This is a genomic window from Oerskovia turbata, from assembly GCF_000718325.1.
Classification (GTDB): domain Bacteria; phylum Actinomycetota; class Actinomycetes; order Actinomycetales; family Cellulomonadaceae; genus Oerskovia; species Oerskovia turbata.
Genome location: NZ_JOFV01000007.1, coordinates 56,680 through 113,542, shown reverse-complemented (window position 1 = coordinate 113,542; position 56,863 = coordinate 56,680). Strand labels below are relative to the sequence as shown.

Here is a 56,863-nt window from a genome sequence, read left to right as displayed (position 1 = left end):
CCACGACCAGCGGCTCCCCGCAGGGCACCCCGGCGACCCCGGCGCGCGTCCGGGTCGAGGGCACCCAGCCCTACGACGTCCTCATCGGGCGCCACCTGCTCGGCGAGCTGCCCTCGATGCTGGGTCCCGACGTCCGCCGCGTCCTCGTGATCCACCCGTCCGCGCTCGCGACGTCCGCGGACACCGTGCGCGAGGACCTGCTCGCGGTCGGCTACGAGGCGTACATCGCCGAGGTGCCGGACGCCGAGGAGGCCAAGACCGCGCAGGTCGCGGCATTCCTGTGGCAGGTGCTCGGGCAGGCCGACTTCACGCGCAGCGACGCGATCGTCTCGGTCGGTGGCGGCGCCACGACCGACCTCGCGGGCTTCGTCGCCGCGACCTGGCTGCGCGGCATCAAGGTCGTGCACGTCCCGACGACGCTGCTCGCCATGGTCGACGCGGCCGTGGGCGGCAAGACGGGCATCAACACGGCCGAGGGCAAGAACCTCGTGGGCGCGTTCCACCCGCCCGCCGGGGTGCTGTGCGACGTCGCAGCCCTGGAGTCGCTGCCCAGGTTCGACTTCGTCGCCGGGCTCGCGGAGATCGTCAAGACCGGCTTCATCGCCGACCCGCGCATCCTCGAGCTCGTCGAGGAGAACGTCGACGAGCTCAAGGCCTGGGGCGGCGCCGAGGTGCCGGCCTCGACGTGGGCCGTGGTCGTCGAGCTCATCGAGCGTTCGGTCGCGGTCAAGGCGCGCGTCGTGGGCGAGGACCTCAAGGAGGCCGGGCTGCGCGAGATCCTCAACTACGGGCACACCCTGGGGCACGCGGTCGAGCTCACCGAACGCTACGCGTGGCGCCACGGCGCGGCCGTGTCGGTCGGGATGGTCTTCGCGGCCGAGCTCGCGCGACTCGCGGGCCGCCTCGACGACGAGACCGTGGACCGCCACCGCGCGATCCTCGGCAGCCTCGGCCTGCCGCTGACCTACCGCGGCGACCGGTGGGAGCAGCTCCTGTCCGCGATGCGGCGCGACAAGAAGTCGCGCGGCGACATGCTGCGCTTCGTCGTGCTCGACGGCCTGGCCAAGCCGGGGCGCCTCGAGGGCCCGGACCCGGCGCTCCTCGCAGCCGCGTACGCAGAGATCTCGATCGACGCCCCCCGGGGTGGCCCGATCGCCCTGTGACGCGGCGCCGTCAGCCCCAGCGGCCTCGCGCGGCCAGCACGTCGCGCAGCAGGTCCGCCCGGTCGGTCACGATGCCGTCCACGCCCAGGTCCAGGAGCCGCACCATCTCGACCGGGTCGTTGACCGTCCACACGTGCACCTGACGACCTGCGGCGTGCGCGGCGGCCACGGTCCGTGCGTCCACGACCCGCACGCGCCCCTGCGCGACGGGCACCTGCAGGCAGTCCGCGCCCCGCAGCGCCCACGAGGCCACGGCGCCGAACGGGCCCCGGGGAGCCCCCGCCCGGGCGGTGAGCAGGAACGTCGCGACCTCGCTCGTCCCGGTCGAGGTCGCCACGGGCCGCGACAGGAGAGCGACCGTCCGGCGCCGCCGTGCCCGGGAGAAGGACGTCACGCACACGCGTTCGTGCGCACGCGTGCGCTCGATCGCCGCCGCGACGGGCCCGACCGCGGAGTCGGCCTTGACGTCGACGTTCACGCGCAGGTCCGGCCAGGCCCCCAGGACGTCCTCGAGGAGCGGCACGGGCTCGACCCCGCCGATCCGCGCCCGCCGCACGGTCTCCCAGGGCAGGTTCGCGACCAGGCCCGTGCCGTCGGTCGTGCGGTCCAGGCTCGCGTCGTGCAGCGCGACCGCGACGCCGTCGGACGTCGCGTGCGCGTCGGTCTCGACGTACCGGAATCCCAGGTCGCGGGCCGCGGCGAACGCCGCGAGGGAGTTCTCGAGCCCGTCCCGGGAGAAGCCGCGGTGCGCGAGCGCGACGAACCCGGTGGGGGCGTCGAGGTAGGGGTGGTGCCAGGTGCCCGGGCGTCCGCCACGGGCCTCGGGACGGCTCACCGGGCGGCGCCCGCAGCGTGCCCGTCGCTCTGGCCGTCGCCCTGCCCGACCCGGTCGCCCAACCAGCCCAGCACCGCGTCCAGGTAGGCACGCCGCGGGCCGTCCGCCGACAGCGTGAGGTCGTGCACCCCGCCCTGGATCGCCCGGACGCGCACGTCGGCACCGATGCGCGGCGCGAGCCGCTCGATCTGGGCGACGTCCAGGACCGTGTCCTGCGCGTCGAGCAGCGGGTTGTCCAGGTCGTCGGGCCCCGAGGCCGCCGAGCGTGCGACCAGCACCGGGCACGCGACGTCGAGCCCACGGGCGAGGCGCGCCTGCCCCTGCCGCACCGCACGCAACCACCCCGCGCGCACCGGCAGACCCTCGGGACGCTTGAGCGTCGGGTCGAACTCCCACCGGCCCCCGTTCGCGGCCAGCAGGTGCGCCGCGTACGCCGACGGCGCAGCGCTCAGCACCGCGTGCGGAGACCACGGCCCGACGGCGTCGAGCACCCGGGTGGCGATCGTCCGGTTCAGCCAGCTCGAGTTGAGGTCGAGGAACGGCGAGTCCAGCACCAGCGCCTCGACCAGCCGCCGGCGGCGGTGGGCGTGCGCCCACAACGACGCCACGAGGCCGCTCGTCGAGTGCGCGTGCACCACCACCGGCAGACCTGGGTGCAGCCCCCGGACGGCAGCGACCGCCACCGACAGGTCCGTCGCGGGCTCCCGCAGGTCCTCCACGAAGTGCGGCACCTGCCCCGGGCGCCACGACCGACCCGCCGCGCGCAGGTCCACCGCGAAGAACACGTAGCCCGCATCCTCGACCGCCCGCGCCAGGTGCTCCTGGAAGAAGTAGTCGTTGTACCCGTGCACGTGCAGGAAGACCCCGCGCAGGACGCCGTCCTCGACGGCCACCGCGCCTGAGGCGGCGCCTGTGCCCGTGCCCGGCGTCCGCCGCACGAGCGTCGCGACGGGCGCCGGCACGAGCTCAGGGGCCGTCGCGACCCCGGGGTCCGCGTCACGGTCCGTGACGGCGCTCGCGGCCCGTCGGGGCAGGGGAGGGACGAGCGAGAGAAGGCCGTTCCGTCCAGCGGGCGGGGGTCCGCCGGTGGGCAGGGTCGCGGCCTCGAACCCGGCGAGCAGCCGGTCGGGCTCCCAGGGCAGCACCGTGCCGGTCATGCCTGCCGTACCTGTCATGACCGGCTCCACCATCCTCAGACCTCCGTGCTCGACCCTGCCACCCCCGCGGGTACCACCGCGAGGTCCTTGCCGCCGTCCACACCGTCCCCGGCGGGGAAGCGCACGAAGAGCATGAGCACGAGGCCCACGAGGATCACGGCGACGATCCCCAGGATGCCCCAGTACTGCTGACCGGACACGGCGACCATCGTCGCGAAGGCCATGGGGGCCAGGAAGCTCGCCGCGCGCCCCGTGGTCGCGTACAGGCCGAACGCCTCGGCCTCGCGGCCCTCGTCGCTGATCCGTCCGAGGAGCCCGCGGCTCGCGGACTGCGCCGGCCCCACGAACGCGCACAGCAGCAGGCCCCACAGCCAGAAGACGCTCGCGCCGCCGTCGTGCAGGACGAAGACCGCGGTGCCGGAGATCACGAGGCCCATGAGCGAGCCGAGGATCACCCGGCGCGGGCCGATCCGGTCGTCGAGCCACCCGGCCGCGATCGTGGACAGGCCCGCGACGACGTTCGCCGCGATCGCGAACACGATGACCTCGCTCGCGCTGAAGCCGAACGTGCCCGACGCGATCACGGCACCGAACGTGAAGACGCCCGCCAGGCCGTCGCGGTAGACGGCGCTCGCGACGAGGTATCCGAGGGTCGAGCGGCGCGTGCGCCACAGGTGGACGAGGTCTCGGCCGAGCTTGCGGTACGCGCCCACGACACCGATCGGGGCCGCACCTCCGCGGCGCGGCGACTCGGGGACCGCGAGGAGCACGGGGATCGCGAACACCGCGAACCACACGGCGGACAGCAGGACGCTGACGCGGATGTCCATGCCGTCGGCGCCCGTGATCCCGAACCAGCCGACCTCGGGGTTGATGAAGCCGACGAACAGCACGAGCAGCAGCACGATCCCGCCGACGTACCCGGCGCCCCACCCGATGCCGCTGATGCGCCCGATCGTGCGCGGCGTGGAGATGTCGAGCAGCAGCGCGTTGTACGCGACCGAGGCCAGCTCGAAGAAGACGTTGCCCGCCGAGAGCAGCACGACGCCCAGGATCACGGCGTCGGACAGGGACCCGGGGGTCGGCTGCACGAAGAACATCGCGACCATCGCCGCGACCGTCGCCGCGGTGTTGACCCCGAGCCAGACCTTGCGCCGGCCCGAGGCGTCCGCGAGCGCCCCGAGCGCGGGCGCGAGCAGGGCGATGAGGGCTCCGGCGATGGTGAGCCCCCAGCCGAGCCACGCGGTGTGGTCCGCCATGACGGCCTGGGGGTCGGCCGCGCCCGCCTCGACGAACGCGTCGCTCGTGATCCAGCGCGTGAAGACGAAGGTCGTGACGACGGCGTTGAACGCGGCCGACCCCCAGTCCCACAGGGACCAGGCGAGGACTTGGCGCCGTCCGACGGCTGGCGGTGTCGTGGGGGACCCGCCGCGCGTGTCGGGGGCGCTGGGGGCGTCGCCGTCGGATGTGGCGGGAGTCACGTTCGTGTGATCTGGCACGCGCGCATCGTAGACCGTGCGGCGGGCGCGACGGTGAACGCTCAGGGGACGGGGCCTGCTGTACGGTCGGGGCACCTTGCCCGGCCGCGCTGCGGCGGCCGGTGCCCCGTGCAGAAAGGGTGGCGTTCGTGGGAGATCGAGCGGAGGGCGACGGCCCCGGCGGACGTGCCCTGGCCATGCCGACGCCCGAGGACCCGGGCCGAGCCCCAGTCTGGGAGAACTACGTCGTCGCGCAGGTGGCGCAGGCGTCGCTCGGGCTGGTTCCTCGCAACGCGGTCGCACTGGGCGTCCGGGTCGACGGGTACGACCTCACGCTCCTCGGCGTGCTCAAGCGACGGACCGTGAAGGCTCAGGAAGATCTCGAGGAGATCGTCGACGAGCTCGAGATGCTGCTCGGCCCCCGTCCCCGGGTCGAGCTGTCCGTGGAGGTGCTGGCTCGGCGCGAGATCTGGCGCCATCGCGACGTTCGCTGGACGTTCCTGGCCCGTTCGTGAGCCGGCCGGGCATGGACGGTCACGGCCACGGCCGCGCCCTCCCCGCTAGGCTCTGCCGCATGACTCGTGTCCTGATCCTCAACGGTCCCAACCTCGGTCGCCTGGGCGTCCGTGAGCCCGACGTCTACGGCGCGGCGTCGTACGCCGACCTGGTCGCGGCGGGGGAGCGGTGGGGGGTGGAGAACGGCCTCGAGGTGCAGGTGCGTCAGACGGACGACGAGTCGGAGCTGGTGGGGTGGTTGCACGGCGCGGTCGACGACGGTGCGCACGTGGTGCTCAACCCGGCGGCGTTCACGCACTATTCGTACGCGCTGCGCGACGCGGCGGCGCAGGTGACCAAGGCGGGTCTGCTGCTGGTCGAGGTGCACCTGAGCAACCCGGCTGCGCGCGAGGAGTTCCGCCACAACTCGGTCATCGGTGGGGTCGCGACGGGGACGGTGGCCGGGTTCGGGTTCGACTCGTACCGCCTGGCGGTGCTCGCGATCGCGTCGAGGCTCGCGCCCTAGACATCCGCTCATCAAGTCTCCAGCCTTGATTCCTGCCTATCAACGCTGGAGACTTGATCAAGGAGTGTCAAGGGTCTACCGTGGAGGGATGTTCGTCCTGACCGTGGACCAGAGGGCCAGCACCCGCCGAGGGGACCTCGTGCCGGAGCTCCTGGCGGCCCTCGCGCCCTTCGAGGCGCGCGACGGGGTTGTCATCGGCTTCGACCGCACCGTCGGCGACGAGGTCCAGGCCGTGCTCGACGACGCCGCGCTCGTCGTGGAGATCGTCCTCGCCCTGGGCAGGTGGGGAGGATGGAGCACGGGCCTCGGCCTCGGCGACGTGCTGCCCGGCCCGGACGGGCGACTGCCCGCGGCCTCGCGCGAGGCGTCCGGGTCGGCGTTCGTGCACGCCCGGGCCGCGGTCGAGCGGGCCAAGACCCGCGGCGCCCCCGTCCCGCTCGCGGTCGAGGGGTCGGACCCGGCAGCGGCGGGAGAGGTCGAGGCCCTCCTGCGGCTCCTGCTCGCCGTGGGCTCCCGCCGCACCCCGGCGGGGTGGGAGGTCGTGGACGCGCTGGCGCGCGTGGGTGGCACCCAGAAGGATGTGGCCCGAGACCTCGGGGTCAGCGAGCAGGCCGTGAGCCAGCGGCTGCGCGCGAGCCTGTGGTCCGAGGAAGCGGCCGTCCGGCCGGTCGTGACGAGGCTCCTCCAGGAGGCAGACGCATGAGCTTCACCACAGGGTTGGCCGTCGCAGGGGTCGTGCTGGCGACGCTCGTGCTGAGCGTGCTGGGCGGCATGCTCGTGACGCCGTGGGTCCTGCGCGCCGCTGCCCGCCGGTCCGAGGCGGAGGGGGAGGTGCCGCTTGTCCGCGACCCCGGGCCCGTCCCCCCGCCTCCCGGCCGCGTCGTCCCGGCCGCGGGCCCAGGCGCGGGCGCGGCGACGAGCGCTCCCGTGCCACCGCCACCTCCGGCAGGGCCGCCCGTCCCGGCCCCTGTGCCTGCCGCGCCCGACCCGGCGACCGGTGCGACGCCGTCGGACCCTGGCGGGCCCGTGGGCGCCGAAGCCGTCCAGACGCTGCGGGGCGGGACCTGGATCGGGATCCTCGAACGCCTCGCGATCACGGGCTGCCTGCTCGCCGGGTACCCGGCCGGGATCGCTGTCGTCGTCGCCATCAAGGGCCTCGGACGCTACCCCGAGCTGCGCGAGCACCCGGTCGGCGCCGAGCGCTTCCTGATCGGCACGTTCGCCTCGACGATCTGGGCCGCGGCGGCCGGACTGCTGGGCGCAGCGATCCTGGGACTCCTCCGGTAGACTGGACCGGGCCTTTCGCGGCCCCTGAGAACTCGCAGCACCGACGTGCGTCCAGCGAAGCCCCGGGGAGCCCGCCAGGGAAGGCCCGCTACCGCCAGGGCGCGCACCCGAACGTGTGCGCATCAGTGGCTCGCACGCGGATCACGCGGCGAGGCACCCCGACGGCAGCACCATGACAACGCGACAGGAAGACCGAACGTGGCGACGACCAACGACATCAAGAACGGCACCGTGCTCAAGCTCGACGGCCAGCTGTGGACCATCATCGAGTTCCAGCACGTCAAGCCCGGCAAGGGTGGCGCCTTCGTTCGCACCAAGATGAAGAACGTCCTGTCCGGCAAGACCGTCGACAAGACCTTCAACGCCGGCCTCAAGATCGAGACCGCGAACGTCGACAAGCGTGACATGCAGTACCTGTACAAGGACGGCGACGACTTCGTCTTCATGGACACCTCGACGTACGACCAGATCACCGTCCCGGCCGCGACCGTGGGCGACGCCGCCGACTACATGCTCGAGAGCCAGAGCGCGCTCGTCGCGACCAACGAGGGTGTCCCCCTCTACATCGAGCTGCCCCCGTCGGTCGTCCTCGAGATCACTTACACCGAGCCGGGCCTGCAGGGCGACCGCTCGACCGGTGGCACCAAGCCCGCGACCCTCGAGACCGGCGCCCAGATCCAGGTCCCGCTCTTCCTCGAGCAGGGCACCAAGGTCAAGGTCGACACCCGCGACGGCTCCTACCTGGGGCGCGTGAACGACTGACGTGGGTGCACGAACCAAGGCACGCAAGCGCGCCCTCGACGTCCTCTTCGAGGCCGAGCAGCGCCAGCTGGACCCGCAGACCCTCCTCGCCGACCGGGTCGTCGACTCGGGCACCCAGACGCCCCTGCCGCAGTACAGCGTGGACCTCGTCGAGGGCGTCCTGACGCACCGCGAGCGGATCGACGAGCTGCTCGAGACCTACTCGCACGGGTGGACGCTCGACCGCATGCCCGCGGTCGACCGTGCGCTCCTGCGCATCGGCAGCTGGGAGATCCTCTACAACGACGACGTCCCCGACGCCGTCGCGATCGACGAGGCCGTCGACCTGGCCCGCGAGCTGTCGACGGACGACTCGCCGAGCTTCGTCAACGGTCTGCTGGCCCGCATCGAGGAGATGAAGCCGACGATCCTGGCCTGAGCGCCGTCGTCGTGACGCGTGCCGTCGTGCGCCGGTCCCGCCCTCGTGGCGGGGCCGGCGTCCGCGTCTGCGCGGACTGTGACCAACGACGCCCGCCCAGCCTGTGAGAAGCCCCCGGGCCAGGTCCGGGCGAGGGGTAGGGTGAAGGCGTCAGATTTCCTTTAAGGCCCGTCCAGTGAGGCGGGGAAGGAGGTCACCAGAATGAGTTCTGGGCCTGCTGTGCCATCTTCTGAACCGACCGTCACCCCCGAGGACCCCTCGGACGGCGTGACCACCGTTCTCGGCGACGCCGAGATCGCGCGGGCACTGACCCGCATCGCCCACGAGGTCGTCGAGCGCAACAAGGGCGCGCACGACGTGGTCCTCCTGGGCATCCCGACGCGTGGCGTCCCCCTGGCCGAGCGGCTCGCCGAACGCCTCGCGACGATCGAGCCCGGCCTGGTGCCCGCGGACGTCGTCGGCGAGCTCGACGTCACGATGTACCGCGACGACCTCCACCGGCACCCCGTGCGGACCATCGGTGCCACGCGCCTGCCTGCCTCCGGGATCGACGGCAAGGTCGTCGTCCTCGTCGACGACGTGCTGTTCTCAGGTCGCACCATCCGGGCCGCGCTCGACGCGATCAGCGACATCGGCCGCCCCCGCGCGGTCCAGCTCGCTGCGCTGGTCGACCGCGGCCACCGCGAGCTGCCGATCCGCCCGGACTACGTGGGCAAGAACCTGCCCACGTCGCTGTCCGAGCGCGTGAGCGTGCGCCTCGTCGAGACCGACGGCACGCCCGGCGACACGACCGGGGAGCCCGTCACCGACGCCGTCGTCATCAGCCAGCGGCCCACCTCCACCTCCAGCGAGGGCACCCGATGAAGCACCTGCTGTCCACCGCGGACCTCGCGCGCGCAGACGCCATCCGCATCCTCGACACGGCAGCCCAGATGGCGGCCACGCAGTCGCGGGAGATCAAGAAGCTCCCGACGCTGCGCGGTCGCACGGTCGTCAACCTGTTCTTCGAGGACTCGACACGCACCCGCATCTCGTTCGAGACCGCGGCCAAGCGCCTGTCGGCCGACGTCATCAACTTCTCGGCCAAGGGCTCGAGCGTCTCCAAGGGCGAGTCCCTCAAGGACACCGCTCTCACGCTCCAGGCCATGGGCGCCGACGCGGTCGTGATCCGCCACCAGGCCTCGGGCGCGCCGCACACGCTCGCGCACGCGGGCTGGGTCGAGGCGGCCGTCGTCAACGCGGGCGACGGGATGCACCAGCACCCGACGCAGGCGCTGCTCGACGCCTTCACGATGCGCCGCCACCTCGTGGGACGCGGCGCCGCAGGGGCGTCGATCGTCGGCGACCCGACCGGTCAGGACCTCGCGGGCCTCAGGATCGCGGTCGTGGGCGACGTGCTGCACTCGCGCGTCGCGCGCTCCAACGTCCACCTGCTGCACACGCTCGGCGCGCAGGTCACCCTCGTGGCGCCGCCCACGCTCGTGCCCGTGGGCGTCGAGACGTGGCCGTGCGACGTGTCGTACCACCTCGACGAGGTCCTCGCCGAGACCGCCCCCGACGCCGTGATGATGCTCCGCGTCCAGCGCGAGCGCATGAGCGGCTCGGGCGCCGGCGGGGGAGCGTTCTTCCCCAACCCGCTCGAGTACACGCGCAACTACGGCCTCGACGGGCGCCGCCTGGCGCTCCTGCCGGACCACACGATCGTCATGCACCCCGGCCCCATGAACCGTGGCCTGGAGATCTCCGCCGAGGCCGCCGACTCACCGCGCGCGGTGATCGTCGAGCAGGTCGCCAACGGCGTGGCGGTCCGCATGGCCGTCCTCTACCTGCTCCTCGCGGGCGACGCATCGAAGGAAAGGGCTGGACTCGAATGAGCGAGCAGACCACGAACCCCACCTACGTCCTGCAGGGCGCGGCCCCGCTGGGCGCCGACCCGGTGGACCTCGTCCTCGCCGGCGGCGTCATCACCGAGGTCCGCGCGGCGCACAGCCCCGTCGCGGACGACGAGACGGCCGTCGACGCGACCGGCCTGGTCGCCCTGCCCGGCCTCGTCGACCTGCACACGCACCTGCGCGAGCCCGGCCGCGAGGACGCGGAGACCATCGTCTCGGGCACGCGCGCCGCGGCCGTGGGCGGCTTCACGGCCGTGCACGCCATGGCCAACACGACCCCGGTCGCGGACACTGCGGGCGTCGTCGAGCAGGTCTGGCGCATCGGGCGCGACGCGGGCTGGGTCGACGTCCACCCGGTCGGCGCGGTCAGCGTCGGCCTCGAGGGCCACCAGCTCGCCGAGATCGGCGCGATGGCGGACTCGGCCGCGCGCGTGCGCGTCTTCTCCGACGACGGCAAGTGCGTCTGGGACCCGATCCTCATGCGCCGCGCCCTGGAGTACGTCAAGGCCTTCGACGGCGTCGTGGCCCAGCACGCGCAGGAGCCGCGCCTCACGGAGGGCGCCCAGATGAACGAGGGGGTCGTCTCGGCGGAACTCGGCCTCGCGGGCTGGCCCGCGGTCGCCGAGGAGGCGATCATCGCGCGCGACGTGCTGCTCGCCGAGCACGTGGGCTCGCGCCTGCACGTGTGCCACCTGTCCACGGCCGGCTCGGTCGAGATCATCCGCTGGGCCAAGGGCCGCGGGATCGACGTCACGGCGGAGGTCACGCCGCACCACCTCGTCCTGACGGACGAGCTCGCGCGGGACTACGACCCGACGTTCAAGGTCAACCCGCCGCTGCGCACCGCGGCGGACGTCGAGGCCGTGCGCCAGGGCCTGGCCGACGGCACGATCGACATCGTCGCGACCGACCACGCGCCGCACACGCGCGAGGACAAGGACTGCGAGTGGGCCGCGGCCGCGTTCGGGATGACGGGCCTGGAGACGGCGCTGAGCGTCGTGCAGCAGACCATGGTCGACTCGGGCCGCATGACCTGGGCCGACGTGGCGCGCGTCCTGTCGGCGGCGCCCGCGCGCATCGGCCGCATCGACGAGGGCCCGACGGCGCAGGGACGCCCCCTCGAGGTCGGCGAGCCCGCCAACGTGGTCCTCGTGGACCCGACGGCCCGCCGCGTGGTCGACGGGCGTTCGCAGGCCACGGCCAGCACCAACACGCCCTTCCACGGCCACGAGCTCCCTGGCCGGGTCGTCGCGACGTTCCTGCGCGGTCGTGCGACCGTCCTGGACGGCGCGCCCGTCGAGCAGGTCGCGGGGGTCCGCTCGTGAATCTCCCCCTGCCCGTCGCGGTCGGCATCTGGGTCGTCGTCGGCCTGGTCCTGCTCGCCGTCGTCTTCGTGGGTCTCAAGCGCCTGACGACCCGCACGGCCCAGTCCGTCCCGGCCCCGCCGGCGGTCCCGGACGGCGACCTCGGCGAGGTCGTCGCGGGCCCGCTGACCGCGGTCTACGTGTCCAGCACGCTCGCGGGGGACTGGCTCGCCCGCGTCGGTGCCCACCGCCTCGGCTTCCGGTCGAACGCGACAGTGACCGTGCACCGCGGCGGGGTCCTCATCACCCGACAGGGCGCCCCGGACCTGTTTCTGGCAGCGAGCGCCCTCGAGGCCGTGACGCTGGCCCCGGGCATGGCGGGCAAGTACGTCGGCAAGGACGGCCTGGTCGTGCTGACGTGGACGGTGCCCGCGGTCGGGGACGCCCCGGCCACCCGCTTGGATACTGGACTCCGGACCCAGCTCGCCCCGGACCGTGCCACCCTCCTGAACGCAGTCCGCGAGCTTCTTCCCGCCGCCGACAGCGCACCGAACGACGACTCGAAGGAGCCGCAGCAGTGAGCATCTCGACCCCCAGCACGGACGCCCTGGACACCGACCGGACCGCGGTCCTGGTCCTCGAGGACGGGACGACCCTCACCGGTCGCGCCTACGGGGCCCGCGGCACGACGTTCGGCGAGATCGTCTTCAACACCGGCATGACCGGCTACCAGGAGACGCTGACCGACCCGTCCTACCACCGGCAGATCGTCGTCATGACCGCGCCCCACATCGGCAACACCGGGGTCAACGACGACGACCCCGAGTCGCGCAAGATCTGGGTCAGCGGCTTCGTGGTGCGCGACCCCGCGCGCCGCCCGTCGAACTGGCGCTCGGCCGGCTCCCTGACCGACGAGCTCGTCGAGCAGGGCGTCGTCGGGATCAGCGACGTCGACACGCGTGCGCTGACCCGTCACCTGCGCGACCGCGGCGTGATGCGCGCCGGGGTCTTCTCGGGCGATGCGCTCGTGCGCGACGGCTACCGGCGCCCGACCGAGGAGCTCGTCGAGCTCGTCCGCTCGGCCCCCGTGATGGCCGGGGCGGACCTGGCCCGCGAGGTCAGCACCCCCACGGCCTACGTGGTCGAGCCCTCGGGGGAGTTCGCCGGCAAGGAGCCGCTCAAGACGGTCGTGGCGGTGGACCTCGGCATCAAGTCGATGACGCCGCAGCGCCTGTCGGAGCGCGGGATCCGTGTGCACGTCGTGCCGTCGTCCTCGACGATCGAGGACATCACGGCGCTCGACCCGGACGGCGTGTTCTTCTCGAACGGCCCGGGCGACCCGAGCGCCGCGACGCACGAGGTCACGCTGCTGCGCGAGGTCCTGGACCGCCGCCTGCCGTACTTCGGCATCTGCTTCGGGAACCAGATCCTGGGCCGCGCGCTGGGCTTCGGCACGTACAAGCTCGCGTACGGGCACCGCGGCATCAACCAGCCCGTGATGGACCTCGCGACGCGCAAGGTCGAGATCACGTCCCAGAACCACGGCTTCGCGGTCGACGCCCCCATCGGGGAGCAGGCGACCGCGCCGCACGACGGTGGCCGCTACGGCCGGGTCGTCGTCTCGCACGTCGGGCTCAACGACGACGTGGTGGAGGGGCTCGAGTGCCTCGACATCCCCGCGTTCTCGGTCCAGTACCACCCGGAGGCAGCTGCCGGCCCGCACGACGCCGCCTACCTCTTCGACCGCTTCCTCGACCTCATGACGTCCGGCGCGGCCTCTGCCGCCGGCCTCTCGGCCGCCACGCCGCAGGCGTCCGCAAAGGAGAACTGACCAGTGCCTCGCAGAACTGACATCAACAGCGTCCTGGTCATCGGGTCCGGCCCGATCGTCATCGGCCAGGCCTGCGAGTTCGACTACTCGGGCACCCAGGCCATCCGGGCGCTCAAGGAGGAGGGCCTGCGGGTCGTCCTGGTGAACTCGAACCCGGCCACGATCATGACGGACCCGGAGTTCGCGGACGCGACGTACGTCGAGCCGCTGACGACCGAGGTCCTGACGACCATCATCGCCAAGGAGCGCCCGGACGCGGTGCTCGCGACCCTGGGCGGGCAGACGGCGCTCAACGCGGCGATCGCGCTCGACGAGGCCGGCGTGCTCGAGAAGTACGGCGTCGAGCTCATCGGGGCGAACATCGCCGCGATCGAGAAGGGCGAGGACCGCCAGCAGTTCAAGGACGTCGTCGAGAAGTGCGGCGGCGAGTCGGCCCGCTCGGAGATCATCCACACGATCGAGGAGGCCGTCGCGGCCGCGGAGTCCCTGGGGTACCCCATGGTCGTGCGCCCGTCGTTCACGATGGGTGGCCTCGGCAGCGGCATCGCGTACGACGAGCAGGACCTGCGCCGCATCGTCGGCCAGGGCCTGCACTACTCGCCCACGACCGAGGTCCTCCTGGAGGAGTCGATCCTCGGGTGGAAGGAGTACGAGCTCGAGCTCATGCGCGACACGGCGGACAACGTCGTCGTGATCTGCTCGATCGAGAACGTCGACCCGGTCGGCGTCCACACGGGCGACTCGATCACGGTGGCTCCCGCGCTGACGCTCACGGACCGTGAGTTCCAGAAGCTGCGCGACATCGGCATCGCGGTCATCCGCGAGGTGGGTGTCGACACGGGCGGCTGCAACATCCAGTACGCGGTGCACCCCGAGACCGGGCGCGTCATCGTCATCGAGATGAACCCGCGCGTGTCGCGCTCCTCGGCGCTCGCGTCGAAGGCCACGGGCTTCCCGATCGCGAAGATCGCCGCGAAGCTCGCCATCGGTTACACGCTCGACGAGATCCCCAACGACATCACGGGCTCGACGCCCGCGTCGTTCGAGCCGACGCTCGACTACGTCGTGGTCAAGGTGCCGCGGTTCGCGTTCGAGAAGTTCCCCGCCGCGGACGACACGCTCACGACGACCATGAAGTCGGTGGGCGAGGCCATGGCGATGGGCCGCAACTTCACCGAGGCGCTCGGCAAGGCGCTGCGCTCGATCGACAAGGGCGGCGCGGTGTTCCACTGGGACGGCGAGCCGGTCTCGGGCGACGACCTCGACGCGCTGCTGGTCGAGATCGCCCGTCCCACGGAGGGGCGCCTGATCGCGACCCAGCAGGCGCTGCGCGCCGGGGCGAGCATCGAGCAGGTCTTCGAGGCCACCAAGATCGACCCGTGGTACCTCGACCAGATCCAGCTCGTCAACGAGGTCGCGGCCGAGGTCGCCCAGGCGGACGCCCTGACGCGCGACGTGCTGGTCCAGGCCAAGCGTCACGGCCTGTCCGACGCGCAGGTCGCGAAGCTGCGCGGCATGGGCGCGGCGGGGGAGTCGACGGTCCGCGAGGTCCGTTACGCGCTCGACGTGCGCCCGGTCTACAAGACGGTCGACACGTGCGCGGCTGAGTTCGAGGCGAAGACCCCGTACCACTACTCGACGTACGACCTCGAGACCGAGGTCTCCCCGCGCGAGCGCCCGGCCGTCCTGATCCTGGGCTCGGGCCCGAACCGCATCGGGCAGGGCATCGAGTTCGACTACTCGTGCGTGCACGCGACGCTCGCCCTCAAGGGCGAGTACGAGACCGTGATGGTCAACTGCAACCCGGAGACGGTCTCGACCGACTACGACACCTCGGACCGCCTGTACTTCGAGCCGCTGACGTTCGAGGACGTGCTCGAGGTGTACCAGGCCGAGCTCGCCGCGGGTCCGGTCGCGGGCGTCATCGTGCAGCTCGGCGGCCAGACGCCGCTGGGGCTCGCGCAGCGCCTCGCGGACGCGGGCCTGCCGATCCTGGGCACCTCGCCCGAGGCGATCGACGCCGCGGAGGACCGTGGGGTCTTCGGCCGCGTGCTCGCCGAGGCGGGCCTGCCCGCGCCGGCGTTCGGCACGGCCACGTCGCTCGCGCAGGCCCGTGAGGTCGCCGAGGGCATCGGCTACCCCGTGCTGGTCCGCCCGTCCTACGTGCTGGGCGGGCGCGGCATGGAGATCGTGTACTCGGCCGAGCAGCTCACGGGCTACGTCGAGCGCGCGCTGCACGCCGCCGCGACGGACGACCGCACGACGACGGGCTCGCTGCCCGCGCCGCTGCTCATCGACCGCTTCCTCGACGACGCCATGGAGATCGACGTCGACGCGCTCTACGACGGCACCGAGCTGTACCTGGGCGGCGTCATGGAGCACATCGAGGAGGCCGGCATCCACTCGGGCGACTCGGCGTGCGTGCTGCCCCCGGTGTCGCTGAGCGAGGCCGAGATCGAGCGCATCCGCCGCTCGACCGAGGCCATCGCGAAGGGCGTGGGCGTGCGCGGCCTGCTCAACGTGCAGTACGCGCTCGTCTCGGACGTCCTGTACGTCCTGGAGGCGAACCCGCGCGCGTCGCGCACCGTGCCCTTCGTGTCCAAGGCGACGGGCGTCTCGCTGGCCAAGGCCGCGGCGCGCGTCATGGTCGGCGAGTCGATCGCCGACCTGCGCCGCAGCGGCGTCCTGCCGGCCGAGGGCGACGGCGGTCACCTCGACCTCGACTCGCCGATCGCGGTCAAGGAGGCCGTGCTGCCGTTCAAGCGCTTCCGCACGACCGACGGCGTCGTGGTCGACACGGTGCTCGGCCCGGAGATGCGTTCGACGGGTGAGGTCATGGGCTTCGACCGCGACTTCCCGCGCGCGTTCGCGAAGTCGCAGGCCGCGGCGTTCGGCGGTCTGCCGACCTCGGGCTCGGTCTTCGTGTCGGTCGCGGACCGCGACAAGCGCTCGATCGTCTTCCCGGTCAAGCGTCTGACGGAGATGGGCTTCGAGATCCTCGCGACCCAGGGCACCGCGGGCGTGCTGCGCCGCAACGGCATCCCGGCGACCATCGTGCGCAAGTTCTCCGCTGGCCGTGGTGCCGACGGCGAGCCGACGATCGTCGACCTCATCACCGAGGGCAAGGTCGACATGGTCATCAACACGCCGTCGGGCCAGGGGGCGCGCGCCGACGGTTACGAGATCCGTGCGGCCACGACCGCGGCGGACAAGCCGATCGTCACGACGACCCAGCAGCTCGCGGCCGCGGTCCAGGGCATCGAGGCGGTCCTCGCGGGCCCGTTCGACGTGTGGAGCCTGCAGGAGCACACGGCGGCCACGGCCGCGCGCAAGGCCGAGGCGACCGCGTGAGCGCTGTGAGCGCGGCGCGCCGCCCCTTCGGGGAGCGGCTCGCCGAGGCCATGGACGCGCACGGGCCGCTGTGCGTGGGCATCGACCCGCACCCGGGTCTGCTCGCGGCCTGGGGCCTGCCCGACGACGCCGCGGGGCTCCGGGAGTTCGGCCTGCGGGTCGTGGACGCCGTGGGTGGGCAGGTCGCGGCGCTCAAGCCGCAGTCGGCCCTGTTCGAGCGGCACGGGTCGCGCGGCGTCGCGGTCCTCGAGGAGGTGCTCGCGGCCGCCGCGGCGGCGGGCCCGTCGGGGACGCTGACGATCGTCGACGCCAAGCGCGGGGACATCGGCTCGACCATGGCCGGGTACGCCGACGCCTACCTGCGGGACGGCTCGCCGCTCGCGGGCGACGCCCTGACGGTGTCCCCGTACCTGGGCTTCGGGTCCCTGACCCCGGCCGTGGAGGCCGCGCTCGCCACGGGGCGCGGGCTGTTCGTGCTGTGCCTGACGTCCAACCCGGAGGGCGCGCAGGTCCAGCACGCCCGGACGGGCGCGGGCGTCGACGTCCGCTCGGTCGCCGCGCGCATCGCCGCGGAGGCCGCTGCGCTCAACGAGGGGATCGAGCCGCTCGGGTCGATCGGCCTGGTCGTGGGCGCGACCATCGGAGACGCGGCCCGCAACACCGGGGTGGACCTGCCTGCCGTCAACGGCCCGCTCCTGGCACCCGGGGTCGGTGCGCAGGGTGCGGGCGCGGCCGAGCTCGCCGCCGTGTTCGGCGACGCTCGCCGTGAGGTGCTCGCGTCCTCGTCGCGCGGTGTCCTCGCCGCGGGACCGGACGCCGGGGCGCTGCTCACGGCAGCTCGCGCGGCCTCGCGTGAGGCGGTCGACGCGCTGCGCGGCTGAGAGCCGACAGCGCACGCGGCAGACCCGAGGGGGCGTCCACCGAGCCGGTGGGCGCCCCCTCGGTGCGACGGCCTGTCAGACTCGTCCCATGACCTCCTCCCTCACCGCCTCGGACCGGCAGAACCCTGACGCCCTCGACATCCCCGGCACGTGGAACGCGCGCGACGTCGGCGGCAGAGCCGTCCCGGGCGGTGCGAGCACACCGCTGCGCACGGGCGTGCTCGTGCGGACCGCGAGCCTGTCGCGGCTGACGCCGGGGGGCGTCGCAGCGCTCGAGTCGCTGGGTGTGACGCTCGACCTGGACCTGCGGGGCGAGGACGAGGTCGAGCGCGACGGGCAGGACGTCGTCCCGGCGACCACGCGGGTGGTGCCCCGACGGATGGACCCGGGCGTCGGCGTCGGGCATGCCCTGGGCGGGGGCGACGAGCCCGACGACGCAGGCACCCCGGGGGCCGAGGGCGCCGCGACCGGCGAGCGTTCCGCGGACACGGCCGCGATGATCGGGCGCCTGATCGGTGCCGAGGACCCGCAGGCGCTCGCACGGGCCATGATGCACGGCGTCTATGCGACGTTCGTCACGGACCCGACCATCCGCCGGACGGTCGGAGAGGCCCTCGAGGACGTCGGCGACGCAGACGGCGCCGTGGTCGTGCACTGCTCCGCGGGCAAGGACCGGACCGGCTGGATCGTCGCGCTCGTCCAGCACGTGTGCGGTGTGAGCGAGGAGGACCGGCTCGCCGAGTACCTCGCGAGCGGTGCGGCCGTCGCCGGGCTCGAGGCGCTGATCCCCCCGATCCCGGGCCTCGACAAGGACGCCCTGACCCCTCTCCTGGGCGTCGAGCCGGAGTACCTCCAGGGCGCCTGGGCGCTGGCCGAGCAGGAGTTCGGGAGCGTCGACGGCTACCTCGACGCGTGCGGTGCCGGGCCCGCGACCAGGGCGAAGATCGCGAGGAAGTTCGCTGCTCAGGGCGTGTGAACGTTGCCTGACCTGCCAGGTGTGGTTAGTTTCGAGAGTGTCGAGGTCGACGCCGGGGGCATCAGATCCGGTCGGCGGCCCCGGTGCACGTGTGGGCCCATCCGTCTGAGGACAAGTAGGTGACTTGCGTGGCACTACCATCCCTGACCCCCGAGCAGCGCGCGGCGGCACTCGAGAAGGCGGCCGAGGCCCGACGGGTGCGGGCCGAGGTCAAGAACCGGTTGAAGCACTCCCAGGGTTCCCTCGCCGAGGTGATCGAGCAGGGGCGCACGGACGACGTGATCGGCAAGCTGCGCGTCGTCGCGCTGCTGGAGTCGCTGCCCGGCGTGGGTAAGGTGAAGGCCCGGGCGATCATGGAGGAGATCGGGATCGCCGAGACACGTCGTGTCCGCGGGCTGGGACCCCACCAGTCCGCGGCGCTCATCGAGAGGTTTGGCTGACATTTCCGCTTCGCCCGCCGAGCAGGCCGCCCCGGCGCCTGCCGCACCGCCGCCCCCTGCCCGCCTGACCGTCCTGGCGGGACCCACCGCCGTCGGGAAGGGGACCGTGTCGGCGGACATCCGCGCGCGGTACCCGCAGGTGTGGCTGTCCGTGTCCGCGACGACCCGTGCCGCTCGTCCCGGCGAGGTGGACGGCGTCCACTACCACTTCCTCAGCACCGAGGAGTTCGACCGGCTGGTCGAGGCGGGCGAGATGCTGGAGTGGGCCGTGGTGCACGGGCGCAACAGGTACGGGACCCCTCGCCGGCCGGTCGAGGAGAAGCTCGCGGCGGGGGTCCCTGCCCTGCTCGAGATCGACCTGCAGGGCGCGCGCCAGGTGCGCGCGTCCATGCCCGAGGCCCGGTTCGTGTTCCTCGCCCCGCCCAGCTGGGAGGAGCTCGAGCGCCGGCTCGTCGGCCGTGGGACCGAGGGCCCCGAGGAGCGCGAGCGTCGCCTCGCCACGGCCCGCGTCGAGCTGGCGGCCGAGCCCGAGTTCGACGTCGTGATCGTCAACGACGAGGTGCACCGGGCGACCGACGCGCTCGTCGAGGCGATGGGCCTGACGCCCGTCGCGTGACCGTCGCGGTGTCGGCACCCCGGGCGTGGGCACCACGACGATTTGTGCCTGCCCAGTAGACTGGTCGTCAGGCGTGTGCGTCATGAGCGCGCGCAACCTCTTTGATCCATCCTGCGGGCGACCGTCTGAGCCGCCGCAGGCCCCCCTGACTCACGGAGTGAGACTGTGTCTGGAACCATCGCCGCCCCCGAGGGCATCACCGACCCGCCGATCGACGACCTGCTGGAGCGCGCCGACTCCAAGTACGCGCTCGTGATCTACGCCGCCAAGCGCGCGCGCCAGATCAACGCGTACTACTCGCAGCTCAACGAGGGCCTGCTGGAGAACGTGGGCCCGCTCGTCGAGACCCGCAACCAGGAGAAGCCGCTGTCGATCGCGATGCGCGAGATCAACGAGGGCCTGCTCACGATCGAGACCGTCGAGGCCCCCGCCTCCTGACCGCCGGGCCGCCTGCGGGCGGCTCCGCGGTCCGGGTGGGCGCGGCGTGCACCGCACTGAGGGAGGGTTCGTACCGATGAGGATCCTTCTCGGGGTCTCCGGGGGAGTGGCGGCCTACAAGGCCGTCCTCCTGCTGCGGCTCCTGCGTGAGCAGGGGCACCAGGTGCGGGTGGTCCCCACCGCGTCCGCCCTGCGTTTCGTGGGGGCGCCGACGTTCGAGGCCCTGTCGGGCGAGAAGGTCAGCACCGAGGTGTTCGACGACGTCCCGCAGGTCGCGCACGTCGCGCTCGGCCAGGGTGCGGATCTCGTGATCGTGGCCCCGGCCACGGCCGACCTCCTCGCGCGGGCCGCCGCAGGCCGGGCGGACGACCTGCTCACGTCGACCCTGCTGACCGTGTCGTGCCCGGTCGTGATGGCCCCGGCCATGCACACCGAGATGTGGCAGCACCCGGCGACGGTGGCCAACGTCGCGACCCTGCGCTCGCGCGGGGTGCACGTGATCGAGCCGGCCAGCGGTCGGCTGACGGGCAAGGACTCCGGCCCGGGCCGGCTGCCCGAGCCCGAGGACATCGCGCGGGTCGCGCTGGAGGTCGCCGCGCGGGGCGTCGCGCCCGTGGCCGCCCAGGACCTCTCAGGCCTGCGTGTGGTCGTCTCGGCCGGTGGCACGCGCGAACCCATCGACCCGGTGCGCTTCATCGGGAACCTGTCGAGCGGACGCCAGGGCATCGCCCTGGCCTGCGCCGCCCAGGACCGGGGCGCGGACGTGACGCTCGTCGGGGCGAACCTGACCGAGCCCGTCGGGGACGTCGCGGACGTCGTCCGGGTCGGCTCGACCGCCGAGCTGCGCGAGGCCATGCGTTCGCTGGCTCCCGAGGCCGACGTTCTGGTCATGACGGCCGCGGTCGCGGACTTCCGCCCGGCCCGCACGCCGTCCTCGAAGATCAAGAAGGTCCCTGGTCAGGGGCCCGCACCGATCGAGCTGGTCGAGAACCCCGACATCCTGGCGGAGCTCGCGCGCGAGCGCGAGCGCCCGGGTCAGGTCGTCGTCGGGTTCGCGGCCGAGACGGGCGACGACACGGGGGACGTCTGGCACCACGGGCGTGCCAAGGCGCGCCGCAAGGGCGCTGATCTGCTGGTGATCAATCCCGTGGGTCATGGCAAGGGCTTCGGGACCGACACCAACGAGGTCGTGATCGTCGACGCCGAGGGTGAGACGGTCGCGAGTGCGCAGGGCTCCAAGCGCGAGGTCGCGGACGCGGTGTGGGACACGGTCCTCAAGGTTCGCCCGCCGATCGCGCCGACCACGGACTGAGATCTCGTTCACGTCTCAGTGGTCGGATGCCGCGTATCACCTAGCGGGACAGTACGCTGGATCCCATGAGTTCTGACGACCTGCGCCTGTTCACGTCCGAGTCCGTGACGGAAGGCCACCCGGACAAGGTCTGCGACCAGATCTCCGACGCTATCCTCGACGCCCTCCTCGAGCAGGACCCCACGTCCCGTGTGGCGGTCGAGACCATGGTCACGACGGGCCTGGTGCACGTCGCGGGCGAGGTCACGACCAACGCGTACGTCGAGATCCCGCAGATCATCCGTGAGGTCGTCCGGGGGATCGGGTACACGTCGTCCGCGATCGGCTTCGACGGCGACTCGTGCGGCGTCTCGGTCTCGATCGGCCAGCAGTCCCCGGACATCGCCCAGGGGGTCGACAAGAGCCTGGAGGAACGGGACGACTCGTCGGGCCCGAGCGTCTCGCGGGACCCGCTCGACGCCCAGGGTGCCGGCGACCAGGGCCTCATGTTCGGCTACGCGAGCGACGAGACCCCCACGCTCCTGCCGTTGCCGATCTTCCTCGCGCACCGCCTGGCCGAGCGCCTGGCCCTGGTCCGCAAGGACGGGGCGCTGCCCGGTCTGCGCCCCGACGGCAAGACGCAGGTCACCATCGGCTACGACGGCGACCGCGCGGTCCGCCTCGACACCGTGGTGCTCTCGACCCAGCACGACGAGGACGTCCTGCAGGAGTCGCTGCGCGCCCAGGTCGCCGAGCTCGTGGTCGCCCCGGTGGTCGAAGGGGTCGCGGGCCTGGACCTGGAGGTCGCGGACCACCGGCTGCTGGTCAACCCCACGGGGAAGTTCGTCATCGGCGGCCCGCAGGGCGACGCGGGGCTGACGGGCCGCAAGATCATCGTCGACACCTACGGCGGGATGGCTCGTCACGGTGGTGGCGCGTTCTCGGGCAAGGACCCCTCGAAGGTCGACCGTTCGGCCGCCTACGCGACGCGGTGGGTCGCCAAGAACGTCGTCGCGGCGGGCCTCGCCCGCCGTTGCGAGGTGCAGGTCGCGTACGCGATCGGCAAGGCGCACCCCGTGGGCCTGTACGTCGAGACGTTCGGCACCGAGACCGTCCCGGTCGAGCGCATCCGTGCCGCGATCGACGAGGTCTTCGACCTGCGTCCCGCGGCGATCATCGCGGACCTCGACCTGCTGCGGCCCATCTACTCCCAGACCGCGGCGTACGGGCACTTCGGGCGCGAGCTGCCCGACTTCACGTGGGAGCGCACGGATCGCGTGGCGGCCCTCCAGGCCGCGATCTGAGCGACGACGCCCGTGTTCGCCCGGCGTGGGTGGCGCGTGCTGAGATAGGGCGATGACCAGCCAGGACGCCGTGCCCCAGGACGCGGGGGAGCAGCTCACGCTGCTGCCCGCGCCCGCGGTGCCGGGTGGCGGCCGCGCGGGCGGCAAGGCCGCGCGGCCCGTGGGTGCGCTTGAGATCGCGAGCGAGCTGCCGGTCGCGCGCGTCGTCCTGGACCTCGTGCCGCACCACCTGGACCAGACGTTCGACTACCTGGTCCCGGCCTCGATGGCCGACGACGCACAGCCCGGCGTCCGGGTCAAGGCTCGTTTCGGACCGCAGGAGGTCGACGGCTACGTCCTGGCGCGGGCCGAGGACAGCGACCACGACGGGCGGCTCGTCCCGCTCAAGCGCCTCGTCTCGCCCGAGCGGGTGCTCACCCCTCAGGTCGCACAGCTGTGCCGCACGGTCGCCGACCACTACGCGGGCACGCTCTCGGACGTGCTGCGCCTTGCGATCCCGCCGCGTCACGCGCGGGCCGAGGCGGCGCCGTCGGGCAGCGAGGCGACCGCACCGGACGCACCGGCGGACCCGAGCACCGACGACGAGGGGCCTGCGAGCGCCCCCAGCGCCCAGGGGGCCGTGCCCGCGCGTCCCTCCGAGTGGGCTCCCTATCGCGGCGGCGCCGCGTTCCTGAACCACCTGGTCGGCGGCTCGGCGCCGCGTGCGGTCTGGACGGCCCTGCCGGGCCGCGTGGCCGACGGCGTGCCCGTCCAAGGTGCCCGGGCCGCGGGCGGGTCCGGCACGGGGGAGGCGGGCGCCGAGCAGGCCGTCCAGCACTGGGCCCTGGCGCTCGCCGAGGCGGTGCGTGCCACGGTCACGGGCGGGCGGGGCGCGCTCGTGGTGCTGCCCGACGCACGCGACGTCGACCAGATGTCCCTGGCCCTCGAGCTCGCGGGCTACGTCCCCCACACCGCGCGCCGTGCAGGGCAGTTCGTCCGCCTCACGGCCGACGAGGGCCCCTCTCCCCGGTACCGCAGCTTCCTCGCGGCGCTGCGGGGCGAGGTGCGGATCGTCGTGGGGACGCGCGCCGCGGCGTTCGCGCCCGTCCAGGACCTCGGCCTGGTCGCCTGCTGGAACGACGGCGAGGAGACCCTCGCCGAGCCGCGCTCGCCCTACCCGCACGCCCGGGAGGTCCTGGCCCTGCGCAGCGAGCAGGAGGGGGCCGCGTTCCTGCTCGGCTCGGTGAGCCGCACGGTGCAGGCCCAGGCGCTCCTCGAGTCGGGGTGGGCCCGGGAGGTCGCGGCCCCCCGCGAGGTGCTGCGCGCGCGTGCCCCTCGGGTGCGGGCGCTGACGTCGGTCGAGCTCGCGGCGGAGGGCGCCGGGGCCGCCGCCCGCCTGCCGAGCGCGGCGTGGCGGGCCGTGCGGGACGCCCTGGGCACCGGGCCCGTCCTGGTGCAGGTCCCGCGGGCCGGGTACATGCCGGTCGTGGCGTGCGCACGCTGCCGGACGGCCGCGCGCTGCGGCTCGTGCCACGGTCCTCTCATGCTGCCCGGTCCGGGCGCGCCGCCGCAGTGCGCGTGGTGCGGGGCCCTGGCCGGGGCGTGGTCGTGCGACGAGTGCCACTGGACGGGGCTGCGCTCGGTGCGCGTCGGGTCGGGCCGCACGGCCGAGGAGCTGGGGCGGGCCTTCCCGGGCGTCGCGGTGCGCGTCTCGGGGGCGAGCGCACCGGGCGGGGTGATCTCCGCCGTCGGGCCGCGCCCGGCCGTGATCGTGGCGACCCCGGGCGCCGAGCCCGTCGCGGAGGGCGGCTACGCCGCCGCGCTCCTGCTCGACGCGGCGCTGAGCACCGCGCACGTGGGGCTCGCGGTCGCCCAGGACGCCCTGCACCGCTGGCTCGCGGCCGCGGGCCTGGTGCGCTCGGCCCGAGAGGGCGGGCAGGTGCTGCTCGTGGGCGACGCGGCCCCCGGGCCGACCAACGCCCTGGTGCGCTGGGACCCGGCCGGGTTCGCGGACCGCGAGCTCGCGGAGCGTCGCGAGCTCGACCTGCCACCTGCCGTGCGGGTCGCCGCGATCACGGGCGACCGGCAGGCCGTGGACGCCGTCGTGGCCCGGGTGGGCCTCGCGGACGCCTCGACGACCCTGGGGCCCGTCGAGGTCCCCGAGGCCGCGGTGCGCCCCGCACGGGGCGGGGCCGGGCGAGACCCCTCGCTGCAACCACCCGTGCGCACGATCGTGCGCGTCCCGCTGCGCGAGGGACGCGGGCTCGCGCGCGAGCTCTCGGCCTCCCTGGCGGTCCGCTCCGCGAAGCGCGAGGGTGGGAGCGTACGCGTCCAGCTCGACCCCAAGGAGATGTTGTGAGCACCCTCCCGCGCGAGACCCCGTCCGAGAGCGCGACCCCGGCCCGGATCGACACGGTCCTGTTCGACTTCGGGAACGTCCTGGTGACCTGGGACCCCTACGCCGCCTATGCCGGGCGCATGGACCGGGCCGACGTCGAGGCGTTCTTCGAAGCCGTGGACTTCCCCACGTTCAACGCGCGTCAGGACGCGGGCCGGTCCTGGGCCGACGCTCGCCGCGAGCTCGCCGAGCACCACCCCGAGCACGTGAGCACGCTCGACGTGTACACCGAGAACTTCGCGGCGAGCCTCGTGGGTCCCGTGCCCGGTACCGAGGAGGTCGTGCGCGAGCTGCGCACGCTCGGGGTGCGGCTGTACGGCCTGACGAACTGGTCCGCGGAGATGTTCCACGAGGCCGAGCCCGCGGCGCCCGCGATCGGCCTCATGGAGGACGTCCTGGTCTCGGGGCGCGTGGGGCTCGTCAAGCCGGACCCGCGCATCTTCGAGGCCGCGACCGAGCGCTTCGCCCTGGACCCCGCGCGCACCCTGTTCGTCGACGACTCCGTGGCGAACGTCACGGCCGCCCGGGCGCTGGGCTTCCGGACCCTGCACTTCGAGGACGCCGCAGGCCTGCGTACGGCGCTGCGCGACCTCGGCGTCGGGGTGCGCGAGGCCTGAGCGGGCGCCGGGGCCCACCCGCCGGGGTGCCGCCCGGGATGGTTCCCCGGCGCGGGCCGCGAGGGGCGCACCGCCTAGACTCGCCTCATGCGTGTGCTCTTCGCCGGAACCCCGGACGTGGCCGTCCCGGCCCTCGATGCCCTGATCGACTCCCGGCACGAGGTGGTCGCCGTCCTCACCCGCGCCGACGCGCCCTCGGGCCGTGGCCGGAGGCTGACGCCCAGCCCGGTGCGCGTGCGCGCGCAGGAGGCCGGGATCCCGGTCATCACCGACCGTCCTCGCGGCGAGGAGTTCGTGGCCCGCCTCGCGGCCCTGGAGGTCGACTGCGCGCCCGTCGTGGCGTACGGGGAGATCCTGCGCCGCGAGGTGCTCGACGTGCCCCGCCTCGGCTGGGTCAACCTGCACTTCTCGGTCCTGCCCGCCTGGCGCGGCGCGGCCCCGGTGCAGCGCGCGGTCATCGCGGGGGACGAGGTCACGGGTGCCACGACGTTCCTCATCGAGGAGGGCCTGGACTCGGGACCCGTGCTGGGCACCATGACCGAGACGATCCGTCCCCGCGACACCGCGGGCGACCTGCTGGGGCGGCTCGCGACCTCGGGCGCGGGTCTGCTCGTGGCGACGCTCGACGCGATCGAGGACGGCGCCGCGTCCCCGGTCGTCCAGCCCGCCGAGGGCATCAGCACGGCCGCGAAGCTGACCCCCGAGGACGCCCGGGTGCGCTGGGCGCGCCCGGCGCTCGCGATCGACCGTCAGGTGCGCGGCTGCACGCCCGCCCCCGGCGCCTGGACCACGCTGCCCGACGGCGCCCGCCTGGGCCTGGGCCCCGTGACGCCGCGCCCCGACGTGGACGACCTGGCCCCCGGCGAGCTGCGCGCCGCGAAGCGCGAGGTCCTGGTGGGCACCGGCACGCACGCCGTCGCGCTCGGCGAGGTGGCCCCCGTGGGCAAGAAGCACATGGCCGCGACCGACTGGGCCCGCGGCGCCCGCCTGGGCGATCACGTCGTCCTGGGCACCCCGGACGAGACGAAGGACCAGGCATGAGCGGCGAGGCACGCACCGGCGGCACCCCCGGGCGCGACGGCAGGGACGGCGGCCGCAGCGCCGGCGGCCCCGACCGTCGTGACGCGCACGGCCGCGAGCGCGGCGCGGCCCGCGCCCGGGGAGCCGGCCAGCGCTCCGAGGCGGCGCCCTCGCAGCGCGCCAAGGGCGCCGACCCGGCGCGCAACGTCGCGTTCGACGTCCTGCAGGAGGTCGCGACCTCCGACGCGTACGCCAACCTGGTCCTGCCCCCGCTGCTGCGCTCGCGCGGCATCCGTGGGCGCGACGCCGCGTTCGCGACCGAGCTCGCCTACGGCACCCTGCGCCTGCGCGGGCGCTACGACGCGATCATCGCCCAGTGCGTGGACCGCCCCCTCGACCAGGTCGACCCGAACGTGCTCGACCTGCTGCGCCTGGGCGCCCACCAGCTCCTGGGCATGCGCGTGGCCCAGCACGCCGCCGTCTCGGAGACCGTGGGCCTGGCCCGCGCCCGCGCCGGGGCAGGCAGCGCACAGTTCGTCAACGCGGTCCTGCGCAAGATCTCCCGCTCGACCCTCGCCGAGTGGCTCGAGGCCATCACGCTCGACGCGCCCGACGACGTCACGCGCCTCGCGACCACCCAGTCCCACCCGGTGTGGATCGCCCGGGCGATGCGCGAGGCCCTCGTCGGCACGGGACGCTCGGCCGACGACCTGGCCGAGCTCCTCGAGGCCGACAACACCTCGCCGCGCGTGACGCTCGTCGCCCGCCCGGGCCTGGTCAGCCGCGAGCGCCTCGCGGGCGAGGTCACGCACGAGGTGCGCGGGGACGCCACGACCACCCCCGGACGCTGGACACCCACGGCCCTGGTCCTGTCGGGCTCGGACCCCGCCGCGATCCCCGCGGTCAGGTACGGCGCCGCGGGGGTCCAGGACGAAGGCTCCCAGCTCGTGACGCTCGCGTTCGCGGGCACGCCCACGCTCCCCGCAGCCGGCGACGGCACGGCGGGCGACCGGTCCGGCGGCGCAGCCAACCCCGACGAGCGCTGGCTCGACCTGTGCGCCGGCCCGGGCGGCAAGGCCGCGCTCCTGGCCTCCCTCGCGGGCGAGCAGGGCGCACGCATCGTCGCGAACGAGGTCGCCCCCCACCGGGCCCGCCTGGTCGAGCAGGCGCTCGCGGCCGTGCCCGCCGACGCGGTCGAGCGGGTGCAGGTCGGTGACGGGCGCCGGGTGGGGGTCGAGGAGCCCGGCGCGTACGACCGCGTGCTCGTCGACGCCCCCTGCACGGGCCTGGGGGCGCTGCGCCGCCGCCCCGAGTCGCGCTGGCGCCGCACCCCCGGGGACATCGCGACCCTCACGACGCTGCAGCGCGAGCTCCTCGGCTCGGCCCTGGACGCCGTGCGCCCGGGCGGCGTCGTCGGGTACGTCACCTGCTCCCCGCACCTGGCGGAGACCCAGCTCGTCGTCAAGGACGTCCTGGCCGGGCGCGACGACGTCGAGGTCCTCGACGCGGCCGCCGCCGTGCGGCAGATCGCCGGGGACGACATTCCCCTCGCGGACCGCACCGACGTGCAGCTGTGGCCCCACGTCCACGGGACCGACGCGATGCACCTGACGCTGCTGCGCCGTCGGGCCTGAGACGCCCCCGCCTGCGGCCGGGCCGGGTGGTGAACGCCACCCGGCCCGGCCGTCGTGCGTCCCCCGCACCGCGCACGGGCGCCCTCTAGGCTGGTGCCCATGTCCGCACTCATCGCCCCCAGCATCCTGTCCGCCGACTTCGCGAACCTCGAGCGCGACCTGGGCGCGATCTCGACCGCCGACTACGCGCACGTCGACGTGATGGACAACCACTTCGTGCCCAACCTGACCCTGGGCCTGCCCGTCTTCGAGCGCCTCGCCCAGGTGTCCCCGGTGCCGCTCGACGCGCACCTCATGATCGCCGACCCCGACCGCTGGGCCCCCGCCTACGCCGAAGCCGGCGCCGCGTCCGTCACGTTCCACGCCGAGGCCGCCACAGCCCCCGTGCGCCTGGCCCGCGAGCTGCGCCGCTCCGGGGCCCGCGCGGGACTCGCGCTGCGCCCCGCGACGTCGGTCGAGCCCTTCCTGGACCTGCTGGGCGAGTTCGACATGCTCCTGGTCATGTCCGTCGAGCCCGGCTTCGGCGGCCAGTCCTTCATCGAGGGCACGCTGCCCAAGATCCGCCGCATCCGCGACGCCGTGTCCGAGGCCGGGCTCGACGTGTGGGTCCAGGTCGACGGCGGCATCTCCCGCGCCACGATCGAACGCGCCGCAGAGGCCGGCGCCAACGTGTTCGTCGCAGGCTCCGCCGTGTACGGGGCGGAGAGCATCCCCGAGGAGATCGCGGCCCTGCGGGCGCTCGCGGACCAGCACACGCACTGACGTCGTTCACGTCGTTCACGTCGTTCCAGCCCGCGGGACGGTCCGGGGCGAGCTCCTGCCGGGGGATGCCGGTGTGGCATGCTGGGTGGAGACGAAACGCCGGACGCAGTGCCCCTGAAGGAGCAGCAGCCCGGGTCTCGACGGCAGCAGAACGAGCAGTACGCACACACGTGCTCCGGGGTCGGTGTAATTCCGAGCCGGCGGTGACAGTCCGCGACCCGCGCCTCGGCGTGGTTGACCTGGTGGAACTCCAGGACCGACGGTGAAAGTCCGGATGGGAGGAAGTACGTGGCGGCGCGGGGCGAAGCCCTGTGCCGTGGTGTCGTGACGTCCGTGGACCCTCGGGTCCCGTGGCGTCGCCCACCCCTCACCCCGGAGCATCGTGCTCACCGGGAGGAGGACCATGGGCGCGAAGCCCTCGCTCACGATCGACGCCGCGATGACACGCGCGCTCGACCTGGCCGCGCGCGGGCCCGCGCACGGCCCCAACCCGCGCGTGGGCGCCGTCCTCCTGGGGCCTGCCCCCCGCCCGCTGGACTCCCTGCCCGACGCCGCCGCTCCCGGCCTCGTGGACGCCTCGCCCCGGGTCGTGCTCGCCGAGGGCTTCCACCGTGGCGCCGGGACGCCGCACGCCGAGGCCGCGGCCCTGGCCGACGCCCGCGAGCGCGGTGTGGACGTGCGGGGCGCGACGGCCGTGGTGACGCTCGAGCCCTGCGACCACACCGGGCGCACGGGGCCGTGCGCGCAGGCGCTGCTCGACGCGGGCGTCGCCGAGGTCGTCTACGCCGTCTCCGACCCCAACCCCGTGGCCCGCGGAGGAGGCGAGCGCCTGCGCGCGTCCGGAGTGCGCGTCGCCACCGGCCTGCGCGAGGCCGAGGGCGAGACCCTCCTGGGCCCCTGGCTGGTCGCCGTGCGCCGCGGGACCCCGTACGTGACCCTCAAGCTCGCCTCGACCCTCGACGGGCGCGTAGCGGCCCCTGACGGCACCTCGCAGTGGATCACCGGGCCCGCCGCTCGAGAGCACGCCCACCGCGTGCGCGCGCAGGTCGACGCGATCCTCGTGGGCACCGGCACCGTTGTCGCGGACGACCCGTCGCTCACGGCGCGCACGACGCCGACTGCGAGCGCCGGCTCGGTCGGGCCGCAGCCCGGGCTCGCCGACCACCAGCCGCTGCGTGTCGTCGTCGGGCTCCGTGATCTTCCCCCGCACGTGCGCCTCGCACCAGGTGGCGCCTGGACGACCGACGGGGGCGGGCCCGTGCTGCACGTGCGCACGCACGACGTCCGCACGGTCCTGGCGGAGCTGGCCGTGCGCGAGGTGCGCCACGTCCTGGTCGAGGGTGGCCCGGGGCTGGCGACGGCGTTCCTCGCGTCCGGGGCCGTCGACGAGATCCACGTCTACCTTGCCCCCGTGCTGCTGGGGGCGGGCCTGGGTGCGGTGGGCGACCTGGGCGTGAGCACGCTCACGGAGGCCCTCCGCTTCACCACGCACGACGTGCGCCGCCTGGGCGAGGACGTCCTGGTCGTGGCCCGCCCCTCCGTACACCGTCCGAGCACCGTCCCCAGCACCACCCCCGAACAGGAGAAGTGATGTTCACCGGAATCGTCGAAGAGGTCGGCACAGTCCGCGAGATCGCGTTCCCGGACGGCCCCGAGTCCGACGCCGTCCTGACCGTCCACGGCCCCCTCGCCACCTCGGACGCCGCCCTCGGCGACTCGATCGCCGTCAACGGCGTGTGCCTGACCGTCACCAGCGTCAGCCCGGACGGCGCCTTCACCGCCGACGTCATGCCCGAGTCCCTGCGTCGCACCGCCCTGGGCGACCTGCGCCCAGGGTCGCCCGTGAACCTCGAACGGGCCGTGCGCGCCGACACGCGCCTGGGCGGGCACATCGTGCAGGGCCACGTCGACGGCGTCGGGTCCCTCGTGAGCCGGGCCCCGGGGGAGCGGTGGGACGACCTGGTCCTGTCCGCACCCCCGGGCCTGACCCGCTACGTCGCGGAGAAGGGCTCGATCACCGTCAGCGGCGTGTCCCTCACGGTGACCCACGTGGACGACACCTCGTTCGGGGTGTCCCTGATCCCCACGACGCTCGAGGCCACGATCCTCGGCTCCCTGGCCCCCGGGGACCGCGTCAACCTCGAGGTCGACGTCCTCGCGAAGTACGTCGAGAGACTCCTCGCGACCGGTGCCACCGGCCCGGTGGGCGACCCCGGCACCAGCGCAGCACAGGAATGAGCACCGCCATGAACCCCCAGCCCGACCACTCCTCCCCGTCCGAGCACCCCGGCCACGTGCGGACCGGCACCGTCGAGGAGGCCCTCGACGCGATCCGCGCCGGCCGCCCGGTCCTGGTCGCCGACTCCCCGGACCGCGAGAACGAGGCCGACGTGGTCTTCGCGGCCCGGACCGTGACCCCCGAGTGGGTCGCCTGGACCATCCGGCACTCCTCGGGCTACCTGTGCGCACCCATGCCGGCGGCGCGGGCCGACGCCCTGGACCTGCCCCTCATGGTGCCCCACAGCCAGGACCCGAGGCGCACGGCGTACACGGTCACGGTCGATGCCGCGACGGGAGTCACGACGGGGATCTCCGCCACGGACCGTGCCCGGACCCTGCACGTCCTGGCCGACCCGGCGTCCGGCGCGGTCGACCTCATCCGCCCCGGGCACGTCCTGCCCCTGCGCGCCGTCCCGGGAGGGGTGCTGCACCGTGCCGGGCACACCGAGGCGGCCGTCGACCTGGTGCGCCTGGCCGGGGCGGGCGAGGTCGGCGGCATCGCCGAGCTCGTCAACGACGACGGCACCATGATGCGGCTCGACGACGCGGCCCGGGCGGCCGAGGACGCCGGGCTGGTGCTCATCACGATCGCCGACCTCATCGCGTGGCGCCGCGAGCACGACCCCGCCGTCCCCGAGCAGGACACGCAGCCCGCGCTCGTGCCCCGCGTGCAGGCGACGAGCGTGGCCGACCTGCCCACCGCGCACGGGCACTTCCGCGTCCACGGGTACCGCGACCTGCGCACCGGGGCCGAGCACGTGGCCCTCGTCCCCGTCGCCGTCCCCGCGGGCGGAGGCGCCCCCGCCGGCACCGGGCCGCACGACGCTCCCGCCGCGCCGCTCGTGCGCGTGCACTCCGAGTGCCTGACAGGGGACGCGTTCGGGTCCCTGCGCTGCGACTGCGGCCCCCAGCTCCAGGCGTCCATGGAACGCGTGGCCGCCCTCGGCGGGGCCGTGGTGTACCTGCGCGGGCACGAAGGGCGCGGCATCGGCCTCCTCGCCAAGATCGGCGCCTACGAGCTCCAGGACGCAGGCTTCGACACCGTCCAGGCCAACCTGGAGCTCGGCTGGCCCGTCGACCGGCGTGAGTACGGGGCCGCAGCAGCGATCCTGCACGACCTCGGCCTCGACCGCGTCACGCTCCTCACGAACAACCCCGCCAAGGTCACCGGGCTCGCTGCGCACGGCATCGACGTCGCCGACGCCCACCGGCTCGAGGTCGGGCACGGCCAGCACAACCACGGCTACCTCATGACCAAGAAGGTCGCCATGGGCCACCTCCTGGACAACCTCGAGATCACCCCCGACCACACCACCCCCACCACGAAGGAGAGCGACCGATGAGCGGCGCAGGAGCACCCCAGATCACCGTCGACGGCACCGGGCTGCGGATCACCGTCGTCGCTGCCAGCTGGCACACCGAGGTCATGGACGGCCTCCTCGCGGGAGCCCGCCGGGCGCTCGCGGCCGCGCACGTCACGCACGTCACCGAGATCCGCGTGCCGGGTTCGTTCGAGCTGCCCGTCGCGGCGGCTCGCGCCGCCGAGCACGGCGCGGACGCCGTCGTCGCGCTGGGCGTCGTGATCCGTGGCGGCACCCCGCACTTCGAGTACGTGTGCTCGGCCGCCACGACGGGCCTGACCGACGTCTCGGTGCGCACCGGCGTCCCGGTCGGCTTCGGGGTGCTCACGTGCGACGACGAGCAGCAGGCCCTCGACCGGGCCGGGCTGCCCGGCTCACGCGAGGACAAGGGCGCGGAGGCCGTCGAGGCGGCCATCGCGACGGTCGTGGCGCTGCGCGACCTGTGAGCAGCCGCTGACGGCCCGACGGCGCCGCTCCCCTCTCGGTGCGTGCGCCCCACGATCCGCACGCACCGAGAGGGGAGCGCGCCCACCGGTCTCCTCGCACAGTCACCTCGGACGGTGACCGGTGGGCGGGACAGGTCCACCCGCCCACCGCCGGGCGACTACCCTGGTCGGGTGAAGACGTTCGAAGGGCTGTTCGCCGAGCTCACCGAGAAGGCCACCACCCGACCCGCCGGTTCCGGCACGGTCGCGGAGCTGGATGCCGGTGTCCATGCGATCGGGAAGAAGATCGTCGAGGAGGCCGCCGAGGTGTGGATGGCGGCCGAGTACGAGGGTGACGACAAGACGGCCGAGGAGATCTCCCAGCTCCTGTACCACGTGCAGGTGCTGCTCCTGGCCAAGGGCCTGACCCTGCAGGACGTGTACAAGCATCTGTGAACCCGGCCAGGTCCGGGTCCACGGGGAGGCGCACGGAGGCTCAGGCCACCGGGTCGCTTCCCTCATGCATGTCCGTCGTCCGCAGTCGTCCACCGTCCGTCCCTGCGCGCCCGCCGTCGCCGGCGCCGACCGGGTGATCGGTCACCCTGACCGCCCCGTTCCCCGAACTCCCCAAGAAACGCGAGGACCCCCGTGCTCCGCATCGCCGTTCCCAACAAGGGCTCCCTGTCCGAGCCCGCCGTCGACATGCTCCGCGAGGCCGGCTACCGCCAGCGCCGCGACACCCGTGAGCTCGTGCTCGCGGACCCGGACAACGACGTCGAGTTCTTCTTCCTGCGCCCCCGCGACATCGCCGTGTACGTCGGCACCGGCACGGTCGACGCAGGCATCACGGGCCGCGACCTCCTGCTCGACTCGGGCGCCGAGGCCGTCGAGCACATGCAGCTCGGCTTCGCAGGCTCCACGTTCCGCTACGCCGCCCCCGTCGGCACCGTCACGTCGCTCGACCAGGTCGAGGGACTGCGCGTGGCCACCTCCTACGAGGTGCTGGTCGAGAACCACCTGCGCACCCACGGCGTCACGGCCTCCGTGGTGCACCTGGACGGCGCGGTCGAGTCCGCGGTCCAGCTCGGCATCGCCGACGTCGTCGCCGACGTCGTGTCCACCGGCACGACCCTGCGCGGAGCCGGCCTCGAGGTCTTCGGCGACCCCATCCTCAAGTCCGAGGCCGTCCTGATCCGCCCTGCCTCCGTGACCGACGACGCAGTGTCCACCGGCCTGGAGACGCTCACCCGCCGCCTGCTGGGCGTCCTCACAGCCCGCCAGTACGTCCTGATGGACTACGACGTGCCCGCACACCTCGTCGAGGCCGCAGTGGCCCTCACACCCGGCCTCGAGTCCCCGACCGTCTCCCCGCTGCACGACCGCGACTGGGCAGCCGTGCGCGCCATGGTGCGCCGCGACCAGACCAACAAGCTCATGGACGCCCTCTACGAGGTCGGGGCACGCGCCATCCTCGTCACCTCGATCCACGCCTGCCGCCTCTGAGCCCCCCTCCAGGGACCCCCGCGGGCCCGTAGGCCGGGACACACCTACCCGAGCCGCCCCGCACGCCCCTGGAGCCGGCCACAGCACCACGCTGCCTGGGCGCCACGCCTCACCGCGTCGGCACCCGGGCAGTGCCGTCTCCCGGCACCGACCGACAGTGCGCGCAGGAGCGACAGGGGAGGATAGGAACGTGAGCAGCAACGTCGCACCCCCCGAACACCTGCCCGGCGACCCCTACGCCCCCTTCCGCCCCCGCTGGGGCACCGCCGTCGCCTACACCGCCGCCCTCGTCATCCTCACCGGATGCACCTTCGTCGCCCTCGTCGCCACCGGCCCCGGCACCGACTCCGCCTGGAACAAGGCAGCCACGATCGGCGTCGGCGCCTTCTGCGCCCTCATCCTGTGGCGCCTCGGCCAGGTACGAGCCACCGCCACCCCCGACCACCTCACCGTCCACAACATCGTCTTCACCCGCCGCCTCGACTGGCCCCAGGTCGTCTCCGTACGCTTCGGCCCCGGCGACCCCTGGGTGCGCCTCGACCTGTCGGACGGCAAGGCGCTCGCGGTCATGGGCATCCAGCGTGCGGACGGGGCTCGGCGCAGCGAGAGCGAGGCGGCGCGCCTGGCGGCTCTCGTCGCGGCCCACGGTGAGGCGCACGAGGACTGACGCGGCGCCGTCGGGCACCGGGCCCCGCTCAGGCCCGCACCCACCGGGAGCCCGACCCTGCAACGCGTGAGGGCCCCCGGAACCTGGTGGTTCCGGGGGCCCTCACGTCGTGCTCAGCGGTCCTGCTCAGGACCCTTCGGTGCGCTCAGCGCTCGCCGGCGCGGAACCGGGGAGCCTTGCGCTCGCCACGCTCGTCGTAGCGGCCGGCCGGGCCGTGGCCCGAGTGACCACCGGAGTAGCCGCCCGAACGAGGCGCCGACCCGCCCGCACGGGGGCCACGGGCCCCCTGGGGCGCCCCCTGGTCCACCTGGATCCGCAGGGACTTGCCCGCGACGCGGGCGCGCGAGATACGGTCGATCGTGGCGGCGTCGAGCGGAGTGGCGATGTCGACCAGCGAGAAGCTCGGGAAGATGTCGATCTTGCCCAGGTCCTTGCCGTTGAGGCCGCCCTCGTTCGTCAGCGCGCCGACGATCCCCGACGGCTGGGCCCCGTGCGTGTGCCCGACGGCGAGACGGTAGCGGGTCCCGACGGCGTCACGACGGATGCCGCGCTCCCCGCCACGACCACCCTCACGAGGGCCACGCGAGTCGCGGTCACCGTAGGGGCGGGACTCGCGCTCACGGCGCGCGTTCTTCGCCTCGGCACGCTGCGCCTCGAAGAGCTCCTGCTCCTCGCGCGCCTTGGGTCCGTCGTCACCGACAGACAAGGCGACCAGCACGGACGCGAGGTCGATCGGGTCGATGCCCGACTCCGCGACGTGCGCCGCGACCAGGTCGCGGTACATCGACAGGCGACCGGCGGCCTGACGCTCGGCGACCTGACCGAGGATGCGACGAGCCTTGTGCGCGGAGACGTCCGCGGGGGAGGGCACGTCGACCTCTTCGAGGCTCGCACGGATGGTCTTCTCGATGAACTTCAGGCGGTTGCGCTCGCCCGGGGTCACGAAGCTCAGGGCCTCGCCCGTACGACCGGCACGACCCGTACGGCCGATGCGGTGCACGTACGCCTCCGGCTCGCCCGGCAGGTCGAAGTTCACGACGAGGCCGATGCGGTCCACGTCCAGACCACGAGCCGCGACGTCGGTCGCGACCAGCACGTCCAGGGCACCGGAACGCAGACGCTCGACGATCTTCTCGCGGTCCTTCTGCGCCACGTCACCCGAGATCGTGGCCGCCGAGATGCCGCGCTCGACGAGAGCCGACCCGACCTCCTCGGCCGCGCCACGGGTACGCGTGAAGACGATCGCCGCGTCCGCGTCCGACGTCGCGAGAACACGCACCAGGGCGCCGGTCTTGTGACGGAACGGCACGACCGAGTAGGTCTGACGCACCGACGTGACCGTCGAGGACTGGCGCGTCACCGCGATCTCGACCGGGTCGTTCAGGTGCTGGGCAGCGACCCGACGGATCGGAGCCGGCATCGTCGCGGAGAACAGCGCGACCTGACGCTCCTTGGGAGCCTGACCGAAGATCTTCTCGACGTCCTCGGCGAAGCCCATGCGGAGCATCTCGTCCGCCTCGTCCAGCACCAGGTAACGGATGTCGTCGAGCACCAGGCTGCGACGCTCCAGGTGGTCCATCACACGGCCCGGGGTGCCGACGACGATCTGGGCGCCGCGCTGCAGGGCGCGCTGCTGGGGCTGGTACGGGGAACCGCCGTAGACCGCGACGACCTCGATGCCCGGCACGTGCTTCGCGAACGACTCGATGGCCTCGGCCACCTGCATCGCGAGCTCGCGGGTCGGGGCGAGGACCAGGCCCTGGACACGACCCAGGTTCGGGTCGATCGCGGCGAGCATCGGCAGGCCGAACGCGGCGGTCTTGCCCGTGCCGGTCTGGGCGACGCCCGTGATGTCGCGCCCGGAGAGCAGCGCGGGGATCGCGCGCTCCTGGATCGCGGAGGGGATCGTGAAGCCGAGATCCGTCACGGCCTTCAGGATGTTCGAGGGCAGACCCAGGTCTGCGAACGTGGGGCCCGACTGCTCGGCGGGAGCCGGCGTCTGGGCGGCCTCGAGCTGGTCGAGGGCGTGCGAGGGCGCAGAGGTGTCAAGAGACATGGAGATGTGTTCAACCGTTTCGCTGAGGGTGGGAGTTACGCGTGGTCGCCAAGTCGGCTCTCCACTGGCCGCACTCCCGAACACACACCGGTGACTCGCCCGCGCAAAGACAGCGGCGGGCCACACTCACACGAACACGCGGGAACAGCGACGAACTCCAGATTGTGCCGCCAGTCTACGCGACGCCCGGCCCGGAGGGGGAACGGGCGCCCGGTGACGTCGAGCACAGGCCGCGCCCTCGCCTGTCGGGGGAGGCGGAACCCAACGCCCCGGCACCCCGCCAAGTTCCCCGCGCCACCTGTCACGCACGCCACCCACCGCCCATAGCGCACGAACCGGAACAAACGACCACAACGCCCCGCCCGTACCCCGAAATACCGGCACTCCGTACCTGCCCGGCCCTAGGATGGCCCACCGTAGGATGAAGACAGCACAGGATGCACAAGACGCACGGAGCAACGGACGGTGGGCGTGGCAGCAGATCAAGAGGTCAGCTCACGCATCCTCACGATCCCCAACGTCATCAGCCTGCTCCGGCTCGCCCTCGTCCCCGTCTTCGCCGTCCTCATCGTCCGCGGCAACGACGAATGGGCACTCGCGGTCCTCGCGATCTCCGGAGCCTCCGACTGGCTCGACGGCATCCTCGCCCGACGCCTCGACCAGGTCACCAAGCTCGGCCAGATGCTCGACCCGGCAGCCGACCGGCTCTTCATCCTGGTCACCCTCATCGGCCTCGCCTGGAGGGACGTCGTTCCCCTCTGGGTCCTCGTCGTGATCCTGCTCCGTGACATCACCCTCCTGTGCCTCCTGCCCGTCCTCACCCGCCACGGCTACGGCCCGCTCCCCGTGAGTTTCGTCGGCAAGGCGGCGACCTTCGCGCTCCTCTACGCCTTCCCGCTCCTGCTGCTGGCCGAGGCCCCCGGTGCCCTGGGTGCGACCGCCTCCATCATCGGCTGGGCCTTCACCGGTTGGGGCATCGGCCTCTACTGGCTCGCGGGCATCCAGTACATCCGCCAGACGCGTCAGCTCGTCGCACCCCGCACCGACCCCCAGGAGACGGCCGCAGGATGACCCCCGCACCCCGCAACGACGCGCGCACCTCCCGCCACGGGAAGCCGGCGCTCGACGCCTCCATGACGCTTCTCACCGAAGTCATGGACCGCCCGCTCGACGCCGGGTACGCCGAGGCGGCCGCGCGACGTGCCGCCGGGGACGAACCACCGCGCAGGACCCGCACCTGGATCCTCGTCGCCGCGCTCGCGGTCCTCCTGGGCTTCGTGACGGCCACGGCGACGATCGACCTCCGTGCGCCCCAGGGGGCCGCGATCGAGGCGCGCACGGTGCTCGAGAAGGAGATCGTGAGCCGGCGCAGCGACGTGGACGCGCTGTCTGCGCGAGCCACGGCCCTCAGCGAGGAGATCGAGACCCTGCAGACCGAAGCCCTCGCCGACGTCGACCCCGTCCTGCTGGAGACCCTCCAGACCGACGGCGTCGCCAACGGGTCGATCGCGGTCACCGGGCCGGGGCTCGTGATCACGCTCAACGACGCTGCGGAGGGCGTGGGTGCGGACGACCAGTCCCTCAACAAGAAGGTGCAGGACGGCGACCTGCAGCGTGTGGTCAACTCCCTCTGGGCCTCCGGCGCGGAGGCCATCGCGATCAACGGGCAGCGCCTCACGCCGCTCAGCGCCGTCCGGAGCGCGGGCGAGGCGATCCTCGTGGACCTCCAGCCCTTGATCGCCCCGTACAGGGTCGAGGCGATCGGGGACCCCGCCACGCTCGAGACAGAGTTCGCCCGCTCGGCGGCCCCCGGGTACCTGAGCACCATCGGCTCGACGTGGGGGATCCAGTACAGCCGGATCGCGCAGAGCAAGCTCTCGTTGCCGGGCAACGGGATCCAACGTCTGTTCTACGCGCACGCCGTAGACTCCACGGCAGCCACAGGTGACGAGCCTGAGGCGCCGACCGGGCAGGACGGCGCGTCGACGGGGGAGACGGAGAGCTCCGCGTCGACGACCCGTCCTACCGGAGCCGACAGTTCACTCGCAGGGCAGGAGAGCACGGAATGATCGCAGTCGTCGGACTGGTCCTCGGAGTCGTGGCGGGGCTCGTGCTCCAACCCACGGTTCCCGTCGCCCTGCAGCCCTACCTGCCCATCGCGGTCGTCGCGGCGCTCGACGCGCTCTTCGGCGGTCTGCGCGCCATGCTCGACGGGCTCTTCAACGACAAGGTCTTCCTCGTCTCGTTCCTCTCGAACGTGGTCGTCGCGGCCCTCATCGTGTTCCTCGGGGACCAGCTCGGCGTGGGCACGCAGCTCTCGACGGGCGTCGTCGTCGTCCTCGGGATCCGCATCTTCTCCAACGCAGCCGCGATCCGTCGGCACCTGTTCAAGGCGTAGGTGGCGCGATGACGACGAGCCCGCCCCCCGAGGACGACGGCCCCATGGACCCCGAGACGGCAGAGGTGCAGGGGCCCGAGACCCCAGAGGCACCCGTGGCAGATGTCTCCACGGGGGAGACGGTTGGCCTCGACGAGGACGTCTCGACACCGGCCGCCTCGACCGTCGACCAGGAGGAGACCCTTCCCGTCGGCGGGTCCGAGCCTGACGCCGAGGCTGCGGCCGAGGCACCCGTGGCGCCGGACGCGGGGACCGACCCGGACGCCGCGCCGGAGGTGCCTGTGACTGATGCGCCGGACGCGCCCCTGCCTGACGCACCCGAGGAACCTGCCGTGCAGGAGGAACCTGACGTGCCCGATGCGCCCGCCGCTCCCGGTGACGAGGGCGGGCGGGGGGCGGAGGCCGATGCGGCTGCCCCGACCCTGGTCGCGGGCTCGCCGTCGTCGGGCCAGGACCGGCCGCACGGGCGCCACGAGGCGACCGGGGACGTTCCCGTCACGCCCGCCGTGACGAGCAGCGACGCGTCGGGCGGCTGGGCGAAGCTCGGTCGTGCCATGAGGCCGAGCGTCACCCGCTCGCAGCTCCTCGCCGGTCTCCTGTGCGCCCTGCTCGGGTTCGCACTGGCCGTACAGGTGAGCCAGACCCAGGAGGAGCAGCTCTCGTCGCTGCGCCAGAGCGACCTGGTCCGCCTCCTGGACGACGTGACCCAGCGCGCGAACGATCTCGAGTCGCGCGTGGAGGGGCTTCAGGACACGCGTGACGAGCTGAGCTCCGGGTCGGGTCAGCAGCGCGCCGCCCTCGAGCTCGCGCAGCAGCAGGCGCAGACGCAGGGCATCCTCTCCGGCCGGCTGCCCGCAGAGGGGCCGGGGATCACGCTGACGATCACCGAGGCGGACAAGCGCATCCCTGCGAGCAAGCTCTTCAACATCCTCGAAGAGCTGCGCAACGCGGGCGTGGAGGTCGTCGAGGTCAACGGGGTCCGCCTGGTCACGAGCACCTACTTCGAGGAGACGAGCAGGGGGATGGTGGTCGACGGGCAGAAGATCTCGTCCCCCTACGAGTGGCAGGCCATCGGCGACCCGTCGACGCTCGAGACGGCGCTCGAGATTCCCGGCGGAGCGATGTCCTCGGTCCGCAACGAGGGCGCGACTCCGAAGATCACCCAGCAGGACCTGATCACGATCTCCTCCACACGCGAGCCGGAAGCCCCCGAGTTCGCGACGCCCGTGCCTGCCGAAGGCGGAGACTGACCCTTCCGGGGGCTCGTGACGTGGGCGGATACTTTTCTCGGACCCACCCGGCGGGGTAGGTTGGACGGGTTGGACGGGTATCGCCCGCATCCCCACCCGCACGAGGGTGCACGGAGACGTGTAGTACCTTTCCGCCCAAGGCATTTTGCTCTGAATGCGTCAAAACTCCCGAGGAGGCGAGATGACCACTCCAGGTGAATCTGCGGAGCCACGCCGGGGAGGCAGCGACACGACCGTCACGTTCGGACGGATCGAGCTGCCTATCGACGAGGGTACGCAGCCCGGGGGCCTGACCGCCGAGGAGCAGGCCGCGATCTCGGCGCTACCCCGGCACTCTGCGCTGCTCGTGATGCAGCGTGGCCCGTCGGTCGGCTCGCGCTTCCTCCTCGACGCCGAGCGGACCGTCGCCGGTCGGAGCGAGCACGCAGACATCTTCCTCGACGACGTCACGGTCTCGCGCAAGCACGCGGAGTTCGTCCGTGACAACGATCAGTTCGTCGTGCGTGACATCGGTTCGCTCAACGGGACCTATGTCAACCGCAACCGCGTGGACGCCGTGGCCCTGGTCACGGGCGACGAGGTGCAGATCGGCAAGTATCGCCTCACCTTCTACACGAGCCCGGTCCTCGGCCTGCCCGTGGGGTCGGCGGAAGGCGCGGCAGAGCACCCGTGAACCAGCCGGCACGCTCCCCGTGGGGGCACGAGAACCGGTTCGACGGCACAGGTGCGCTGACCGCGCGATCGACCGACGAGGTCGACGTCGAGCAGTCCGTCGAGCCGTGGCCTCAGGGCATCTCACGACGCGCCACCATGCGCATCTCGGACGTCCTGCGCGCCCTGCGCACCGAGTTCCCCACCGTGAGCCACTCGAAGCTCAGGTTCCTGGAGGAGCAGGGGCTCATCGAGCCCGAGCGGACGTCGTCGGGATACCGGCAGTACTGCCCGGCGGACGTCGAGCGGCTGCGGTACGTCCTGCTCGAGCAGCGTGACCGCTACCTCCCGCTCAAGGTCATCAAGGAGAACCTTGCGGCGCTCGACGCCGGCGAGGCGGTCGAGAACCCTGCCCTCCGGCTGGCGGCGAGCGACGGCGAGACCGAGACCGCGTCCGTCCGGCAGCGGTACACGGTCGAGTCGCTCGCGAGCGCGGCCGGGGTGGACGTCTCGCTGGTCGAGGGGCTGATCTCGGCCGGCGTCCTTCGTCAGGCCCCGGGTGGTCAGCTCGACGCGTGGTCGCTCGAGGTCGTCCAGCTCGCGGCTGCACTCGGTGAGTACGGGATCGAGCCGCGACACCTTCGCCTGTTGCGTACGTCGGCGGACCGTCACGTGGGCCTGGTCGAGCAGGTCGTCGCTCCGTGGCGCAGCCAGCAATCCTCCTCGGCGCGCGCACATGCGGGCGCCCTGGCCGGTGAGGTGGGGGAGCTCTTCGCGAAGCTCCACACGGTGTGGCTCAGGCAGGGTGTGGGAGACCTCACGAGCTGAGTCGCTCCGATGGCCCCGATCCTGCGTGCGCCCTGAGGGGATGCGCGCGCCCCTCCTCCTGACGGACGGCGTCCGTCGTCGTACGGTGGACGAGTGAGCAACGAGGTGCCGATGGTCCCTGTCGAGGTCCTCGGCGTGCGCCAGCAGCAGGGCGCCGGGCAGGAGATCGTCGTGCTGCTCCTGGATCCTGCCGCCGAGCTGGTCGTGCCGATCATCATCGGCCCCCGGGAGGCGAGCGCCATCGCGATGGCTCAGGCGCACCTGACAGCGCCCCGGCCGATGACGCACGACCTTCTCCGTGACGTCCTCGAAGCGGTGCACGTCGGTCTGCTGCGGGTCGAGATCGTGGCTCTGGACGACGGGATCTTCTTCGCCGAGATGGTGCTGAGCACGGGGGTGCGGGTCGATGCCAGGGCGTCGGACGCGATCGCCGTGGCCGTGCGCACGGACAGTCCCGTCATGTGCTCGGCGGAGATCGTCGCCCTCGCCGGGGTGGAGATCGTCGACCCGGAGCAGCAGCGGGAGGTCGCCGAGTTCCGCGACTTCCTCGAGCACGTCTCGCCCGAGGACTTCGGGCCTCCGGAACCTGGCGAGGGGGCGGGGGAGCGGTAGCCGTGCGGTCATGTCCGGAGCGCGGCCACCGTCTCGCTGGTGCGGGCCTGTCCGGGCCAGGGGCGAACGGTGCGGCGGGTGGTGGTGCGTGCGACACGCTCACCCGCTCGGTGCCCCGGTCGTTGACGCTCGGTGGCCCCGGGCCTAGCGTGGAGTCCACATCATCCTTGGAGGCACAGTGAACAGCAGCGGCAGAGCTGGAGCGGAGCCTGGGGCTCCGGTTTCCCACGCGGCCCAGGGACTGCTGTTCGGCGAGGACATCACCGAGCAGGACACCACCACCGGCTACCGTGGCCCCACGGCGTGCCGCGTCGCGGGCATCACCTACCGACAGCTGGACTACTGGGCCCGCACGGGCCTCGTCGAGCCGACGGTCCGCTCCGCCTCCGGCTCGGGGACGCACCGGCTCTACGGCTTCCGAGACATCCTCGTCCTCAAGATCGTCAAGCGGCTGCTCGACACCGGGGTCTCACTGCAGCAGATCCGCACAGCGGTCGAGCACCTGCGCGAGCGCGGGGTGAACGACCTGGCACAGATCACGCTCATGAGCGACGGCGCGAGCGTGTACGAGTGCACGTCCCCGGACGAGGTCGTCGACCTGGTCCAGGGCGGGCAGGGAGTGTTCGGCATCGCGGTCGGTCGCGTCTGGCGCGAGGTCGAGGGGACGCTGAGCGACATGCCCGCCGAGTCGCTGGGGGACGACGAGTCCCACGTCGTCCCGACCGAGGACGAGCTCGAGCTCCGCCGTCGGGCACGAAGCGCCGGCTGAAGCACCCCGCGCCGCCGAGGCGCCCGAGAGCCCAGGACCCCGCCCGTGGCGGGGTCCTCTCGTGTCTGGTCCTGAGCCGGACCGGCCCGTGGTGATGAGCACCATTTCTCCCGCTCGCCCCCGTCCGGTGACGTCCTGCGCGTTCGGCCGTGCGAAGATCGCCTCTGGACGTCCCCGGCTCGCGCCGGAGCGGCGCCCGTGACGAGCGGGTGCGTGGACCTCTTCTCGCGAGTGTCCCGTGCCCGGCCCACGATGACGGATGGGGTACTTGGTGTTCTCGAAAGTTCTGGTCGCCAACCGCGCGGAGATCGCGGTTCGGGCGTTCCGCGCGGCGTACGAGCTCGGCTCCCGGACGGTGGCCGTCTTCCCCTACGAGGATCGGAACTCCGAGCATCGTCTGAAGGCGGACGAGGCGTACCGGATCGGCGAGGAGGGTCACCCGGTCCGCGCCTACCTCGACATCGAGGAGATCGTGCGCGTCGCCAAGGACTCCGGTGCGGACGCGATCTACCCCGGCTACGGCTTCCTGTCGGAGAACCCCGACCTCGCCCGGGCCTGCCAGCAGGCGGGCATCGCGTTCGTCGGACCACCCCCGGAGGTGCTCGAGCTCGCGGGCAACAAGGTGCGCGCGCTCAAGGCCGCCAAGGAGGCGGGCATCCCCGTCCTGGCGTCGAGCGAGCCCTCGGCGGACATCGACGAGCTCATCGCCGCCGCGGACGAGATCGGCTTCCCCATCTTCGCCAAGGCCGTCGCAGGCGGCGGCGGGCGCGGCATGCGCCGTGTCGACCGGCGTGAGGACCTGCCCGAAGCCCTGGCCGCCGCGATGCGTGAGGCCGACGGCGCGTTCGGCGACCCGACCATGTTCCTCGAGCAGGCCGTGCTGCGCCCACGTCACATCGAGGTGCAGATCCTGGCCGACGGCCAGGGCAACGTCGTCCACCTGTACGAGCGTGACTGCTCGGTCCAGCGGCGCCACCAGAAGGTCATCGAGATCGCCCCGGCCCCGAACCTGGATCCGGCGATCCGCGATGCCCTGTGCGCCGACGCGGTGAAGTTCGCCCGGTCGATCGGCTACCAGAACGCGGGGACGGTCGAGTTCCTGCTCGACACCGTGGGGGAGCGGGCCGGCCAGCACGTCTTCATCGAGATGAACCCGCGGATCCAGGTCGAGCACACGGTGACCGAGGAGGTCACCGACATCGACCTCGTGTCGTCGCAGATGCGCATCGCGGCGGGAGAGAGCCTGGAGGACCTGGGCATCCGCCAGGAGGACGTGCACGTCAACGGCGCGGCCCTCCAGTCCCGCATCACGACCGAGGACCCGTCCAACGGCTTCCGCCCCGACACGGGCCGCATCGTGGCCTACCGCTCGCCGGGTGGTGCGGGCGTCCGCCTCGACGGTGCGACAGCGACCGCGGGGTCGGAGATCTCGGGCCACTTCGACTCGATGCTCGTCAAGCTCACGTGCCGAGGCCGGGACTACCCGACGGCCGTGCGCCGTGCCCGGCGGGCCCTGGCGGAGTTCCGCATCCGTGGCATCCGCACGAACATCCCGTTCCTGCAGGCGGTCCTCTCGGACACAGAGTTCATCGCGGGGAACCTGTCCACGTCGTTCATCGACGAACGTCCCGAGCTGCTCGCCGCACGCGAGAGCGCCGACCGCGGCACCAGGCTCCTGAGCTACCTGGGCGACGTGACCGTCAACCGGCCGCACGGGCCGGGCACGGGCGCGATCGACCCGGCCTTCAAGCTCCCCGCCCTCGACCTGTCGGTGGCGCCGGTCCCCGGCAGCCGCCAGCAGCTGCTCGAGCTCGGACCCGAGGGGTTCGCCCGCGCGCTGCGCGCGGAGACCGCGGTCAAGGTCACCGACACCACGTTCCGCGACGCCCACCAGTCCCTGCTGGCCACCCGGGTCCGTACGCACGACCTGCTCGCCGTCGCCCCGTACGTCGCGCGCCTGACGCCGCAGCTCCTGTCGGTCGAGGCGTGGGGCGGGGCGACGTACGACGTCGCGCTGCGCTTCCTCGGTGAGGACCCCTGGGCCCGGCTCGCGGCGCTGCGCGAGGCCATGCCCAACGTCGCGCTGCAGATGCTCCTGCGCGGGCGCAACACCGTGGGGTACACGCCCTACCCCACCGAGGTGACCGAGGCGTTCGTCCGTGAGGCGGCCGCCACGGGCGTCGACATCTTCCGGATCTTCGACGCGCTCAACGACGTCGAGCAGATGCGCCCGGCGATCGACGCGGTCCGTGCGACCGGCACCGCGGTCGCCGAAGTCGCCCTGTGCTACACGGGCAACCTGCTCGACCCGGCCGAGTCCCTGTACACGCTCGACTACTACCTCGAGCTCGCCGACCGCATCGTCGATGCCGGCGCGCACGTGCTGGCGATCAAGGACATGGCGGGCCTGCTGCGCCCTGCTGCCGCGGCACGCCTGGTCACGGCGCTGCGTGAGCGCTTCGAGGTGCCCGTCCACCTGCACACGCACGACACGTCGGGTGGGCAGATGGCCACGCTCATGGCCGCCGTGGCCGCCGGTGTCGACGCGGTCGACGTCGCGAGCGCCGCCATGGCGGGCACCACGAGCCAGCCGTCGATGTCCGCGCTCGTCGCGGGTCTCGAGCACACCGACCGTGACACGGGCCTGTCCCTGCGTGCGGTGTGCGACCTGGAGCCGTACTGGGAGGCCGTGCGCCGTCTCTATGCGCCGTTCGAGTCGGGGCTCTCGAGCCCGACGGGTCGCGTCTACGAGCACGAGATCCCGGGCGGCCAGCTCTCCAACCTGCGCCAGCAGGCCATCGCGCTCGGGCTGGGCGACCGGTTCGAGCAGATCGAGGCTACGTACGCCGCGGCCGACCGCATCCTCGGTCGCCTCGTGAAGGTGACGCCGTCGTCGAAGGTCGTGGGTGACCTGGCGCTGCAGCTCGTCGCCCGTGGCGCGGACCCGGCGGACTTCGCGGAGAACCCGCAGGAGTACGACATCCCCGACTCCGTCATCGCGTTCTTGGGTGGGGAGCTCGGGGACCCGCCCGGTGGGTGGCCCGAGCCCTTCCGCAGCAAGGCTCTCGCGGGGCGCGTCGTGCGCACACCCGTGACGCCGCTCAGCGAGGAGGACCAGGCGGACCTCGACGGCGACTCGGCCGCTCGCCGCAACCGCCTCAACCACCTGCTGTTCGCCGGGCCGACCAAGGACTACGAGACGACGCGCGCGGCGTTCGGCGACGTGTCCGTCCTGGGTACCCAGGCCTACCTCTACGGCCTCACGCCCGGCCAGGAGGTCGAGGTCTCGCTCGAGCGCGGCGTCAAGCTCCTCGTGGGCCTCGAAGCCGTGGGTGTCCCCGACGAGCGTGGCATGCGCACCGTCATGTTCACCCTCAACGGGCAGCTGCGTCCGCTCCAGGTGCGTGACCGGTCGATCGAGGTCGACGCGTCGCTCGCCGAGAAGGCCGACCCTGCCGCGCCGGGTCAGATCGCCGCCCCGTTCGCGGGCGCCGTGACGCCCGTCGTCCACGAGGGCGACGTCGTCGAGGCGGGGCAGACGGTCGCGACGGTCGAGGCCATGAAGATGGAGGCCGCGATCACGACCCCCGTGGGCGGGACCGTGCAGCGCGTCGCGATCGGCGCGGTCCAGCAGCTCGAGGGCGGGGACCTGGTGCTCGTCGTCGTGTGACGCACGTGCCCGGTCGGCGGGGCGGGGGGGGGGGCGAAGAGCTTCCCACCCGGCCCGCCGTCGTCCGTGGGCGAGGCGTCAGTCGGCGACGATCCGTGCCGCGAGTCGGGGCGCCACACGATGGATCGAGAGCAGGATCCTCACGGGACCCACGTGGACCCTGTCCCTGCGCCCGGTGAGGGCGGAAAGGATGGCGGAAGCGGCGGCGTCGGGCGTGATCTTGCGTGCGCCGCGGCCCGCCGTCATCGCGGTGTCGACGAGGGGGAGCGCTACCTCGATCGCGCGGACGTGCGGGGCCGCGGCACGGAGCTGGTACCTGAGCGACGTGGTGAAGGCGCTCAGCCCGGCCTTGGCCGCGCAGTAGACGGGCGCCGAGCGCTTGGGGACGGTCCCGAGCGCCGACGTGACGGAGACGACCGCCGCGTGCGGGGCCTGCGCGAGAACCGGCAGGAGGTGCGCGGTCAGGTGCAGCGGAGCGCCGAGGTCGGCGGCGAGCTCGGCCGCTGCGTCCCGCACGAGGGGGCCCGTCGCCCCGGGCCGCTGCGTGACGACCCAGTCGCGGTCGAGCTGGACGGCCGCGTTGTGCACGACGAGGTCCAGGCCTGGCAGGTCGGCTGCCGCGCGCGCGAGGCGGCCGACGTCGTCGGGGTCTGCGAGGTCGGCAACCAGGGTGCGTAGGCCAGGTATCTGGGCTGCGGCGTCTGCGAGGCGGCCGGGATCGCGCCCGCACACGAGCACGGTCGTGCCGTCCGCGACGAGGCGTCGGGCGAGCGCCAGCCCGACGCCGGAGCTTCCGCCGGTCACGAGGGCCGCGGTCCAGCGGGGGTTGGGGGAGGCGTGCCCGGACCGGGTCGGGACGTCCGCCTTATCTGTAACACGCGTTACACTCATGAGGTCAACGTAGGCTCGCACCGTCCCGCCGTCAACCCCCGCCGGAGGCCCCGTGTCACGCACCCCCGACGAAGAGCGTCGCACCCAGCTCGTCTCCGGCACGCTCGACCACCTCCAGGCCACGGGGCTCAGCGGCTTCACGCTGCGATCCCTCGCACCGTCGCTCGGCACGAGCGCCCGGATGCTCGTGCACTACTTCGGGACCCGGGACGCCCTGCTCGAGGCCGTGCTCGTCGAGCACCGTCGACGCATGATCGCGGCCCTCGACGCCGTCCAGACCACCGACCCACGCATCACCGCGCTGTCCGCGTGGGCAGGCATGACCGACCCCGCCCACACCGGACACTTCACGCTCATGCTCCAGCTGCTCACGACCTCCCTCGAGGAGGGCAGCCCGCACCGCGCGATCGCCCAGGACGCCGTGACCACGTGGGTCGAGCACGTCGAGCGCCTCCTGGTCGACATCGGTCGCTCGTCCGACACCGCGCGCGTCGACGCCACGCTCCTCACGTCCGGATTCAAGGGCCTTCTGCTCGACCGCCTCGTCACGGGCGACCTGGAGCGGACGGACGCGGCCGCCCGACGTCTGGCCGATCTCCTGCTCGCCCCCTGACCCGGCGCGACGACCCGGTGCGCGGCACACTGGAACCACCCCCCGTCACCTACCGAAGGCGAGCGATGCGCATCACGTCCCACGGCCACTCCTGCGTCACGCTCGAGCACGCGGCGACCAGACTGACCGTCGACCCAGGGAGTCTCGCGGACACCGCGGCGGCGCTCGTCGCCCCAGGAACGCTGCTCGTGACGCACGCGCACCCCGACCACCTCGACGTCGACGCCGTCCGGGCAGCACTGTCAGCCCACCCCGAGCTGCGGGTCCTCGGACCGCAGGCCGCGTTCGACCGGTTGGGCAAGTCGCCCGACGGCGAACGGTTCCAGGTCGTCGAACCCGGAGACGTCCTGACGATCGGACCGTTCTCGGTGCTCGTCGGGGGAGGGCAGCACGCACTGATCCATCCGGACGTTCCTCGGGTCACCAACGTCACCTACCTGGTGGCCGGTGACGGGGCGCGCACGTACCACCCGGGTGACTCGTTCAGCCCGCCCCTGACCGACGAGCGCCTCGACGTCCTGCTCGTGCCCGTGTCCGCGCCTTGGATGAAGGTCGCCGAGGGCATCGACTTCGTCCGTTCGCTCGACCCACGGACGATGATCCCGATCCACGATGCGATCCTGTCACCGGCGGGCCTCGCTCTGGTCCACCGGTTGTTCGGCGAGGGGCGAACCGGCGGCACCTACCACTACCGCCCGCTCGAGGTGGGCGACCACCTCGACGTCACCCCGAGAAGCGAGGAGCAGACCATGACCCACGAGCCCGTCCCGCACCGCGACCCAGAGGTGGTCGCCGACGCGATCTTGCGCGAGCACCCCGAGTTCGACGAGGTGCCCACCCTCGAGGTCGACGAGACCGTCCCCCCGCGCCCCGAGGAAGAGGTCGCGGACGCCACGCGGGACTAGGCGCCGCGGGGGTCGGCCTACAGCAGCGGCCGCAGCGGCGCGAGCGCGACCTCGCCGAGCTTCGCCGCGAGCGACCGTCCGGACCATTCCTCGAGCGTGAGCTCGCGGCAGTTGCTGAGGTCGACGTCGTAGACCTTCTCCATCTGCGCCGCGATGCCGGCGTCGACGATCTCGAGGTTGACCTCGTAGTTCCCGGTCAGGCTGAGACGGTCGATGTTGGCCGTGCCGATCGTGGTCCACCGACCGTCGATCGTCGCCGTCTTCGCGTGGACCATGGCGTCCTTGTACAGCCAGATGGTCACACCGCCACGCAGCAGGGTCGTGTACAGGCCCTTGGAGAGCCAGTCCGCCACGACGTGGTTGGAACGCTCGGGGACCAGGACCCGGACGTCAACACCGCGCTGGGCTGCCATGAGCAGCGCGTCGAGGATCTCGCGGTCGGGGATGAAGTAGGCCTGCGTGATGTAGATGTGGTCCGACGCACGGTCGATCGCGTCCAGGTAGATGCCGCGGATCGGGAAGACGAGCTGGGCGGGGGCGTTGCGGGCCGCGCGGAGCTCGGGCAGCCACAGGCGTGACCCCGGGTCCTCGAGGAGCGGCTGCCCCGGCTTGCGGTTCGAGTTCCAGAAGTCGACGAACGCGTTGCGCAGCTCCCAGGTGGACGGCCCGGAGAGACGGATGTGGGTGTCTCGCCACTGCGTCGCGTACATCGCGCCGATGTTGTACCCCCCGACGAACCCGATCTCGTCGTCGACCACGAGGATCTTGCGGTGGTCACGGCCCGACTTGCGGACGTTGAGCACCAGGACGCCTGGGCGGAAGACCGGGTAGCGGATCACGTGGATCGGTTCGGGGAACGTCAGGAACTCGCGCGGGACGACGAGGTTCGCGAAGCCGTCGTAGATCACGAAGACCTCGACACCGCGCTCGGTCGCCTCGACGAGCGCGTCCTTGAACTCCTTGCCGAGGTCGTCACCCTTCCAGATGTACGTCTCGAGCATGATGCGCCGCTCGGCTCCGCGGATCGCCGCGAGCATCTCGCGGTAGAGGTCGTCACCGTAGGTGAAGATCGTGGTCGTCGTCTCACCGATGCTCGCCTCGGCGGGGGCGGAGCGGGGGAACTTGCTGGGGTCGGTGACGCGTCGCTTGCGGAGGGCGTCGGCGATCACCAGCCCGGTCGCGACGGTGACGGGGACCGCGACCGCGAGCACTGCTGCGCGGGCCATCACCGTTCGGGCGAGCTGGACGGGGGAGGTCTTCGAGGGGCGCACCTGCTCACCGTAGCCTCAGGTCGCCGCGCGCACCCGGAGAAATGGGGTGACTTTGCCCGTTGTGGCCACCACGTCTCCGCGTCAGCCCCTGGCGGCGGCGTTTTCTTCGTCTCTGTCCGTTTCGGGGAGTCCTTCGCTGCCCATCTCCGCGGGCAGCCCGGTCGACAGGGGGTGGGAGCGGATCGCGGCCGCGAGCTCGCCCTCGATCCGGTCGAGGTAGACGCCGGTCGTGGCGATCGACGCGTGTCCCAGGAGCTCGGCGATGACCTTCACGTCCCAGCCCTGCGCGACGAGGAGCGTGGCGGTCGTGTGCCGCAGGGCGTGGGGCGTTGCCGCCCGCCGGTACTCCTCGGGCATTCGGGCGACGCACCGGTTGAGCAGCGCGCGGATCGCCTGGGCGTCGATGCGTCGGCCCCGCCAGGTGAGCAGGAGGGCCCGGGCGGCGTCGGCGTCGCCCGGCCTGCGCGCCAGGAGCGAGGGTCGGAGCGCAGCGACGTACTCGTCGAGCGCCCGTGCGAGAGGCTCGGACAGGCTGACGGTGCGCACCGTGCCGCCCTTGCCCTTGATGCGCCAGCGGGTCTGGTCGGGTTCGCGGACGAAGTCGTCGACGTCCGCGCGGGCGACCTCCGAGACCCGTGGGCCGAGGATCAGCAGGAGCGCGATGATGAGCCGATCCCGCACGGCGAGGTCGTGGTCGGGGCGAGGGCGCCCGGCGCCGCTCGTCGCGGTCGACGTCGAGGTGCCGGCCGGGCGCGGTGTGGTGCTCGCGGTCACGAGGAGCGCCTGTGCGGCTGTCGCCGACAGTGCCGTGCGGGCGACGCGCAGGCCACCGCGGAGCCGGGCTGGGGGAGCGGCCCACTGCATCGGGTCGGCCTGGACCCATCCGTCGCGGGCCGCGTGCGTGAAGAACCGGGAGATCGACTGGCGGAACCTGTTGACGGTCGCGGCCGAGCGGCCCGGGCCGTCGGGCTTGGTGCGCGGGTCGGTGTATCGCCCGTCCGGGGTGATCTGGTAGCGCAGGAGGAAGTCGTCGATGTCGGCACCGGTGATGTCGTCGAGGACGGTCTCGGGGCCCGCGAGGGAGGAGAACTCCCGCAGGTCGCGTTCGTAGTTGCGCTGGGTCGTGGGGGAGAGGACCCCACGGAGCGTCTCCGCCGAGACGGAGGCGAGGTACGTGGAGACCGCCTCGGCGACCGTGACGCGGCGTAGGCGGGGAGGGGCGACCACCGAACAGCTCCTGAGGACGGGACGAGACCGGACATCCGGAGCATAGGGGGCGCCACTGACAGGACCGCGAGAGGTCGAGGGTCGAGTTCCGACTGTCTCACCACGGTGTTGTGCTAAACACAATGGTTTGTCGTGTATGCCCCAATTGATGAAGCCTACCTCGGTGCAGTGGCATCGCGACAGAGATCGCGCCGCGTGTCTTCAGCCCGACGGCGCCGCGACGGCTCGCTGCTCGGCTCGCCCTGTCATGGCGGACAGCGGGGCGCGGGCCTTGGAGGGGGACCGGTCGCGAAGCGGCGCCAACCACAAGCGGTACGCCCACCACGGTGCCGTGACGACAGCGACGACCGCCGTGAGGACGACCGTCAGTGCTGCGACGGAGAGCACGGCCGCCAGGAACGTCACCACGAGCATGCCACGTGCCGCACGGCCGACGGCCGATTCGCCAGAGCGGCGCACAGGGCGTCTGGGCGAACGGAAGGTTCCTGCGGGTTGTGCGGGATGCGTGCCCATGAACGGTCCTGAGCTCATTCTCGCCTCCAGGTCTCGGCGGGCGCTCCAGGTTGACGCCCCTGTGATGCAGGGAGTCTGCGACCAGCCTGGGTGATGCAGCGCCGGCGAGGCCAGGGCGGCCCCGGGGTGCTGTGACGGCTGCGAACCTGCGCGAGATCAGCCACTTCCGACGGGCCGTCCGCGGTCGAGAGGAGCGGGCTCCGAACGTCGTAATGACATAATGTACATTATCGGCGTCGCTCGGAACGGTGCGAGAGGGGCCAGGGACGGCCACCGCCCGAGCGGCTGCGCGCTAGTCACCCACGAAGTGCACCTCCGTCGCCGGATCCACCGCACAGCGCGACGCGAGCTCGAGGGTCTCGTCGATGATGCGACGTGCGGCCCCGTGCGGTCCCGCGTCCAACGAACCTAGCTCGTCGATCAGCCGCTTCATCTCCGACGACGTCAGCACGAGATCTCCGTACGGGTCGATCTTCGCCAGCATCGACCGCCCGCTCGAGGCGCACCGCCGGACGAGTTCGCCGTCGCCGTCGCAGGCAGCGGCCAGGGTCGTCCGTGTTCGGCGGCGCGGGCTCGTGCCGTGCTGGGAGACGATGACCAGGACGATGCCCAGAGGCATGGAGGCCATCCTGCCAGGGGTGCGGCGTGCGCGGGACGCCCGGGCTGCCCCCGTCGCCACTCCCCCGGGCTTGCGACCTGTCGACAGCATCGTTGCAGGTCAGAGGGTGTTTCTGATCGCTCCGACCGGCAACGACGCTGTCGATGTGGTGCTCGTTCCTGCCCGTGCGGGTCAGCCTGCCGCCCTCGTGACGAGGTCCACGATCGTCGCCTCGTTCGCCGGCGTGAGCTCCGTGAGCGCGAACGCGACGGGCCACAGGGTGCCGTCGTCGAGCTGCGCCACGTCGTTGAAACCGAACGTCGGGTAGCGCGCTCCGAACTTCTCCGCAGGCTGGAAGAAGCAGAGGATCTTGCCGTCCTTGGCCCAGCCGGGCATCCCGTACCAGGTCTTCGGCGCGAGCGAGGGTGCGTGCTCGGCGACGAGCTCGTTGATCCGCGAGGCCATGGAGCGGTCCGGTTCCGAGAGCTCCGCGATCTTCTCGAGCTGGGCCTTCTCCGCCTCGGCCCGGTTCGCGGACGCCTTGAGCTCCTTGGCGCGCTCCTTCATCGCGGCGCGCTCCTCGGCGGAGAAGCCCTCGTAGGCTGTGCTGGTCTTGGTGGACTTTGTGGCGCCGGTCATCGTGACTCCTCGTCTGGATGTGCCTGTCGATGGGATCGACGCTACTGAGGGGCGCTCGGTGCCGCTTCTCCAGATCTGCTCGATCGTGACGCGGTAGCGCTCGGCCGAAGGTGCTCGTGGGCGATGCGGGCGCAGCACATGCGGGCAGGGGCGCCTCGGCGGGCTCGAAACAATGGCCAGGGAAGGAACTCGCCGTGATTCGCCGCGACGTTCCCCCTTGCGGCTTGTCCTGAACGCTCCATGCAGTCACGTCCCGTGCGGGGCGCACGGGCATCATCAACCTTCCGCACCGTCTGCTGCTGCTCGCGCCTGGCATGAGCAGGACACGGGGCCGGTCGGCGCTCCTTCTCCTCGGTTGCGCGGCACGTGGTGTCACGCAACCGAGAATGCGAAGAATGTCGGTCGCGGCCTCAGGTCAGGCGTTCTCTCAGGTGAACGGTGACGGTGTCTCCGATGCCTTTTCCGAGGCTCTTTCGCAATTTCGCGCTGAGGGAGAGCATGTGTCCCCCGGTGCCCGTCGGCATCAGTCCGGCGGTCAGGTCGTGGCCGTCGACCGTGGCGACGACACGTACGGCCTTCCCGGTGCCGAGCAGCGCGACCGAGTCGGGGATCTCGACGCAGGACCACACGTCACCCTTCACCGTGACGCCGATCGGACCGGAGAAGGTGACATCCATCGGACCTGGACCTGTGCTCACGGCGGGACTCCCTCGTCGTCGGCGGTGCCGTCTGCGTCCGCCCTGTGCAGTGGACTCTACCGAGCGCCACCGACGGCGGTCAGGCGCGCCCCGAGGGCAAAGTCTCTCGATATCGACAGACTTCTCCAGAAAGCCCTGAGAGCGTTGGCGGGCGACTTGCGCCCGGCGCGTCTCGGGCATGTGGCCGCACGAGCGGGGCCGGTCGCTGATGTCCGTTTCGTGCGGACCAAGACCGTGCCCCGTGAGTTCTAGACCCACGGGGCACGAGGCGCCTCTCCCCCGCGAACCGTTGCTAGATCAACGATTCTCCATGCATCACCAGGTTGCGATGAGGCCACGTGGGCACACCATGGGCACTAGCCGGGTGAGACCGCACGCAGTCGCGCCGTCTCCAGGGCGACCGCGACGCCGTCGAGATCCTTCTCGAAGAGGTCCGCGTAGACGTCGAGGGTCATGCTCGCGGAGGCATGTCCCAGCATGCGCTGGACGGCCTTGACGTTCGCCCCGGCAGACACTGCGAGGCTCGCGGCGCTGTGGCGGAGGTCGTGCGGTGTGAGGTGGTCGTCGATGCCCGCGGCGCGGGCCGCACGCGAGAACCAGCCGGTGCCCGACTTGGAGCGCTTGAGGTATGTGCCGCGGTCGCCGTGGAAGACGACGTCGTCGCGCGCCTTGCCCTCGCACGCTGCAGCCAGGGGCATCGAGAGGAATGCGGGGAACGGGACGGAGCGCCGCTCGTGGGTCTTGGGTGTCCCGACGACGATCTTCGAGCCGACCTCGACCGCGTTCTGGTTGATGCGCAGGCGCTGCCGGAGCATGTCGAGGTCTCGGACGCGCAGGCCCGCGGCCTCGCCCCAGCGCAGCCCGCAGTAGGCGAGGACCAGGACGAGGGTCTCGTGCCGGCCGGCGGCGGCGGCGAGCGCGGCGACCTGCCGGTGGTCGAGGTAGGTGTGCTCGCGCCGGACCTTGCGGGGCAGGTTGACCCCGCGGGCCGGGTTGGTGAGGATGCGTCGGTCGTCGACCGCGTCGTCGAGCAGCGACGCGAGGGCACCGTGCGCGCGGGCGACGGTCGTGGCGCTGTAGGTGGTGCTCAGGTCGGAGACCCAGGCCTGCACCGCGGTGCGTCGGATCTCCGCGACGGGCACGCTCCCCCACCGGGGCGTGACGTGCAGCCGCCACGAGCTCTCGAGCGCGCGGGCCGTCGAGGGCTTGAGGTGGGTCTGGCGTCCGAGCCACGCTCCCCCGAGCTCGTGCACGGTCGATCGGGCTGCTGTCGGGTCGATGAACTCGCCGCGCAGGATGGACACCTCGAGCGAGGACGCGAAGGCCTCGGCGCTGCGCTTGGTCTTGAAGCCCCGCTTCTTGGTCTGCTTGCGCTCGGGGGTGCGGTAGCGAACCATGTACCGTCGCCCGGCGGTCGTCTCGTACGCCTCAACGGTCGCCATGACGATCCGTCCACTGTGCGCGGTCTGCGTGGTTCCTCACAGCACGAACGCTACCGCGATCCGTCGCATCGGCGACCATTCGGACACCTCGCCCCCTCGGGGCTCAGGATCCCGCGATGCGCCGCCGACCTGCGCGAGCTGCGAACGTGTCGAGGGCGGCCAGCACCTCGGCCGCCTGCCAGGTCCGGCCGCGGCGGCGGCTCGGGTCGGTCGCGGTCAGGGCGCCCGCGTCGACGAGCCGGTCGATCGCCCCTTGCGCTGCGGGCAGGCTCACGCCGAGCGTGTCGGCAAGGAAGGAGACCGTGACGACAGGCTGCCCGAGGACGACGTCGATCGCCCGCCAGGCGGCCGCGCCCCGACGGGCGTCGAGCCGCGCGGTCCATTCCTGGCGAACGCGCGACAGGTCGGCGGCCAGGGCTCTGCCGTTCCCGACGGCGACGAGCGCTGCCTCGTTGACCTGGTGGACGATGGGGGCGACGTCCCCGCGACGGAAAGCAGTCAGGGCGTCGACGTAGGCGTCGGCGTCGACGAGGAGCCCGGCGGAGACCGGCACGGTGACCCGGCGCGTGAGCCCGGCATGACGGAGCATCGCATGGATGAGCGCTCGGCCGGACCTTCCGTTGCCGTCCGTGAACGGGTGGATGGTCTCGAACTGGGCGTGGGTGATCGCCGCGTGCGCGAGGACCGGGAGGTCGGTGCGGCGCGCGAAGGCGACCAGGTCGTCGATCGCGGCAGGGATCC

General features: G+C 72.7%; 56 protein-coding genes and 1 riboswitch (2 of these 57 running past the window's edge). Of the genes, 43 read left to right on the top strand and 13 right to left on the bottom strand.

Features of this window, described 5'->3' with window-relative positions:
- Nucleotides 1-1,163: the 3' portion of a 3-dehydroquinate synthase gene (gene aroB / locus IE95_RS0109480; protein WP_084690048.1), read on the top strand. It extends 46 nt beyond the left edge of the window; 1,163 of the gene's 1,209 nt are visible here — the last part of the coding sequence; the start codon falls outside the window, past its left edge; the stop codon is at nucleotides 1,161-1,163.
- Nucleotides 1,164-1,173: 10 nt separating this feature from the next.
- Here the strand turns inward: aroB and IE95_RS0109475 are convergent, their stop codons facing one another.
- From IE95_RS0109475 to IE95_RS0109465, 3 genes are read right to left on the bottom strand one after another with little or no spacing between them, the layout of a single operon-like run.
- Entirely contained in the window at nucleotides 1,174-1,998 is an 825-nt protein-coding gene (locus IE95_RS0109475; RefSeq protein ID WP_051702953.1) for a glycerophosphodiester phosphodiesterase family protein, read from the bottom strand.
- The gene (locus IE95_RS0109470; protein ID WP_240666266.1) at nucleotides 1,995-3,173 is read right to left on the bottom strand and encodes an alpha/beta hydrolase; all 1,179 of its coding nucleotides are present in this window, start codon (nucleotides 3,171-3,173) and stop codon (nucleotides 1,995-1,997) included. The genes IE95_RS0109475 and IE95_RS0109470 overlap by 4 nt, the downstream gene beginning before the upstream one ends.
- Before the next feature lie 17 nt (nucleotides 3,174-3,190).
- A complete protein-coding gene (locus tag IE95_RS0109465; protein ID WP_084690046.1) occupies nucleotides 3,191-4,654 on the bottom strand; it encodes an MFS transporter in 1,464 nt (487 codons plus the stop codon).
- Nucleotides 4,655-4,782: 128 nt separating this feature from the next.
- Here IE95_RS0109465 and IE95_RS0109460 point away from each other — a divergent pair, with 128 nt between their 5' ends.
- The 31 genes from IE95_RS0109460 (at nucleotide 4,783) to IE95_RS21250 (ending at nucleotide 35,091) form a co-directional block, all read left to right on the top strand.
- Nucleotides 4,783-5,148: a hypothetical protein gene (locus tag IE95_RS0109460; RefSeq protein WP_129429579.1), complete on the top strand. Its 366-nt coding sequence runs from the start codon at nucleotides 4,783-4,785 to the stop codon at nucleotides 5,146-5,148.
- A 59-nt stretch (nucleotides 5,149-5,207) separates the two neighbouring features.
- Entirely contained in the window at nucleotides 5,208-5,654 is a 447-nt protein-coding gene (locus IE95_RS0109455; RefSeq protein WP_030151382.1) for a type II 3-dehydroquinate dehydratase, read from the top strand.
- An 88-nt stretch (nucleotides 5,655-5,742) separates the two neighbouring features.
- On the top strand, nucleotides 5,743-6,357 hold the full coding sequence (locus IE95_RS0109450; RefSeq protein WP_030151381.1) for a hypothetical protein: 615 nt from the start codon (nucleotides 5,743-5,745) through the stop codon (nucleotides 6,355-6,357).
- Nucleotides 6,354-6,941, top strand: a complete 588-nt coding sequence (locus IE95_RS18865) for a hypothetical protein (RefSeq protein ID WP_036571721.1) — start codon at nucleotides 6,354-6,356, stop codon at nucleotides 6,939-6,941. Before IE95_RS0109450 ends, IE95_RS18865 begins: the two co-directional genes overlap by 4 nt.
- A gap of 198 nt (nucleotides 6,942-7,139) precedes the next feature.
- A complete protein-coding gene (gene efp / locus IE95_RS0109440) occupies nucleotides 7,140-7,703 on the top strand; it encodes an elongation factor P (protein ID WP_030151379.1) in 564 nt (187 codons plus the stop codon).
- Nucleotide 7,704: 1 nt separating this feature from the next.
- The gene (gene nusB, locus IE95_RS0109435) at nucleotides 7,705-8,121 is read left to right on the top strand and encodes a transcription antitermination factor NusB (protein WP_030151378.1); all 417 of its coding nucleotides are present in this window, start codon (nucleotides 7,705-7,707) and stop codon (nucleotides 8,119-8,121) included.
- Nucleotides 8,122-8,322: 201 nt separating this feature from the next.
- Nucleotides 8,323-8,985 carry a bifunctional pyr operon transcriptional regulator/uracil phosphoribosyltransferase PyrR gene (gene pyrR / locus IE95_RS0109430; RefSeq protein ID WP_036571719.1) on the top strand — a complete coding sequence of 221 codons (663 nt, stop codon included), beginning with the start codon at nucleotides 8,323-8,325 and terminating at the stop codon, nucleotides 8,983-8,985.
- Nucleotides 8,982-9,995 (top strand): aspartate carbamoyltransferase catalytic subunit, encoded by a 1,014-nt coding sequence (locus IE95_RS0109425; RefSeq protein ID WP_030151376.1) that lies wholly within the window; start codon nucleotides 8,982-8,984, stop codon nucleotides 9,993-9,995. Before pyrR ends, IE95_RS0109425 begins: the two co-directional genes overlap by 4 nt.
- Entirely contained in the window at nucleotides 9,992-11,338 is a 1,347-nt protein-coding gene (locus IE95_RS0109420) for a dihydroorotase (protein ID WP_030151375.1), read from the top strand. Before IE95_RS0109425 ends, IE95_RS0109420 begins: the two co-directional genes overlap by 4 nt.
- Complete coding sequence (locus tag IE95_RS0109415; RefSeq protein WP_036571718.1) at nucleotides 11,335-11,898, top strand: PH-like domain-containing protein; 564 nt, start codon at nucleotides 11,335-11,337, stop codon at nucleotides 11,896-11,898. Before IE95_RS0109420 ends, IE95_RS0109415 begins: the two co-directional genes overlap by 4 nt.
- Nucleotides 11,895-13,148 carry a glutamine-hydrolyzing carbamoyl-phosphate synthase small subunit gene (carA, locus tag IE95_RS0109410; RefSeq protein ID WP_030151373.1) on the top strand — a complete coding sequence of 418 codons (1,254 nt, stop codon included), beginning with the start codon at nucleotides 11,895-11,897 and terminating at the stop codon, nucleotides 13,146-13,148. Before IE95_RS0109415 ends, carA begins: the two co-directional genes overlap by 4 nt.
- A gap of 3 nt (nucleotides 13,149-13,151) precedes the next feature.
- Nucleotides 13,152-16,499 carry a carbamoyl-phosphate synthase large subunit gene (gene carB / locus IE95_RS0109405; RefSeq protein WP_030151372.1) on the top strand — a complete coding sequence of 1,116 codons (3,348 nt, stop codon included), beginning with the start codon at nucleotides 13,152-13,154 and terminating at the stop codon, nucleotides 16,497-16,499.
- Nucleotides 16,496-17,380, top strand: coding sequence for an orotidine-5'-phosphate decarboxylase (pyrF, locus tag IE95_RS0109400; protein WP_276319052.1), 885 nt, complete (start codon nucleotides 16,496-16,498; stop codon nucleotides 17,378-17,380). Before carB ends, pyrF begins: the two co-directional genes overlap by 4 nt.
- An 88-nt stretch (nucleotides 17,381-17,468) precedes the next feature.
- Nucleotides 17,469-18,356, top strand: a complete 888-nt coding sequence (locus tag IE95_RS0109395; protein WP_030151370.1) for a tyrosine-protein phosphatase — start codon at nucleotides 17,469-17,471, stop codon at nucleotides 18,354-18,356.
- Between the two features lie 128 nt (nucleotides 18,357-18,484).
- Entirely contained in the window at nucleotides 18,485-18,796 is a 312-nt protein-coding gene (gene mihF, locus IE95_RS0109390) for an integration host factor, actinobacterial type (protein WP_030151369.1), read from the top strand.
- Nucleotide 18,797: 1 nt separating this feature from the next.
- Nucleotides 18,798-19,412: a guanylate kinase gene (gene gmk / locus IE95_RS0109385; protein ID WP_129429585.1), complete on the top strand. Its 615-nt coding sequence runs from the start codon at nucleotides 18,798-18,800 to the stop codon at nucleotides 19,410-19,412.
- Between the two features lie 165 nt (nucleotides 19,413-19,577).
- Nucleotides 19,578-19,850 (top strand): DNA-directed RNA polymerase subunit omega, encoded by a 273-nt coding sequence (gene rpoZ / locus IE95_RS0109380; protein ID WP_030151367.1) that lies wholly within the window; start codon nucleotides 19,578-19,580, stop codon nucleotides 19,848-19,850.
- 76 nt (nucleotides 19,851-19,926) lie between these two features.
- Nucleotides 19,927-21,162, top strand: coding sequence for a bifunctional phosphopantothenoylcysteine decarboxylase/phosphopantothenate--cysteine ligase CoaBC (gene coaBC, locus IE95_RS0109375; protein ID WP_030151366.1), 1,236 nt, complete (start codon nucleotides 19,927-19,929; stop codon nucleotides 21,160-21,162).
- Between the two features lie 65 nt (nucleotides 21,163-21,227).
- Nucleotides 21,228-22,445: a methionine adenosyltransferase gene (gene metK, locus IE95_RS0109370; protein WP_030151365.1), complete on the top strand. Its 1,218-nt coding sequence runs from the start codon at nucleotides 21,228-21,230 to the stop codon at nucleotides 22,443-22,445.
- 52 nt (nucleotides 22,446-22,497) lie between these two features.
- Complete coding sequence (locus tag IE95_RS0109365; protein WP_030151364.1) at nucleotides 22,498-24,783, top strand: primosomal protein N'; 2,286 nt, start codon at nucleotides 22,498-22,500, stop codon at nucleotides 24,781-24,783.
- Entirely contained in the window at nucleotides 24,780-25,439 is a 660-nt protein-coding gene (locus tag IE95_RS0109360) for an HAD family hydrolase (RefSeq protein WP_051702950.1), read from the top strand. The genes IE95_RS0109365 and IE95_RS0109360 overlap by 4 nt, the downstream gene beginning before the upstream one ends.
- Before the next feature lie 87 nt (nucleotides 25,440-25,526).
- Nucleotides 25,527-26,480 carry a methionyl-tRNA formyltransferase gene (gene fmt, locus IE95_RS0109355; RefSeq protein ID WP_030151362.1) on the top strand — a complete coding sequence of 318 codons (954 nt, stop codon included), beginning with the start codon at nucleotides 25,527-25,529 and terminating at the stop codon, nucleotides 26,478-26,480.
- Complete coding sequence (locus IE95_RS0109350; RefSeq protein WP_030151361.1) at nucleotides 26,477-28,093, top strand: RsmB/NOP family class I SAM-dependent RNA methyltransferase; 1,617 nt, start codon at nucleotides 26,477-26,479, stop codon at nucleotides 28,091-28,093. The genes fmt and IE95_RS0109350 overlap by 4 nt, the downstream gene beginning before the upstream one ends.
- Nucleotides 28,094-28,192: 99 nt before the next feature.
- A complete protein-coding gene (gene rpe, locus IE95_RS0109345; RefSeq protein WP_030151360.1) occupies nucleotides 28,193-28,855 on the top strand; it encodes a ribulose-phosphate 3-epimerase in 663 nt (220 codons plus the stop codon).
- Nucleotides 28,856-29,021: 166 nt separating this feature from the next.
- A riboswitch (FMN riboswitch) is annotated at nucleotides 29,022-29,147 on the top strand.
- 111 nt (nucleotides 29,148-29,258) lie between these two features.
- Nucleotides 29,259-30,446, top strand: a complete 1,188-nt coding sequence (gene ribD / locus IE95_RS0109340; protein ID WP_036571716.1) for a bifunctional diaminohydroxyphosphoribosylaminopyrimidine deaminase/5-amino-6-(5-phosphoribosylamino)uracil reductase RibD — start codon at nucleotides 29,259-29,261, stop codon at nucleotides 30,444-30,446.
- Nucleotides 30,446-31,093 (top strand): riboflavin synthase, encoded by a 648-nt coding sequence (locus IE95_RS0109335; RefSeq protein WP_051702949.1) that lies wholly within the window; start codon nucleotides 30,446-30,448, stop codon nucleotides 31,091-31,093. Before ribD ends, IE95_RS0109335 begins: the two co-directional genes overlap by 1 nt.
- A gap of 8 nt (nucleotides 31,094-31,101) precedes the next feature.
- Nucleotides 31,102-32,478, top strand: coding sequence for a 3,4-dihydroxy-2-butanone-4-phosphate synthase (gene ribB / locus IE95_RS0109330; RefSeq protein ID WP_084690072.1), 1,377 nt, complete (start codon nucleotides 31,102-31,104; stop codon nucleotides 32,476-32,478).
- The gene (ribH, locus tag IE95_RS0109325; protein WP_030151356.1) at nucleotides 32,475-32,942 is read left to right on the top strand and encodes a 6,7-dimethyl-8-ribityllumazine synthase; all 468 of its coding nucleotides are present in this window, start codon (nucleotides 32,475-32,477) and stop codon (nucleotides 32,940-32,942) included. Before ribB ends, ribH begins: the two co-directional genes overlap by 4 nt.
- A 171-nt stretch (nucleotides 32,943-33,113) precedes the next feature.
- The gene (locus IE95_RS0109320) at nucleotides 33,114-33,377 is read left to right on the top strand and encodes a phosphoribosyl-ATP diphosphatase (protein WP_030151355.1); all 264 of its coding nucleotides are present in this window, start codon (nucleotides 33,114-33,116) and stop codon (nucleotides 33,375-33,377) included.
- 192 nt (nucleotides 33,378-33,569) lie between these two features.
- Nucleotides 33,570-34,424: an ATP phosphoribosyltransferase gene (gene hisG, locus IE95_RS0109315; RefSeq protein ID WP_030151354.1), complete on the top strand. Its 855-nt coding sequence runs from the start codon at nucleotides 33,570-33,572 to the stop codon at nucleotides 34,422-34,424.
- A 190-nt stretch (nucleotides 34,425-34,614) separates the two neighbouring features.
- Nucleotides 34,615-35,091 (top strand): PH domain-containing protein, encoded by a 477-nt coding sequence (locus IE95_RS21250; RefSeq protein WP_051702948.1) that lies wholly within the window; start codon nucleotides 34,615-34,617, stop codon nucleotides 35,089-35,091.
- Between the two features lie 145 nt (nucleotides 35,092-35,236).
- Here IE95_RS21250 and IE95_RS0109305 read toward each other — a convergent pair whose 3' ends face one another.
- Nucleotides 35,237-37,147 (bottom strand): DEAD/DEAH box helicase, encoded by a 1,911-nt coding sequence (locus IE95_RS0109305; protein ID WP_036571715.1) that lies wholly within the window; start codon nucleotides 37,145-37,147, stop codon nucleotides 35,237-35,239.
- Nucleotides 37,148-37,618: 471 nt separating this feature from the next.
- On the opposite strand from IE95_RS0109305, the gene clsA reads away from it, so the two are divergent.
- From clsA to IE95_RS0109260, 9 genes are all read left to right on the top strand, one after another.
- Nucleotides 37,619-38,218 carry a cardiolipin synthase ClsA gene (gene clsA, locus IE95_RS0109300; RefSeq protein WP_030151351.1) on the top strand — a complete coding sequence of 200 codons (600 nt, stop codon included), beginning with the start codon at nucleotides 37,619-37,621 and terminating at the stop codon, nucleotides 38,216-38,218.
- Nucleotides 38,215-39,216, top strand: a complete 1,002-nt coding sequence (locus tag IE95_RS0109295) for a DUF881 domain-containing protein (RefSeq protein WP_084690042.1) — start codon at nucleotides 38,215-38,217, stop codon at nucleotides 39,214-39,216. The genes clsA and IE95_RS0109295 overlap by 4 nt, the downstream gene beginning before the upstream one ends.
- Entirely contained in the window at nucleotides 39,213-39,545 is a 333-nt protein-coding gene (locus IE95_RS0109290) for a small basic family protein (protein WP_030151349.1), read from the top strand. Before IE95_RS0109295 ends, IE95_RS0109290 begins: the two co-directional genes overlap by 4 nt.
- A gap of 8 nt (nucleotides 39,546-39,553) precedes the next feature.
- A complete protein-coding gene (locus tag IE95_RS19595) occupies nucleotides 39,554-40,795 on the top strand; it encodes a DUF881 domain-containing protein (RefSeq protein WP_051702947.1) in 1,242 nt (413 codons plus the stop codon).
- Between the two features lie 181 nt (nucleotides 40,796-40,976).
- Complete coding sequence (locus IE95_RS0109280) at nucleotides 40,977-41,468, top strand: FHA domain-containing protein (RefSeq protein WP_051702946.1); 492 nt, start codon at nucleotides 40,977-40,979, stop codon at nucleotides 41,466-41,468.
- Nucleotides 41,465-42,274 (top strand): transcriptional regulator FtsR, encoded by an 810-nt coding sequence (gene ftsR, locus IE95_RS0109275; protein WP_338068452.1) that lies wholly within the window; start codon nucleotides 41,465-41,467, stop codon nucleotides 42,272-42,274. Before IE95_RS0109280 ends, ftsR begins: the two co-directional genes overlap by 4 nt.
- 93 nt (nucleotides 42,275-42,367) lie before the next feature.
- The gene (locus IE95_RS0109270) at nucleotides 42,368-42,886 is read left to right on the top strand and encodes a bifunctional nuclease family protein (protein WP_030151345.1); all 519 of its coding nucleotides are present in this window, start codon (nucleotides 42,368-42,370) and stop codon (nucleotides 42,884-42,886) included.
- Nucleotides 42,887-43,064: 178 nt separating this feature from the next.
- Nucleotides 43,065-43,655 carry a MerR family transcriptional regulator gene (locus IE95_RS0109265; protein WP_036571713.1) on the top strand — a complete coding sequence of 197 codons (591 nt, stop codon included), beginning with the start codon at nucleotides 43,065-43,067 and terminating at the stop codon, nucleotides 43,653-43,655.
- 271 nt (nucleotides 43,656-43,926) lie between these two features.
- Nucleotides 43,927-47,325, top strand: a complete 3,399-nt coding sequence (locus tag IE95_RS0109260) for a pyruvate carboxylase (protein WP_030151343.1) — start codon at nucleotides 43,927-43,929, stop codon at nucleotides 47,323-47,325.
- Between the two features lie 78 nt (nucleotides 47,326-47,403).
- Here the strand turns inward: IE95_RS0109260 and IE95_RS0109255 are convergent, their stop codons facing one another.
- Nucleotides 47,404-48,216, bottom strand: coding sequence for an SDR family NAD(P)-dependent oxidoreductase (locus tag IE95_RS0109255; protein WP_084690040.1), 813 nt, complete (start codon nucleotides 48,214-48,216; stop codon nucleotides 47,404-47,406).
- A gap of 52 nt (nucleotides 48,217-48,268) precedes the next feature.
- Between IE95_RS0109255 and IE95_RS19590 the strand changes: the two genes are divergently transcribed.
- Entirely contained in the window at nucleotides 48,269-48,829 is a 561-nt protein-coding gene (locus IE95_RS19590; protein WP_030151341.1) for a TetR/AcrR family transcriptional regulator, read from the top strand.
- A 65-nt stretch (nucleotides 48,830-48,894) separates the two neighbouring features.
- Nucleotides 48,895-49,734: an MBL fold metallo-hydrolase gene (locus IE95_RS0109245; protein WP_051702945.1), complete on the top strand. Its 840-nt coding sequence runs from the start codon at nucleotides 48,895-48,897 to the stop codon at nucleotides 49,732-49,734.
- Nucleotides 49,735-49,751: 17 nt separating this feature from the next.
- On the opposite strand, the gene IE95_RS0109240 is transcribed toward IE95_RS0109245, so the two are convergent.
- From IE95_RS0109240 to IE95_RS0109205, 8 genes are all read right to left on the bottom strand, one after another.
- On the bottom strand, nucleotides 49,752-51,005 hold the full coding sequence (locus tag IE95_RS0109240) for a phospholipase D-like domain-containing protein (protein WP_240666265.1): 1,254 nt from the start codon (nucleotides 51,003-51,005) through the stop codon (nucleotides 49,752-49,754).
- Between the two features lie 81 nt (nucleotides 51,006-51,086).
- Entirely contained in the window at nucleotides 51,087-52,232 is a 1,146-nt protein-coding gene (locus IE95_RS0109235) for a tyrosine-type recombinase/integrase (protein ID WP_084690038.1), read from the bottom strand.
- 201 nt (nucleotides 52,233-52,433) lie between these two features.
- Nucleotides 52,434-52,646, bottom strand: coding sequence for a hypothetical protein (locus tag IE95_RS0109230; RefSeq protein ID WP_030151337.1), 213 nt, complete (start codon nucleotides 52,644-52,646; stop codon nucleotides 52,434-52,436).
- A gap of 391 nt (nucleotides 52,647-53,037) precedes the next feature.
- Nucleotides 53,038-53,364: a hypothetical protein gene (locus IE95_RS0109225; RefSeq protein WP_030151336.1), complete on the bottom strand. Its 327-nt coding sequence runs from the start codon at nucleotides 53,362-53,364 to the stop codon at nucleotides 53,038-53,040.
- 171 nt (nucleotides 53,365-53,535) lie between these two features.
- Nucleotides 53,536-53,982 (bottom strand): iron chaperone, encoded by a 447-nt coding sequence (locus IE95_RS0109220; RefSeq protein ID WP_030151335.1) that lies wholly within the window; start codon nucleotides 53,980-53,982, stop codon nucleotides 53,536-53,538.
- A 410-nt stretch (nucleotides 53,983-54,392) separates the two neighbouring features.
- Nucleotides 54,393-54,659, bottom strand: a complete 267-nt coding sequence (locus IE95_RS0109215) for a DUF1905 domain-containing protein (protein ID WP_030151334.1) — start codon at nucleotides 54,657-54,659, stop codon at nucleotides 54,393-54,395.
- Nucleotides 54,660-55,036: 377 nt separating this feature from the next.
- The gene (locus IE95_RS0109210) at nucleotides 55,037-56,122 is read right to left on the bottom strand and encodes a site-specific integrase (RefSeq protein ID WP_030151333.1); all 1,086 of its coding nucleotides are present in this window, start codon (nucleotides 56,120-56,122) and stop codon (nucleotides 55,037-55,039) included.
- A 103-nt stretch (nucleotides 56,123-56,225) separates the two neighbouring features.
- A protein-coding gene (locus IE95_RS0109205) for a Fic family protein (RefSeq protein WP_030151332.1) crosses the window boundary here: on the bottom strand, nucleotides 56,226-56,863 show its 3' portion. 604 nt of this gene lie beyond the right edge of the window; 638 of the gene's 1,242 nt are visible here — the last part of the coding sequence; the start codon falls outside the window, past its right edge — the gene reads right to left on this strand; its stop codon occupies nucleotides 56,226-56,228.

Bases quoted from the DNA above. Each gene is read 5' to 3' on its own strand.
- IE95_RS0109470 (WP_240666266.1), bottom strand. From the start codon at position 3,173: ATGACAGGTACGGCAGGCATGACCGGCACGGTGCTGCCCTGGGAGCCC.
- IE95_RS0109455 (WP_030151382.1), top strand. From the start codon at position 5,208: ATGACTCGTGTCCTGATCCTCAACGGTCCCAACCTCGGTCGCCTGGGC.
- IE95_RS0109450 (WP_030151381.1), top strand. From the start codon at position 5,743: ATGTTCGTCCTGACCGTGGACCAGAGGGCCAGCACCCGCCGAGGGGAC.
- IE95_RS18865 (WP_036571721.1), top strand. From the start codon at position 6,354: ATGAGCTTCACCACAGGGTTGGCCGTCGCAGGGGTCGTGCTGGCGACG.
- pyrR (WP_036571719.1), top strand. From the start codon at position 8,323: ATGAGTTCTGGGCCTGCTGTGCCATCTTCTGAACCGACCGTCACCCCC.
- IE95_RS0109425 (WP_030151376.1), top strand. From the start codon at position 8,982: ATGAAGCACCTGCTGTCCACCGCGGACCTCGCGCGCGCAGACGCCATC.
- IE95_RS0109420 (WP_030151375.1), top strand. From the start codon at position 9,992: ATGAGCGAGCAGACCACGAACCCCACCTACGTCCTGCAGGGCGCGGCC.
- IE95_RS0109395 (WP_030151370.1), top strand. From the start codon at position 17,469: ATGACCTCCTCCCTCACCGCCTCGGACCGGCAGAACCCTGACGCCCTC.
- coaBC (WP_030151366.1), top strand. From the start codon at position 19,927: ATGAGGATCCTTCTCGGGGTCTCCGGGGGAGTGGCGGCCTACAAGGCC.
- metK (WP_030151365.1), top strand. From the start codon at position 21,228: ATGAGTTCTGACGACCTGCGCCTGTTCACGTCCGAGTCCGTGACGGAA.
- IE95_RS0109365 (WP_030151364.1), top strand. From the start codon at position 22,498: ATGACCAGCCAGGACGCCGTGCCCCAGGACGCGGGGGAGCAGCTCACG.
- fmt (WP_030151362.1), top strand. From the start codon at position 25,527: ATGCGTGTGCTCTTCGCCGGAACCCCGGACGTGGCCGTCCCGGCCCTC.
- IE95_RS0109350 (WP_030151361.1), top strand. From the start codon at position 26,477: ATGAGCGGCGAGGCACGCACCGGCGGCACCCCCGGGCGCGACGGCAGG.
- rpe (WP_030151360.1), top strand. From the start codon at position 28,193: ATGTCCGCACTCATCGCCCCCAGCATCCTGTCCGCCGACTTCGCGAAC.
- ribD (WP_036571716.1), top strand. From the start codon at position 29,259: ATGGGCGCGAAGCCCTCGCTCACGATCGACGCCGCGATGACACGCGCG.
- IE95_RS0109335 (WP_051702949.1), top strand. From the start codon at position 30,446: ATGTTCACCGGAATCGTCGAAGAGGTCGGCACAGTCCGCGAGATCGCG.
- ribB (WP_084690072.1), top strand. From the start codon at position 31,102: ATGAACCCCCAGCCCGACCACTCCTCCCCGTCCGAGCACCCCGGCCAC.
- ribH (WP_030151356.1), top strand. From the start codon at position 32,475: ATGAGCGGCGCAGGAGCACCCCAGATCACCGTCGACGGCACCGGGCTG.
- IE95_RS0109305 (WP_036571715.1), bottom strand. From the start codon at position 37,147: ATGTCTCTTGACACCTCTGCGCCCTCGCACGCCCTCGACCAGCTCGAG.
- IE95_RS0109295 (WP_084690042.1), top strand. From the start codon at position 38,215: ATGACCCCCGCACCCCGCAACGACGCGCGCACCTCCCGCCACGGGAAG.
- IE95_RS0109290 (WP_030151349.1), top strand. From the start codon at position 39,213: ATGATCGCAGTCGTCGGACTGGTCCTCGGAGTCGTGGCGGGGCTCGTG.
- IE95_RS19595 (WP_051702947.1), top strand. From the start codon at position 39,554: ATGACGACGAGCCCGCCCCCCGAGGACGACGGCCCCATGGACCCCGAG.
- IE95_RS0109280 (WP_051702946.1), top strand. From the start codon at position 40,977: ATGACCACTCCAGGTGAATCTGCGGAGCCACGCCGGGGAGGCAGCGAC.
- IE95_RS0109255 (WP_084690040.1), bottom strand. From the start codon at position 48,216: ATGAGTGTAACGCGTGTTACAGATAAGGCGGACGTCCCGACCCGGTCC.
- IE95_RS0109245 (WP_051702945.1), top strand. From the start codon at position 48,895: ATGCGCATCACGTCCCACGGCCACTCCTGCGTCACGCTCGAGCACGCG.
- IE95_RS0109230 (WP_030151337.1), bottom strand. From the start codon at position 52,646: ATGCTCGTGGTGACGTTCCTGGCGGCCGTGCTCTCCGTCGCAGCACTG.
- IE95_RS0109225 (WP_030151336.1), bottom strand. From the start codon at position 53,364: ATGCCTCTGGGCATCGTCCTGGTCATCGTCTCCCAGCACGGCACGAGC.
- IE95_RS0109220 (WP_030151335.1), bottom strand. From the start codon at position 53,982: ATGACCGGCGCCACAAAGTCCACCAAGACCAGCACAGCCTACGAGGGC.
- IE95_RS0109215 (WP_030151334.1), bottom strand. From the start codon at position 54,659: ATGGATGTCACCTTCTCCGGTCCGATCGGCGTCACGGTGAAGGGTGAC.
- IE95_RS0109210 (WP_030151333.1), bottom strand. From the start codon at position 56,122: ATGGCGACCGTTGAGGCGTACGAGACGACCGCCGGGCGACGGTACATG.